Source organism: Pelotomaculum sp. FP, from assembly GCF_004369245.1.
GTDB classification, from domain to species: domain Bacteria; phylum Bacillota; class Desulfotomaculia; order Desulfotomaculales; family Pelotomaculaceae; genus Pelotomaculum_C; species Pelotomaculum_C schinkii.
Genome location: NZ_QFGB01000005.1, coordinates 1 through 57,671, shown reverse-complemented (window position 1 = coordinate 57,671; position 57,671 = coordinate 1). Strand labels below are relative to the sequence as shown.

At 49.4% G+C, this 57,671-nt stretch carries 53 protein-coding genes, 1 pseudogene and 1 riboswitch (1 of these 55 running past the window's edge); of the genes and pseudogenes, 13 read left to right on the top strand and 41 right to left on the bottom strand.

Going from position 1 to position 57,671, the window contains the following annotated elements:
• The 15 genes from Psfp_RS03505 to Psfp_RS03435 all read right to left on the bottom strand — a co-directional run.
• Positions 1–1,424 carry the 5' portion of a sensor histidine kinase gene (locus Psfp_RS03505; protein WP_134217166.1) on the bottom strand. Its footprint begins 274 nt before the window's first position, so 1,424 of the gene's 1,698 nt are visible here — the first part of the coding sequence; its start codon is at positions 1,422–1,424; its stop codon lies off the left edge, out of view.
• 621 nt (positions 1,425–2,045) lie between these two features.
• On the bottom strand, positions 2,046–2,597 hold the full coding sequence (gene yabQ / locus Psfp_RS03500; protein WP_243120459.1) for a spore cortex biosynthesis protein YabQ: 552 nt from the start codon (positions 2,595–2,597) through the stop codon (positions 2,046–2,048).
• Between the two features lie 58 nt (positions 2,598–2,655).
• Positions 2,656–2,928 (bottom strand): sporulation protein YabP, encoded by a 273-nt coding sequence (yabP, locus tag Psfp_RS03495; protein WP_134217164.1) that lies wholly within the window; start codon positions 2,926–2,928, stop codon positions 2,656–2,658.
• 125 nt (positions 2,929–3,053) lie between these two features.
• On the bottom strand, positions 3,054–4,667 hold the full coding sequence (locus Psfp_RS03490; RefSeq protein ID WP_134217163.1) for a histidine kinase N-terminal 7TM domain-containing protein: 1,614 nt from the start codon (positions 4,665–4,667) through the stop codon (positions 3,054–3,056).
• Between the two features lie 384 nt (positions 4,668–5,051).
• Positions 5,052–6,002: a SpoIID/LytB domain-containing protein gene (locus Psfp_RS03485; protein ID WP_134217162.1), complete on the bottom strand. Its 951-nt coding sequence runs from the start codon at positions 6,000–6,002 to the stop codon at positions 5,052–5,054.
• Positions 6,003–6,053: 51 nt separating this feature from the next.
• A complete protein-coding gene (locus tag Psfp_RS03480; protein WP_134217161.1) occupies positions 6,054–6,305 on the bottom strand; it encodes an RNA-binding S4 domain-containing protein in 252 nt (83 codons plus the stop codon).
• 42 nt (positions 6,306–6,347) lie between these two features.
• The gene (locus Psfp_RS03475; protein ID WP_134217160.1) at positions 6,348–6,623 is read right to left on the bottom strand and encodes an HU family DNA-binding protein; all 276 of its coding nucleotides are present in this window, start codon (positions 6,621–6,623) and stop codon (positions 6,348–6,350) included.
• A gap of 83 nt (positions 6,624–6,706) precedes the next feature.
• Complete coding sequence (mazG, locus tag Psfp_RS03470) at positions 6,707–8,395, bottom strand: nucleoside triphosphate pyrophosphohydrolase (RefSeq protein ID WP_134217159.1); 1,689 nt, start codon at positions 8,393–8,395, stop codon at positions 6,707–6,709.
• A gap of 542 nt (positions 8,396–8,937) precedes the next feature.
• Positions 8,938–9,498, bottom strand: coding sequence for a stage V sporulation protein T (gene spoVT, locus Psfp_RS03465; protein ID WP_134217158.1), 561 nt, complete (start codon positions 9,496–9,498; stop codon positions 8,938–8,940).
• A 128-nt stretch (positions 9,499–9,626) separates the two neighbouring features.
• Positions 9,627–10,616 carry a peptidylprolyl isomerase gene (locus Psfp_RS03460; RefSeq protein ID WP_134217157.1) on the bottom strand — a complete coding sequence of 330 codons (990 nt, stop codon included), beginning with the start codon at positions 10,614–10,616 and terminating at the stop codon, positions 9,627–9,629.
• A 41-nt stretch (positions 10,617–10,657) separates the two neighbouring features.
• Positions 10,658–14,215 carry a transcription-repair coupling factor gene (mfd, locus tag Psfp_RS03455; protein WP_134217156.1) on the bottom strand — a complete coding sequence of 1,186 codons (3,558 nt, stop codon included), beginning with the start codon at positions 14,213–14,215 and terminating at the stop codon, positions 10,658–10,660.
• Between the two features lie 129 nt (positions 14,216–14,344).
• The gene (locus Psfp_RS03450) at positions 14,345–14,578 is read right to left on the bottom strand and encodes an anti-sigma-F factor Fin (RefSeq protein WP_134217155.1); all 234 of its coding nucleotides are present in this window, start codon (positions 14,576–14,578) and stop codon (positions 14,345–14,347) included.
• A 105-nt stretch (positions 14,579–14,683) separates the two neighbouring features.
• On the bottom strand, positions 14,684–15,052 hold the full coding sequence (locus Psfp_RS03445) for a hypothetical protein (protein WP_134217154.1): 369 nt from the start codon (positions 15,050–15,052) through the stop codon (positions 14,684–14,686).
• Between the two features lie 61 nt (positions 15,053–15,113).
• The gene (pth, locus tag Psfp_RS03440; protein WP_134217153.1) at positions 15,114–15,671 is read right to left on the bottom strand and encodes an aminoacyl-tRNA hydrolase; all 558 of its coding nucleotides are present in this window, start codon (positions 15,669–15,671) and stop codon (positions 15,114–15,116) included.
• 310 nt (positions 15,672–15,981) lie between these two features.
• Positions 15,982–16,623: a 50S ribosomal protein L25/general stress protein Ctc gene (locus Psfp_RS03435; protein ID WP_134217152.1), complete on the bottom strand. Its 642-nt coding sequence runs from the start codon at positions 16,621–16,623 to the stop codon at positions 15,982–15,984.
• A gap of 108 nt (positions 16,624–16,731) precedes the next feature.
• On the opposite strand from Psfp_RS03435, the gene Psfp_RS03430 reads away from it, so the two are divergent.
• Complete coding sequence (locus Psfp_RS03430; RefSeq protein WP_134217151.1) at positions 16,732–17,565, top strand: PRC-barrel domain-containing protein; 834 nt, start codon at positions 16,732–16,734, stop codon at positions 17,563–17,565.
• 226 nt (positions 17,566–17,791) lie between these two features.
• Positions 17,792–19,414, top strand: a complete 1,623-nt coding sequence (locus Psfp_RS03425; RefSeq protein ID WP_134217150.1) for a copper amine oxidase N-terminal domain-containing protein — start codon at positions 17,792–17,794, stop codon at positions 19,412–19,414.
• A gap of 36 nt (positions 19,415–19,450) precedes the next feature.
• On the opposite strand, the gene rarD is transcribed toward Psfp_RS03425, so the two are convergent.
• From rarD to Psfp_RS03360, 13 genes are all read right to left on the bottom strand, one after another.
• On the bottom strand, positions 19,451–20,449 hold the full coding sequence (gene rarD / locus Psfp_RS03420; RefSeq protein ID WP_134217149.1) for an EamA family transporter RarD: 999 nt from the start codon (positions 20,447–20,449) through the stop codon (positions 19,451–19,453).
• Between the two features lie 103 nt (positions 20,450–20,552).
• Positions 20,553–21,929 (bottom strand): sodium:alanine symporter family protein, encoded by a 1,377-nt coding sequence (locus Psfp_RS03415; protein ID WP_134217148.1) that lies wholly within the window; start codon positions 21,927–21,929, stop codon positions 20,553–20,555.
• 241 nt (positions 21,930–22,170) lie between these two features.
• Positions 22,171–23,115: a ribose-phosphate pyrophosphokinase gene (locus Psfp_RS03410; protein WP_134217147.1), complete on the bottom strand. Its 945-nt coding sequence runs from the start codon at positions 23,113–23,115 to the stop codon at positions 22,171–22,173.
• A gap of 72 nt (positions 23,116–23,187) precedes the next feature.
• The gene (gene glmU, locus Psfp_RS03405; RefSeq protein WP_134217146.1) at positions 23,188–24,576 is read right to left on the bottom strand and encodes a bifunctional UDP-N-acetylglucosamine diphosphorylase/glucosamine-1-phosphate N-acetyltransferase GlmU; all 1,389 of its coding nucleotides are present in this window, start codon (positions 24,574–24,576) and stop codon (positions 23,188–23,190) included.
• A 241-nt stretch (positions 24,577–24,817) separates the two neighbouring features.
• Positions 24,818–25,072, bottom strand: a complete 255-nt coding sequence (gene spoVG / locus Psfp_RS03400) for a septation regulator SpoVG (protein ID WP_134217145.1) — start codon at positions 25,070–25,072, stop codon at positions 24,818–24,820.
• A gap of 108 nt (positions 25,073–25,180) precedes the next feature.
• The gene (ilvA, locus tag Psfp_RS03395; protein WP_134217144.1) at positions 25,181–26,398 is read right to left on the bottom strand and encodes a threonine ammonia-lyase; all 1,218 of its coding nucleotides are present in this window, start codon (positions 26,396–26,398) and stop codon (positions 25,181–25,183) included.
• 256 nt (positions 26,399–26,654) lie between these two features.
• A complete protein-coding gene (locus Psfp_RS03390; protein WP_134217143.1) occupies positions 26,655–27,380 on the bottom strand; it encodes a hypothetical protein in 726 nt (241 codons plus the stop codon).
• Between the two features lie 56 nt (positions 27,381–27,436).
• Positions 27,437–27,655, bottom strand: a complete 219-nt coding sequence (locus tag Psfp_RS03385) for a hypothetical protein (RefSeq protein ID WP_134217142.1) — start codon at positions 27,653–27,655, stop codon at positions 27,437–27,439.
• 101 nt (positions 27,656–27,756) lie between these two features.
• A complete protein-coding gene (locus tag Psfp_RS03380) occupies positions 27,757–28,821 on the bottom strand; it encodes a GNAT family N-acetyltransferase (protein WP_134217141.1) in 1,065 nt (354 codons plus the stop codon).
• Between the two features lie 530 nt (positions 28,822–29,351).
• Positions 29,352–30,107: a nucleotidyltransferase family protein gene (locus Psfp_RS03375; RefSeq protein WP_134217140.1), complete on the bottom strand. Its 756-nt coding sequence runs from the start codon at positions 30,105–30,107 to the stop codon at positions 29,352–29,354.
• Entirely contained in the window at positions 30,107–30,787 is a 681-nt protein-coding gene (locus Psfp_RS03370) for a GntR family transcriptional regulator (protein ID WP_134217216.1), read from the bottom strand. Before Psfp_RS03370 ends, Psfp_RS03375 begins: the two co-directional genes overlap by 1 nt.
• A gap of 58 nt (positions 30,788–30,845) precedes the next feature.
• Positions 30,846–31,727, bottom strand: a complete 882-nt coding sequence (gene ispE, locus Psfp_RS03365; RefSeq protein WP_134217139.1) for a 4-(cytidine 5'-diphospho)-2-C-methyl-D-erythritol kinase — start codon at positions 31,725–31,727, stop codon at positions 30,846–30,848.
• A gap of 61 nt (positions 31,728–31,788) precedes the next feature.
• On the bottom strand, positions 31,789–32,307 hold the full coding sequence (locus Psfp_RS03360; RefSeq protein WP_134217138.1) for a hypothetical protein: 519 nt from the start codon (positions 32,305–32,307) through the stop codon (positions 31,789–31,791).
• A gap of 142 nt (positions 32,308–32,449) precedes the next feature.
• On the opposite strand from Psfp_RS03360, the gene Psfp_RS03355 reads away from it, so the two are divergent.
• Both Psfp_RS03355 and Psfp_RS03350 read left to right on the top strand, forming a co-directional pair.
• A complete protein-coding gene (locus tag Psfp_RS03355) occupies positions 32,450–33,010 on the top strand; it encodes a L,D-transpeptidase family protein (protein ID WP_134217137.1) in 561 nt (186 codons plus the stop codon).
• Positions 33,011–33,184: 174 nt separating this feature from the next.
• A complete protein-coding gene (locus Psfp_RS03350) occupies positions 33,185–33,904 on the top strand; it encodes a ZIP family metal transporter (RefSeq protein ID WP_134217136.1) in 720 nt (239 codons plus the stop codon).
• On the opposite strand, the gene Psfp_RS03345 is transcribed toward Psfp_RS03350, so the two are convergent.
• Complete coding sequence (locus tag Psfp_RS03345) at positions 33,894–34,340, bottom strand: DMT family transporter (RefSeq protein ID WP_134217135.1); 447 nt, start codon at positions 34,338–34,340, stop codon at positions 33,894–33,896. The genes Psfp_RS03350 and Psfp_RS03345 overlap by 11 nt on opposite strands.
• Before the next feature lie 316 nt (positions 34,341–34,656).
• Between Psfp_RS03345 and Psfp_RS03340 the strand changes: the two genes are divergently transcribed.
• A complete protein-coding gene (locus tag Psfp_RS03340) occupies positions 34,657–34,896 on the top strand; it encodes a hypothetical protein (RefSeq protein ID WP_134217134.1) in 240 nt (79 codons plus the stop codon).
• Positions 34,897–34,997: 101 nt separating this feature from the next.
• Entirely contained in the window at positions 34,998–35,189 is a 192-nt protein-coding gene (locus tag Psfp_RS03335) for a hypothetical protein (protein WP_134217133.1), read from the top strand.
• Between the two features lie 339 nt (positions 35,190–35,528).
• On the opposite strand, the gene Psfp_RS03330 is transcribed toward Psfp_RS03335, so the two are convergent.
• Complete coding sequence (locus tag Psfp_RS03330) at positions 35,529–36,098, bottom strand: hypothetical protein (protein ID WP_134217132.1); 570 nt, start codon at positions 36,096–36,098, stop codon at positions 35,529–35,531.
• 22 nt (positions 36,099–36,120) lie between these two features.
• Positions 36,121–36,432, bottom strand: a pseudogene (locus Psfp_RS03325) (YbaB/EbfC family nucleoid-associated protein); the annotation flags it as partial.
• A gap of 95 nt (positions 36,433–36,527) precedes the next feature.
• Here Psfp_RS03325 and Psfp_RS21455 point away from each other — a divergent pair.
• The gene (locus Psfp_RS21455) at positions 36,528–36,677 is read left to right on the top strand and encodes a hypothetical protein (RefSeq protein ID WP_192895249.1); all 150 of its coding nucleotides are present in this window, start codon (positions 36,528–36,530) and stop codon (positions 36,675–36,677) included.
• A gap of 26 nt (positions 36,678–36,703) precedes the next feature.
• On the opposite strand, the gene Psfp_RS03320 is transcribed toward Psfp_RS21455, so the two are convergent.
• From Psfp_RS03320 to yabG, 7 genes are all read right to left on the bottom strand, one after another.
• The gene (locus Psfp_RS03320) at positions 36,704–37,786 is read right to left on the bottom strand and encodes an SPOCS domain-containing protein (RefSeq protein WP_134217130.1); all 1,083 of its coding nucleotides are present in this window, start codon (positions 37,784–37,786) and stop codon (positions 36,704–36,706) included.
• Positions 37,787–37,843: 57 nt separating this feature from the next.
• Positions 37,844–39,391 carry an SPOCS domain-containing protein gene (locus Psfp_RS03315; protein WP_134217129.1) on the bottom strand — a complete coding sequence of 516 codons (1,548 nt, stop codon included), beginning with the start codon at positions 39,389–39,391 and terminating at the stop codon, positions 37,844–37,846.
• Between the two features lie 189 nt (positions 39,392–39,580).
• A complete protein-coding gene (locus Psfp_RS22110; RefSeq protein WP_243120454.1) occupies positions 39,581–41,005 on the bottom strand; it encodes a CAP domain-containing protein in 1,425 nt (474 codons plus the stop codon).
• A 67-nt stretch (positions 41,006–41,072) separates the two neighbouring features.
• Positions 41,073–41,397, bottom strand: a riboswitch (cyclic di-AMP (ydaO/yuaA leader).
• A 380-nt stretch (positions 41,398–41,777) separates the two neighbouring features.
• Complete coding sequence (locus tag Psfp_RS03305; protein ID WP_134217128.1) at positions 41,778–42,182, bottom strand: hypothetical protein; 405 nt, start codon at positions 42,180–42,182, stop codon at positions 41,778–41,780.
• Positions 42,183–42,244: 62 nt separating this feature from the next.
• Entirely contained in the window at positions 42,245–42,661 is a 417-nt protein-coding gene (locus tag Psfp_RS03300; RefSeq protein ID WP_134217127.1) for a hypothetical protein, read from the bottom strand.
• A 97-nt stretch (positions 42,662–42,758) separates the two neighbouring features.
• A complete protein-coding gene (locus Psfp_RS03295) occupies positions 42,759–43,763 on the bottom strand; it encodes a hypothetical protein (RefSeq protein ID WP_134217126.1) in 1,005 nt (334 codons plus the stop codon).
• A gap of 104 nt (positions 43,764–43,867) precedes the next feature.
• The gene (gene yabG / locus Psfp_RS03290) at positions 43,868–44,761 is read right to left on the bottom strand and encodes a sporulation peptidase YabG (protein ID WP_134217125.1); all 894 of its coding nucleotides are present in this window, start codon (positions 44,759–44,761) and stop codon (positions 43,868–43,870) included.
• A 142-nt stretch (positions 44,762–44,903) separates the two neighbouring features.
• On the opposite strand from yabG, the gene Psfp_RS03285 reads away from it, so the two are divergent.
• From Psfp_RS03285 to Psfp_RS03265, 4 genes are all read left to right on the top strand, one after another.
• Positions 44,904–45,692, top strand: a complete 789-nt coding sequence (locus Psfp_RS03285) for a glycosyltransferase (protein ID WP_134217124.1) — start codon at positions 44,904–44,906, stop codon at positions 45,690–45,692.
• 1,473 nt (positions 45,693–47,165) lie between these two features.
• Positions 47,166–48,239, top strand: a complete 1,074-nt coding sequence (locus Psfp_RS03275; protein WP_134217123.1) for a G1 family glutamic endopeptidase — start codon at positions 47,166–47,168, stop codon at positions 48,237–48,239.
• Between the two features lie 1,076 nt (positions 48,240–49,315).
• Positions 49,316–50,956 carry an S-layer homology domain-containing protein gene (locus Psfp_RS03270; protein ID WP_134217122.1) on the top strand — a complete coding sequence of 547 codons (1,641 nt, stop codon included), beginning with the start codon at positions 49,316–49,318 and terminating at the stop codon, positions 50,954–50,956.
• A gap of 369 nt (positions 50,957–51,325) precedes the next feature.
• Positions 51,326–52,087 carry a sulfite exporter TauE/SafE family protein gene (locus tag Psfp_RS03265; RefSeq protein ID WP_134217214.1) on the top strand — a complete coding sequence of 254 codons (762 nt, stop codon included), beginning with the start codon at positions 51,326–51,328 and terminating at the stop codon, positions 52,085–52,087.
• A 62-nt stretch (positions 52,088–52,149) separates the two neighbouring features.
• Here Psfp_RS03265 and Psfp_RS03260 read toward each other — a convergent pair whose 3' ends face one another.
• From Psfp_RS03260 to Psfp_RS03250, 3 genes are all read right to left on the bottom strand, one after another.
• Positions 52,150–52,620, bottom strand: coding sequence for a ribonuclease H-like YkuK family protein (locus tag Psfp_RS03260; protein ID WP_134217121.1), 471 nt, complete (start codon positions 52,618–52,620; stop codon positions 52,150–52,152).
• A 34-nt stretch (positions 52,621–52,654) separates the two neighbouring features.
• Positions 52,655–53,545, bottom strand: coding sequence for a 16S rRNA (adenine(1518)-N(6)/adenine(1519)-N(6))-dimethyltransferase RsmA (gene rsmA / locus Psfp_RS03255; protein WP_134217120.1), 891 nt, complete (start codon positions 53,543–53,545; stop codon positions 52,655–52,657).
• A gap of 187 nt (positions 53,546–53,732) precedes the next feature.
• A complete protein-coding gene (locus tag Psfp_RS03250; RefSeq protein WP_134217119.1) occupies positions 53,733–54,752 on the bottom strand; it encodes a ubiquitin-like domain-containing protein in 1,020 nt (339 codons plus the stop codon).
• Positions 54,753–55,180: 428 nt separating this feature from the next.
• Between Psfp_RS03250 and Psfp_RS03245 the strand changes: the two genes are divergently transcribed.
• Together Psfp_RS03245 and Psfp_RS03240 are read left to right on the top strand one after the other, a co-directional pair.
• Complete coding sequence (locus tag Psfp_RS03245) at positions 55,181–56,338, top strand: ABC transporter substrate-binding protein (RefSeq protein ID WP_134217118.1); 1,158 nt, start codon at positions 55,181–55,183, stop codon at positions 56,336–56,338.
• Positions 56,339–56,568: 230 nt separating this feature from the next.
• Entirely contained in the window at positions 56,569–57,453 is an 885-nt protein-coding gene (locus tag Psfp_RS03240; protein WP_134217213.1) for a branched-chain amino acid ABC transporter permease, read from the top strand.
• The last annotated feature ends 218 nt before the right edge of the window (positions 57,454–57,671 follow it).

Sequence of the window (57,671 nt, the reverse complement as noted above, 5' to 3'; positions counted from 1 at the left end):
ACCAAACCCTCTAAAGCATCCCTGGCATTAAGCAAGAAGTTGATAACAACCTGCTCCAACTGCTGCTTGTTGCCTATAATCGGGGGGATGCGGGGGTTAAGGTTCTTCTTAATTGTTATCTTGTTTTTCTCGATTTGATAAGAAACAAGGTATAAACTGGTTTCCACAATATTATTGATGGAAACCTGGGCGAAGGAATAGCTGTCCTGTCTGGAAAAAGTAAGGAGATTTTGGATTATGCGCTTGCTCCTCTGCCCGCAGGATTTAATATCCTCCAGCAGTTTTATATGCTTGTCACCAAGTGACGCATTCCTTAAAATTAAACCTGTATTACCGATAATGGCGGTAAGGGGACTATTCAGCTCGTGAGCTACCCCTGCGGCCATTTCACCTATAGCTGCAAGCTTAGCCGACTGAAACAGCTGCGCCTCCATTTTTCTCTTATTAGTTACATCATGAACGTATACAGTCATGCCGTAGAGCTCGTTTTTTTCGTTATAAACCGGGTAGGCGGATATATTATAAATGTTTTTGGTAACGGTATGGGTAAACTCTCCGACACTGGCTTTCCCCATTCGGAAAGCCTCCACGGTAGGGCAAAGCTGGCACTGCTCTCCGATGCAGGTGAAGGCTTTATAACATTTAAAGTCACCGTCTTCTTTTTTCATAAAGTCCTGGCTGTTGGAACGAAGTACGTTGTAAGAGCGGTCAATGAGAAACAGCCTATCAGGAACCGCCTTGAAGGTTTCCTCCCATTCTCTCTTACTTTTTAAAACCTCGCCATAAAGGCGCGAATTGTTTATACAGACCGCCAGTTGATCGGCCATCTGCTGGACAAATATAAAATCATTTTCCGAGTAGACGTAGGTTTCTTTACTCCCGAAATTAAGGGCGCCGATAACCTCATTATTCACCAGGAGCGGCGCCATTATGGCGGATTTGATCCCTAATTTACGGAGATCATCGTCTTCCTGGTATTTATGAGTATCGTTCCAGATGTCCTGTCTTAAGAAGCAATGTTTGTCAGTAATGGCCTTCCAGGGCGCCGAGTTATCACTATCCAGAACCCACCCGACATCAAGGATTATTTGTCCCTTGGGCACTCCGGATTTAATGATGAGTTTATCATTTTCTATCAAACAAAAACTGAGCAGGTCGTACGGCAGGACACCGCGCAGGGGCTCCGCCACCTCATCGATGATATCCTCATAGGACATCTCAATGTTAATCCTTTTGGCAATCTGCTGGATTATGGCCATGCGTGTATTTTGCCTGGTCAGTTCCTCGATAACATCCTTGCACTGCTCCAAATCACAGCAAATGCTCGTATTTGGCCTGGACGGTTCCTTGATAACGTCCTTTACTTCTGCAGAAGTTTGGATTTTATCTTTGTTGATAGCCGGGGTCTCGCTGTCTAAAACCATATGCTACCCCCCTTCTAAGCAGTAATTTGTTGATTGATAAAATGGGCGTCAAGAAAATATTGTCGAAAAATTTTATATTTTACTCAAGCAAATTTTAATCCTTTTAAGTGTTTTATTCAACTAAAAATAGTCTGATTCATATGGCTTCCGTCTTAGACGTACATGAAGCTAACACGGCGCCAGCAGAAGATGAAAATAATTGATGCAGGTGCGATTTCAATCGCACCTGCATATTTTCATGATACGTGGGCGCCGCTATAGCGGCATGTGAAAGTAATACTGCTAAAACAAGGGCTCTGGAAGCCCAATTTTTTTGGATTTCCAAAAGCCCTTTTTCTTTGTTCTATTCGGGTTTGTCGACAGACCTTCTTTGAATTCACCTTATAACCAATGGAACCATCATATTTTTACTACTAAAGTAACAGTGATAAGAAGGTGAAATATTGAAGTCTTTGTGTCACCATATCTAAATTCTTTTGCCGGACCTCCCATTAATCGGGCACCTGATTTTATTCTGGTGTATTTATTTGCATTAAGAAATGAGCGGTTATTACTGTTTTTCGTAGGACCAGTGTCCCGATTTTCTTAATAACCAACAAAAAAACCCCTGGCGGGGCTTCCTTAATCATCCTTTTTTCCCCTCCAAAATACCAGGCGGGAGAGCCGCCTTCTCAACCCGCCCAGGCCCCGCTCAACTCTCCTGCCAACCAGCCGGTACCAGGCAGTTTTAAATCCCCCGCCCGTTTTGTTCACAATACTTCCCAATAGCCTGTACGGGTAAGAAAGGCTAAACAGCAGCAATCGCACCGGGTAAGTAACAACCATCCACAGCCAGTGCACCGTCCACAGCAATAAAGCCCAGGTCCGGTGAATGATGTAAAACTTCAACCGGAACACGCGGTAGGCGGCGCGGCTGAACAGGTGAAAGTATAAAAGCGCGCCCAGGCCGATGCCGATGAAGACATAAAGGCGCAATTCCCCCCAGGTCCCCCACAGCAGCATGCCAAAAACCATGGCCGTGGTAACCAGCCAGTAGACCACGTCACCAATAAAAGTCCCGATTTTCCTTAGCTTGTAAGCCGCCCGGACCGCGCGATAATAGTCATATAATAAACCTGCGGACATGCCTATGACGATGGTAGAGGTGAAAGCTCCCGCCTGGTTGATAAGCATATCCAATAAGAACACCGCCCCTGCTAAAAAAGCGCCTTAAGCGCTTTTATAATTGTCCTTATTTTAAAATCTTGCTTAATAATCCCTTGCCCTTGCCTTTGCTCTTGCTTTCCATGTACTGAAAAGAGGTGAAGTACCCTTCCGCAGTCAGGCTGCCTGTTTCCAGGCTGAGTTGGGTAATATGCAGCCCCTCGCCTTTGAGGCTCAGGACGCCCAGATTGGTTTCCAGGTTAATCTCGGCCTCATCAAAGCTGTCGACACGCAGCACCCCCTGCAGGACCAACTGCTTTCGCCCGCTGACCACCAGGCTGTGCGTGACGTGTTCCTCCACACGATCACCCCCCACAGGTACCCTTTCAAAGACCCCTCTAAATTACTGCCTAACTCATCCTATGCTCCGGGGCTATTATTAATGCTAAAAAAAGAGATGATGGTCAATGAGAACCGTCTTTATTGCTAATTCAAAAACCGCCGCCGTACACAGTTTCTGCCTGCTTCTTTAGCCTCATATAAAGCCTCATCCGCATTCTTCAACAGTTCATCCAGCTCTATATCGCCGGCTTTATCCGCGCTGGCGACACCAAAGCTGGCGGTTACGGTTATTGAGCCGTCATCCAGCTCTATCCTGGTAACGGCTATATTTTGACGGAGGCGTTCGGCTATCTGAAATGCTTCTTCAGATGATGTCTCCGGCAAAAAAGCCACAAATTCCTCTCCTCCGTAACGGCCAAAGAGGTCTGTAACCCGAAGGTTATTACTGCAAACCGCGGTAACCGTTGTAATTACAATATCACCCGCTTTATGCCCGTAGGTATCGTTGATTTGCTTGAAATGATCAAGGTCCATCAGGATCAAAGATATTGATGTTCCGGACTGTTTCGCGTGACAGAGCTCATCATTGCTTAAATCCAGAAAATGCCTGCGGTTAAAGATATTTGTAAGCGCATCCAGGGTAGCCAGTTTACTAAGTTTTTCATGCAGCAACACCTGTTGGGTTATATCATTCAGTACAATTGTCTTACCGATTAATTTGTTTTTGTCATTCATTACAGGTGTAACGCGGGAATTATAGTAATAAGACACTCCCCCTTGAGATGTTTGAAGGTTATTTTGCTCATTATTATTTACGGAAAGTTGCTTCAACAGCTCAGGATAGTCCGCCAAAACTTCTTTCGCAGGCCGGCCAATATCCTTTTTCGATAGTTTTTTTACAATTAGTTGGGCGGTTGGGTTAAAATCTACGATTCTGTCGCTGGTATCCAAAACCAGTACACCGTCACGCATACTGTCGAACACCTTGTCACGCGCAACCGGAATAAGATCAAATAACCGGTATTGGAACAAACCCCAGGCAGTTATTAAACCTGTACATGTGAATGTAAAAGGGGTTAAATCCAAGTCCCAGGGACTTCTTCCGGTTTGGTAGATAATTAAGCCCGCCCACGGAGCCAGCGAAGCAGTCAGGATGATAGCCGCCTGCCTGCTATATGAGGGCGCGGATCGCCGCCACATGTCCAAAAGCATGATATTGCCGCAAAGGATGGACAGGTTGGTGAAAGCCACATGGACCCAATACCAGGGCCCTTTGGTAAAAGCAAGCAGAGGAAAGGGGCTGTTTGTATTGATACTTACCGAACTATAATACAAATGATGGTAACTATCCGTTAAGTGCAAAATAAAAGTCGTAAATGGAATTATAAATATAGCAATCAGTACAGGACGAGTCAGCCACCTGTCTCTCCCGGTCATCTGAATTACCATAATGATCCATAGAGCTGGTATGATCGAGATGCCCAGATACTGGAATTTTGACCAAAAAAGCATACCCGACAGGGTTGAACAGGCAAGTTCAAAGGCATATCCCAAAGAGTAAACGCTCGTAGACAGCATTAGATAGGCCAAAACTACTGCGCCTGTCTTTGTACGTCGAATAAAGAGAAATAATGCCATTAACAGGGAAATGACACTTGCAATTAATAAGGCGACAATATACGCTAAATATCCATGCAGCATCACTATTACATCCTTTTTGACCAACAGCAGAAAAGCCCTGTTGGAGCTCGTCATCATTTATTTAGATTCTACCACTTTCTGAACAACTTTACCGGGTAGTTTCACACGCCGCTATCGCGGCGCCACGTATCATGAAAATACCAGCCGATGCAGGCGCCATTTCAATCGCACACGGCGCGTCAGCGCCGAACTTGTTGTAGCTGATGCAACTTTTGTGCGAATGAATTCGCACATTCGACCAATGTAGCAGAGGCTGTAATGTATTTTCAGGAAGGTATCTTTTTTAATAGAATTATATTCTCTATAGGCGTTAGAATAACAAGAGGCTATCGCAACGTAAGCGATAACCCCTTAAGCGCTTATGCGCATTTTTCATTGGTAGTTTCTGCAGTCGCCCGCATTGCCAATTTAACATCAGCTCACGTCCTGCGATTTATACTGCTACTTCCACTTCTTTTGTATGTCCACGTTTTGATAATAGAACTTGACGATATCCTCGGGTGACTTTCCCTGCTCGGCCATTAACCTGGCGCCCCACTGGCACATGCCCACGCCGTGGCCAAAGCCTTTTCCCTTGAGGACCAGCTGGCCGCCTTCGACCCGCAGGTCTGTGAGCAACATGGAACGCACTTTTTCACTGCCCAGGGCCAACCTCAATTCCGGCCCTCCGACACTGACAGCGCCTACCTTAATCTGCTCGGCGCGGCCAGACGGCCCTTTCTTTTCAACAGAAACCGAGGTTATAGCCCCGGGATCCTTTCCGGTAGTCCTCTGCACAGCAGCTCTTACCTGTTCAACCGGGATCCTGGCTTCCCACGCTTTGTTCCTGGGTTCGGTTATGGCAAGGCAGCCGTCCTGCGCCCCGGCCTTGATATAGGGGGTAGGGTCTTTGGTGTAGGCCAGCCCTTCTTCGGCGCTGGCCGAAATCCCGCCGCAACAGGCCGAAAACCAGGCATGGACGGGATTATTGTTGACTGTAATTACCTCGCCCCTGGTCTGCTCCACCGCCTTCTTGACATTGTCGTTAATCTTAGACGGGTCGTAGGCCTGAAACTCCTCGACACTGGTGGAGGCGTCGGTGCCGCGCAGCTGTTTAACCCGGCCTGAGTTTATATTCTCCAGGGTAAAGGTCCTGGCCAGGATAGCCTGGGCTGCCAGCGCGTTCACCGGCGACTTGGTGTCCATCTCCGCAGCCACCACACCCTGGATATATTCTTCCATCTTTAAGTTCTTCTTCTCTCCTGTTTTATTGATAAATAGTGAAATAGTCGGCTCGTCTTCCAGGGGCTGCGCCGGCTTGGGCGCAGGAGCCTGCTTCCTGGTACAACCTGCCGCCAGTAAGCAACCCACCAGCAGGAGCACTACCGTTCTGATCATAATGTGCCGGAACATAAAAACAACCCCTCCCGCGTTTTCTTTTATTGTGAGCAGGAGAGGTTTTATTTATGTAGTTTCCTCTAGCACTTTATACAGTTCGGCCGCAAGTTTGGCCGGAACATTATCGCGCACATCAACAACCTCCAGCTTAAGCATCCGGTGACCAAAACGAACCTCCAGGATATCACCCGGCTTAATTTCTAATCCCGCTTTAGCCACCCTGCCGTTAACTGAAACATGACCCTGGTCGCACATTTCATTGGCCAGGGTGCGCCGCTTGATCACCCTTGAGACTTTAAGGAATTTATCAAGCCGCAAATACCACTCCACCATTCTCAAAATATTGAAAAAGAAGTGGACTTATTTGCCCACTGCATCCCTGAGTGCTTTACCTGCCTTAAAAACAGGAACCCTGGCGGCATCAATATTAATTTCTTCGCCGGTCTGAGGATTTCTGCCTTTACGGGCAGCTCTTTCCCTGATTTCAAAGGTTCCGAAACCTACCAATTGGACCTTGTCACTCTTGGACAAAGCCTCACCAATGGTGTCCAGAACTGCAGTGACCGCCTTTTCAGCGTCTTTCTTGGTCAGTTCCGTTCTTTCGGCAACATTTGAGATCAATTCTGCCTTATTCATATCATCCCTCCTAAAATAATAGATATTAGTCCCAGTACTATTCGCGAAAATTCTTTCAGTTCCTTCCATCAAGAAAATGTTTCCTATATTTTTTCTGCTTTTTTTGCCTCCTCCCACCATTCATCCATTTCGGCGAGAGTAAAATGGGAGAGATCTTTACCTTTTGTCCGGGCCATATTTTCGACATATTCGAAGCGTCTAATAAATTTTGCCGAAGTTTTGGAAAGCGCCCCCTCAGGTTCTATCCCCAGTAGTCTCGCCAGGTTAACGGTAGAAAAGATGAGATCGCCAACCTCCTCCTCAATCTCCAGCCGGTCCCCGGCTATGATAGCCGATTTCAGCTCGCTCAGTTCCTCCTGTGTCTTGTCATAAGCCCCCTGATAATCCGGCCAGTCGAACCCGACGCGGGCTGCCGCTTTCTGCAGCTTGTTTGCCCTCATAAGCGCCGGCAGGGCTGACGGGATAGAAACCAAAAGGCTCTTAGGGGCGCCCCCCTCCCTTTCCTTGGCCTTGATCTTCTCCCAGTTAACCAATACCTCGCGACTGTCCCTGGCGTTAACAGAGCCAAAAACATGCGGGTGCCTGCGGATCAATTTTTCATTGATTCCGGCAATAACATCGTTGATGTCAAACTGCCGGTTTTCCTTGGCAATCTGCGCGTGAAAAACGATTTGTAGTAATAAGTCTCCCAATTCTTCACATATTTTATACATATCTTCCTCGTCCAGCGCCTCTAAAACTTCATACGCTTCCTCGATAAGATAGGGCTTAAGGCTTTGGTGGTCCTGCTCCCGGTCCCACGGGCACCCGCCTTCACCGCGCAGGCGGGCCATGATATTCACCAACGGGTCAAGAGGAAAGCGGCTCTCAGTTTCGTCTTCATACGTTGGCTCCCGAAGCTCGTCCCCGTCCCAACCGGCTTGCTCATCATCCTCAATTACCTCGACAACCTCAATTTCTCCGTCTGTCTCCTCCTGCCCGCCGCCTGCTTGTCCAGGTGTTTCGTAGGATATATCTTTGCCGTATGAACTCCCTGTGGTTATGCCACGTAGTTCATCTGACTTCTCACGTCCCACGTCCCAATCCCCACGTCTCAATTCGGGTATGTAAACGCTGGTAAGATGGTCCACCCAGTCCAGCCTGTCAATTTCAAAAAGCGGGTGTGTCTCGATCCTTTCTTCACCTGTTATACCTGCGGCCCTAACCACCGTCACCGGGTGTTCGGGCGGATAAATTTCCATGAGATAAAGCTTTACATCCGATGCCACGAGGCGGCTGTAAACCTGGGTGATTACCGCGGGCCTGGCCGGCAAGGGAGGCCTGTCCTCGAGCCGCAAACCGTCTACAACCTGAAGTCCCCGGCCCGGGTCCAACCGCAGGGAGGTGTAAATCGCGTCAAGGAAGCTGACTGCAGGCAGTACCGCTACCTCCAGCCCCTCCTCTTCCGCCTTCTCAATAATCAGGCGCACCGATTCTTCAGCCACCAGGGGGTGCCCCGGTACAGCGTACAACACATGAGCGCGACGGGCTTCTTCTATCACCTGCCCGGCAATACGCTCATAGACCTCGCCAAACGAAGAGGCTTCATCGTAAAAACCGTCAAAGGTTTGGAAGTTAATCCCCTGGTTGCGGAGCCATTCTACAACCGGGTGCTTTCCCGTGCGGAGATAGATGCAAGCGGAGCCCCTCAAGGCTTCCCAAACACCCATAGTAAGGCCGGAAGAAGCCCCGGCCCCAAGTCCGGCGATAGTTATCCTTGCATGGCTGGGCATGCAATAACCCCCTTTTAATATTTTGTAGGCCCAAGCCGCAGGTTAGTAATAGTCGTAAGGCGTAGGGCCTAAGAATTGGACGTGGGTCGTGGGACGTGAGACGTGGGACGTGAGTATATACTGCATTCCTCCAGAGTCGTCTGGCAATCGAATACAACTAGCAATGAGAGCCGTTCCCTGTTCCACCTGGCTCAAAAAAGTATGCTCGAAAAGGCTTGACTTGCGGGTCTGGGGTTATCCGGAGCGAGCGGAGCACCTGGATGCGTTCCTTAGCGCGTGCGTTGCATGCAGAAAAGCTTGAATAGCGCGTAGCTACCGGGTGGCTGTCTGTAACGCGCGGTGAGCATAATTTCCGCTTTAATCAAGCGTAGAATTGCGAAGCGAGCGGAGGATAACCCCGTGACCACTACCCCAGAGGCTTTTCGAAAACCATTTTACATTATTCTTATCTCTTACGAACACATTTGCATCCATATAGCGTACTGGTATTTTTATATATTGTCAATTAAAAAAAATAAAGTGGCCGTTTAGAGGCCACTTGGTTACTGTTCCATCTGTTTGGCAAGAAAACCGGCTGCGGTCTCGGCCAGTTTCAGCTCCATCTCACCCATTTTGGTTTCCGATTCCCTGGAGGCCAAAATCACAGCCCCGATGGGATCTCCTTCGGCAATAATTGGAGCGATAACTTCGGAAGAATATTTACATTCACCATCTTCTATGATCATACAATCCTTACAGGAGGGATCTTCACCCGGGTTGTTAATGACCACAGCCTTGCGGTCTTCCATTACTTTCTCAATAGCCGGCCCAATCGGTTTATTTATAAATTCTTTTTTTGGCGCGCCGGATACGGCGACAATAGTGTCCCGGTCAGCGATACAAGCAATGTGACCCAAGGCCTCATACAAAGAATCCGCATACTCCTTGGCAAAATCGCCCAGTTCGCCGATTGGTGAATACTTCTTTAGTATTACTTCACCTTCCCTATCAACAAAAATCTCCAGGGGATCGCCTTCACGGATTCTCAGTGTTCTCCTTATTTCCTTGGGGATAACAACTCTACCCAGGTCGTCTATACGGCGAACTATACCTGTTGCTTTCATTAATTCCCCTTCCCTCCTTATCGGCTCATTTCAAGGTTTAACTTTATAAAATAGTATATAACGGGAGGGGTTTGATTATTCATTTTTTTCCAATCAACCATAAAAACTTTTCAGCTTTCGTCAGGCTTTTATTGTTTTGAGTTATCTTCTGCCTGGTCTAACAGTTTATTAGTTATATCAGCATTATTTTTAGCTTCCTCCATAAACTGGCTGAACTTGGTCTGCTTGGCTTCCTCATTCATCTGTTCGGCAAGTTCGCTCTTGACCTCTTCAAAAGACGGTGTTTGCGCCGGAATTAGTTTCTCTCTGAGAATAACATGGTAGCCATAGTCGGTTTTTACCGGCGACTTGGTGTACTCGCCGTCTTTTAAGGCAAACGCGGCTTCTTCAAATTCCGGAACCGCCAGGCCTTTGCTGAAAGTGTAAAGGCCGCCGTCAACCTTGGTCCCGCTGTCCTCAGATTTTTCGCCGGCCAGTTGGGAGAAGTCCTTCCCTTGCTGAAGCTGGCCGATGACATCCTGCGCCAGCTGCTTTGCTTCAGCGTCGGTATGCTTAAACGGGTAGCCCTTGTCACCTTCATCCACGAAGAATAAAATATGGCGGACCTGCAACTGCTCGGGTTGGGCCATCTGCTCCTTGTTTTCTTCGTAATACTTTTTAACCTCGTCATCGGTTACGGGGGGCAGGTCCTTCGTAAGCTCGTCCTGCAGGTTCAAAATATAAGCGATGTCTTCCTCACTCATTTTGACCTCGTCCAGTAACTGCTGATACTCTTCCTGGGACGAAAACAGCTGTTTATACGCGCCTATTATCTCCTGAACCCGATCAGCGGACAGGGTACCCGCTTTCTTTGCTTCCTGGAGCATCAGTTTGTTGTTGATCATCTGTTGCAGGGTGCTCTTGCGGAGCGTCTCCAGCAAGCTTGCGCCCTGGTCCCCGCTGAAGTCCGTGCCCTGCTGTTCGTAGCCGGCCTTTGCTTCGGCAACCCGCTTGTCCAGTTCCTGGCTGGTAATCTTCTCACCATTTACGGTTGCCACAACATTGCCGTTGCAGCCCGCAACAATGACTACCGCCAGCAGCGCCAGCGACAGGACAAAAAACCTCAATATTTTCATCATTTATCATACCCCCCTTCAAAACAACATAGGTACATTATATACTAACCTTGCTTTCTCTGACAACCGTCTGGCGTTTTATGGCAATTCCGTTCGCCAACCAGCAGGCTTAAAAAAGCTTCCAGTTGTTCCAGAAGAAAACTGCCCTCATATTGGCCGTTTCCGGCCAGGCGCAGCTTGATTTCGAATTCGTCTCCGGCGCCTGCGTATTTTATCCGGTTCTGGTATTGCCGGCCGGCTGCTACCAGGTCCTCCCCCGCCAGGGGATGGCCTGCGGCGAACAAGAGGCGAAACTGTCCGGGCAAAAGGCTGATTGACTTAATTTTTAGCCACCCCGCCAGTACCCTGATTTTGGCCACAGCCAAAAGGTTACCCACCGGCCCCGGTAAATCCCCGAAGCGATCCACCAGTTCATCTTCCAGATCCGGAATTTCTGAAAGCGAGCTAAAGGCCGCTATCCGTTTGTAAATCGCCACCTTCTGGTTGGAATCCGGTATATAGGTGTCAGGAATATAGGCCTCTACCGGCAGTTCAATAGAAGCTTCCACCATCCTGGGCGCCTCCTCACCCCTGGCTTCCCGCACCGCTTCTTCCAGGAGCCGGCTGTACAGGTCAAAGCCGACTGCCGCAATGTGCCCGTGCTGCTCCGCCCCCAGGATATTGCCGGCGCCGCGAATTTCCAGGTCTCGCATGGCGATCTTGAAGCCGGAACCCAGCTCGGTGAACTCACGGATGGCGGCCAGTCGTTTTTCGGCAGCCTCACCAAGCACCCTGTCCTTGCGATAGGTAAAGTAAGCGTAGGCCACGCGGTTGGAACGGCCGACCCGACCCCGCAATTGGTATAACTGGGCCAGGCCCATCATGCCGGACTCCTTGACAATAAGAGTATTTACATTGGGGATATCCAGGCCGTTTTCAATAATAGTGGTGCAGACCAAGACGTCGTACTCGTGGTTCAAAAAATCCAGCATCACCCGTTCTAACTCGTCCTCTTTGATTTGGCCGTGGGCAATTGCTATCCTTGCTTCCGGCACCAGGCCCTGCAGCCATAAGGCCACCCTCTCCATATCAAAAATACGGTTGTAGACAAAGAAAACCTGCCCCCCGCGTCCCATCTCACGGTGAATAGCCTCCCGGATCAGGACCGGATCCTCTTCCAATACATAGGTCTGGACCGGGTAGCGATTTTCCGGCGGCGTCTCCAGGATGCTGGTGTCCCGCATCCCCACCAGGGACATATGCAGGGTGCGGGGGATGGGAGTGGCGGAAAGGGTAACCACATCCACGTTTTTACTGATTATTTTCAGCCTTTCCTTATGAGCGACCCCAAAGCGCTGCTCCTCGTCCACCACCAAGAGGCCCAGGTCCTTGAAACGGACGTCTTCCTGCAGCAGGCGGTGGGTGCCGATGATGATGTCAACAGTACCCCGCTCAAGTTCCTGGAGCACCTGGCGCTGCTCGCGGGTTGTGCGGAAACGGCTTAAAACATCGACACCTACGGGATAGCCCGCCAACCTCTCCCGGAAGGTGTTGTAATGCTGCTGGGCCAGGATGGTAGTCGGAGCCAGCACGGCGACCTGCTTCCCTTCCATGACCGCCTTGAAAACAGCCCTTAAGGCTACCTCGGTTTTGCCATAGCCCACGTCCCCGCACAGCAGCCGGTCCATCGGCCTGCTACGCTCCATATCGGACTTAATCTCCTCCGCGGCACGCAACTGATCAGGGGTTTCCTCAAAGGGGAACGCATCCTCAAACTCCCTTTGCCATACCGTATCCTTCCCGAAGGCATGGCCCTTGACGGTCTCTCTGGCCGCATAAAGGGCAAGCAGCTCATGGGCCATCTCCCGGACCGCTTCCTTTACCTTGCCCTTGGCCCTGGCCCACTCGCCGCCACCCAGGCGGGACAGCCGGGGAGCCTCGCCTTCACTGCCCAGGTACTTTTGGATTAACCCCACCTGGTCCACCGGGACATAGAGCTTATCCTCCCCGGCGAATTTGACCAGGAGGTACTCCTTCTGAACCCCCTGGATAGTCAAGGGCGTCACCCCGAGATAGCGGCCAATCCCGTGATTGACATGCACCACATAATCACCGGTTTTAATATCCACAAAGGGAGCCAGCCGGTCCGACCGCCTCCACTCCCGCCTGGGTTTTTTGCGCTGGCCGTAAACTTCCGACTCAGTGAGCACCACCAGGCGGCAGCCGGGAAGCTCGAAACCCGCTGCCGGGCTGCCGTTGGAAATCACCACGTTGCCGGCCCTGACGTGACCTTCCAGAGAATTGGCATAAAAGGCGTCAATATTGTAGTCCCGTAGAGCTAAGAGCAGCTGCTGGGCCCGCAGCTGGCTTGACACAAGGACCACCACGGCATAACCTGATGCATGCCACTGGCGTATTTCTCCCGCCAACAGCCCCAGGTTCCCCATGAAAGACGGTACGGATTTGCCGGGAAAGTTAATGATTTGTTCGGGCTCGATAAACCCGGGCTGGCGGGGCAGTAGAGATGAATAAATAGTAATATGGGAAGCAAAGCCCGCCTGGAGATGTTCCCAACCGGCGTAAGTCAGGAACTGGGATGGCAGGAGCTTTCCCTTGGCCAAAAGGTCCGCGTAGGTTTCGGCGCGTTCCCGCAGCACTGCTTCCGCAACTTCCTTTACGCGCGACGGGTCATCTACAAAAATTGGAACCTGGCCAGGCAGGTAGTCAAGGAGGGTAACTGTCTCGGGGTAAAAATAAGGGAGAAATTGCTCGATACCGCTGAAGTAGCCATCAAAACCCTCCAGGATCTCCTCGAATTTTTCCTGCAGCTGCTGCAATGCTCCCTGTTCTCCTGTTTTCCCCAGCTTGCGGCGCTGCGTCAGGTATTCCTTATCGACGGCCAACCGGGCTTTTTCCCGGGTATCGCCCCTGACAATCAGCTCCCTGGCCGGGTAGATCACCAATTCGTTGGCCTTCTCCTCTGAGCGCTGGGTTGTAATGTTAAAGCGGCGGATGGAGTCCACCTCGTCGTCAAAGAATTCAAGGCGGGCCGGCCGGTGGGCGGTCATGGGGAAAATATCCAGAATCCCCCCCCGCCTGGCAAACTGCCCTCTTCCCTCAACCAGATCAACCCGCTCGTAGCCCATGGCCGACAAACTATACAGGATGTCTTCCAAATTTACCCGATCGCCGATAGTCAGCCGCAGCACCGCTTTTTTGAAGTCGTCAGGGGGGGGCAAGCGCCGCAATAAAGCTTCAACAGGAGCAATGACAATGGTCTGATCGCCCTGTGACAGCGTTTCCAACACCTGCAGGCGCTGAGCCGCCACCTCCATGCTCTGGGCCAGTACCTGATAGGGCAGCAACTGCATTACCGGGAACTGCTGCACAGTGACGCCGGGCAGGAATTCCACCAGTTCATCGCCTAAAGCCAGAGCTTCCCGCTCACCTACCGTCACCACCAGGAACGACTGGGGGGCGCTTTCAACCAATCCGGCCAAAAGATAGCTGCGCTGTGACCCGGTCAGGCCAAATACCTGCTGTTGCTTCATTTTTTTCTCCAGTCCTGCGGCCAGGCTGCCGAACTCAGCCGAGGATTGAAGCGGCTTCAAAATCCCGCGCATGAATATATCCTCCATTTACCCATCACAAAAAGAGCTTTAGCAGCTTAAAGGCCAAAGCTCACGTATCATGGTTTTACATCGCTGTAATTTCATCCTCTGTTTGCAACGCGTCATGCCTATTGTGGACCTTTAATTGAGCACCGGCCCGCCAAAATAAGCGCTGTCAGGACCTCCGTACATGTCTTCCAGGCACTCCTCACAAAGGGTGGTCAAGATCACCTGGTCCCCGCTGCCAGACATACTAATTATATTCTGCGACTCTGTACCCGTCAAGGCAGACTGCATTTCTCCCGGCGAAAGGGCCTCCACTTCTAAACTATGCACGACAATATCACAACATTCACAAACATATACGAGTTTCAAAAAGGCCTGCCCTCATTCCATGATTTAGTAAAAGGAAGCAGGGGGACGGTTCTTTTGCTTCCTTTTTTGGAAGCAAAAGAACCGTCCCCCTGCTTCCTTTTACATTTACTTGTTGTGTCGCTTTGCCGATAATTTCACAACCAGGCAGTTCCAGGCCATATGGGTCAAAAACGCCGCGCCCAAAGCGGGTGGCAGGGTACCGTAAAAACGGTAAACAGATAAGGTTATAAAACCAAAAATGGAGTGGCTGGCCAGAGCCGCCAGCCCGGCGTAATAACCATTGCGGCGGTTGAAGTATTCCCAAAAGCCTTCCACTGCTCCAAAGGACAGGTGGGTTAACAGGATGTCCCCGCCGAATAAAACAGCGGCGGCAGTTTTGGAGATCTCCTCCACCAGTGGGGCCAGGTATTCCCACCTTTTGCCGGCCCATCTACCAAAATGTTTATTAACCTCCCAAGCCAGGGCTGCAGCCATTACCCCCAGGATCAGGGACAGTGGCAGGGAGGGTAAAAACTGCTTGAGGCGTATGTAACAATCACCTTCTGTTGTAAAGGTTCATAGCTTTTTCCAGTCCATCGCGCACTATGCAAACGACCGACCCGGCAGCGGCCTTCAGCGCATCCTCCATCTCCCTGGGCTCAAGGCGGCTGAGGACATAGTCCACCGTCTCCATGTCAACGGCTTCCGGCCTGCCGATCCCAACTCTAACCCTGATAAAATTTTCAGTACCCAGGACCGCTATGATCGATTGCATTCCCTTGTGCCCGCCGGAACCTCCTGAGGGACGGATACGCAAGGCGCCGGCAGGCAGGTCCAGGTCGTCGTAGACAACCACCAGGGCAGACGGATCAAGTTTGTGCCAGTTTAACAAGGGGCCTACCGCCTGCCCGCTTAAATTCATATACGTCTGGGGCATGGCCAGCACAATTTTTTCCCTGTCAATCAGCCCCTGGCCGACCAGGCAATTAAACATCTTTTTAGTCACAGCCACATTCAGTTCCCGCGCCAGCCGGTCGATGACCATAAAGCCTATATTATGCCTGGTAGCGGCATACTGTCTGCCCGGGTTACCAAGTCCCACAACCACTTTCATAAAGGGCACCTCCGCCTCTAAAACTCTCCCCTATTTTACCAGGGCCTGCTTAGGAGTGAAAGGCTAAAATGGGCGTAAGGCGTAAGCTTATGCTGCATTCCTTAATGGTCAGGCGTAGGGCGTAGAAGAAAATAAACCTGAGTTCATGATACGTGGTGCCGCTGGCGGCGTGGGCGACTACCATGAAAATGCAGGCGCGAATTCATTCGCACAAATGTTACATTGGCGCCCGCAAGTTCGGCGCTGGCGCGCCGTGTACGATTGAAGTGGCACCTGCAAAAGATGGATATTCTTGTTAGGCATCCAGACCCTATTTAGGGGGCTCTTCTTCACCCGCCCCGGCCGGCTCGGCTTTCTCCTCATCAGGCTCAGCCACGGTTTCAACCGGCTCCCTCCCAGGCGCAGCTACCGTGACCACAGCGGCGTGCAGGTCTTCGTTAATTCTAACATCCGGAGGCAGTACAAGGTCGGCCACGCTTATTACATCCCCGACCTCAAGGCCGGAGATATCCACGGTAATGGCATCGGGGATTTGTGTGGGCAAGCACTCCACCTCGACCCGCCGCAGGAGCGGTGTAAGGACACCCCCCATCACCACACCAGGAGCGGTACCGTTCAAAACAACCGGTACGGTGGTGTGAATTCTGTCCTTCAAAGAAATTTGGTGAAAATCAGCATGTACCAGAACACGGCGCAACGGATCCCGCTGGACGGCTTTGACCAGCACCTTGTGCTTCTTGGTTTTACCATTTTCATTGATCTTCATACTGATCAGGGCGTTTGAACCGGCTTCCGCCAATATTTTCTGCAATTCCTTGGCATCCACTTCAATAGCCATGGCGCCTATGTTTTTTCCATACACAACAGCCGGGATCAACCCTTTATTTCTTATCTCATGGGTATGGCTGCTGGTTTTATCCAACCTTTTCCGGACTTCCAATTCCGGTTCCATCTAAGAAACCCCCCTTTGGCAACTATTATTCCCTATATTTGTCATAAACATTCCAGCGTGGGCATATGAATTAGCTTAAGAAACTTATTTGCTGCAGGGGGGGTTAAGATGCGTAAGAGCAAGCGTTTTGAATCCATGCCGGTAATCAGTTTGGAGGAAGGCCAGCAGATCGGCCATGTTAAGAGTCTGGTAGTTGACCCTGCCGGTAAAAAGGTGGCTGCGCTGATTATTGAGCAAAAGGGCTGGTTTAAGGAACAGAGGTTTATACCTTATCATAAGGTTAAAAGCGCGGGCAGCGATGCAATCACCATTGAAAAAACAGCCAGTGTGGAACGGGCAGCGAGCCTGCCTGACATAGTCAAGCTGGCCAGAGAAAAGGTCGGCGTCATCGGCGCCCGGCTCGTGGCTGAAAACGGGACGCTTCTTGGCAATGTTGACGAGTACTACGTGGACTTGGCCACGGGTACTATCGCCGGCCTGGAATTTTCCGGCAACCTGCTCAACAGCTTTATCAAGGGCCGTGCCTTCCTGGACACCATTTATGTCCGGACCCTGGGTAAAGAAGTGGTGGTAATTACCAACGAGGCGCTGGACAATATTTTCAAACTCGACGGCGGGCTGCAGGAAACCGTCAAAAATATCCGTGAAACAACCGGCCATCTATGGGAAAACACGGTGCAAAAAACAAAGGACCTAGGTACCACCTTGAACAAATCTATCGAAAAAGTAAAGAAGGATATAAAAGCCGCAACCAACCCCGAAGGCGAAGAGGCTCTGTCCGCTGACAGGGAAAAGAACGAAGACCCGGCTGCTGCTGGATTGTCTGCAGTTACCACGCAGAAAGCGGGTCTAGAAAAAAATGAGCGCATAGTTGAAAATCCCCCGTCGCAAGCCGGCCCGCCAAACGAGGAAAACCGCACTCCCCCGCCTCCGCAAGCTTAAAGGGACGGTGGGTATGGGAAAGTCTGTACGCGATCGATTTAGAATGCTGATTACGTCCATAGATATGAGAAACACAAAACAAGTGAAGGGTCAGGGGCTTTCATTGAAAACATATGACGGCCTTTTTTTCATACACAACTAAATATTTAACTTTTTTTCTTGATGGAAGGTAATTGAGGACCTGGTGTGGAAAAAGAAGGAATAGTTCTTTATGGGGGGGTAAAAAGTGAAAAGGCATTGTTTTTTATCTGTGCTTTTAAGTTTGTTGTTCTGCCTGGCTGTCGCTAACGCAGCTTGCGGGGAAACACAAATTTCGGCCAAGCAGTTGTTCCTGACCGATTTGAAGAATAACGGTCTGGTGGTAAGTGGTATACCTTACCACATCTATTCCGGAACATCAGTTTTGGAAATTAAAGAATTAAAGACTAATTTGCCCGGCAGTGAAGAAGCCATACAGCTGCTGACCCGTGCCAGGTTGAAGTTAGACTCCAAGGTTGACGGCCCTGCTGAAAAGATGGAAGCAAAATATACGCTTACCCTGGGGGGGAAAAACCGCAGCGGCTCCTTATTTATGGATAGCGACAAAATGATTGTATCAACAGAGTTCATGGACCTGATTAAGGACTTGTACCAGGCGCCTGCCCCCAGCGACTTAACCCTGCCCCGTTATGTCTATTTTACCGGGCTAGCCGACGCCGGGGGTTGGGACAGCATGGTCCAGCCTGAAATTTCACCGGCCCTGGAGGAAATGCTTATATTTATCTTCGAAGCAATACCGGAGCATTACTATCAGCTTTCTCCTGCCGAAAAAACAATAAAATTACAGATAGACCGGACCGGATTGCCGGAGGTCATACGCTCTTTAACATTCAAGGCTTTTGACGAGCCGGAGCGGTTCGCCGATCTGGTGTTTAATATTTTAACCGCCTTCGATCCTACGGTAAGTACGGAAGATAGCAAACAAGGTATTCTGGAGACATTGGAATACCTCTATCAAGTTGCGGATACTCCTGACAGTCCCGATCAAATGCTGGAGATGCTGGGCGACAAACTGACCTTCAACCTGGTTATTGAGTCCTCCCTGCTGCCGGCAGGCCCGGACAAATTTCTCTTTGAGCTCGGCATGGATGACTTGGGCACATCAACCAACATCCACATCGACAGCACAACCCAGGGCGGCAAAGAAAACATAAGCGGTACCGGACTTATTTCCTTCAACTTAACAGATAAAACAGAAGGTTTCAGCCTTGATGGAAAAGTAAGCCAGGATCTCCGCCTGACTAAGGCTGAATACCGCTCCAACTCTATAATAGATCTTAATTTTAGCGAAAGCAGCGACGAGGACAGCTACCTGCTCTTAAGCCTGAAGGGAACAGATCGCTACAAACCTGAAAAAAGTGTTGCCATAAACCTCCCCGAACTTACCCCCGACAACAGTATGGATCTCACAGAGGCAAGCAACAAGCCGGCTCCATTCCATGAGGAGGTGCAGGTAGTCCTTGACGGCGAAGCGCTCTCCTTTGACGTGGACCCCTTTATCAAAGACGGCAGGACTATGGTCCCGATCCGGGACCTGGCGGAAAAACTCGGCTTTACAGTCGTTTGGAGTGAGCCCGATCAGGTCGTTATGACCAATGAGGATACCACCATCTCCATATTCCTGGGTGATCAGACCTACACTGTCAACGGTACCCGGAAGCACCTGGATGTTACCCCTTTTGCAAGCGAGGGGAGAGCTATGGTCCCGGTGCGGTTTATTGCCGAGGAGTTAGGCTGCATGGTTTATTATAGTGAGGCTACAAATACTGTGTTCATCAACCATAAGGCAAGTACCCGCGTCATTCCCTAGCTTACAAATGATAATAAGATAAATTTTTGGCCCAAATTACTTTTTGGAGACACTTCCTTGTTCACCCGTCAAAGGCGTCAGTTTTTCCCGGTTGAACCTTTGAAAGATATTCTTTTTCAATAACACTGATTCAAGTTGGATAAATAACCTGGTCCTTGCCAGTGAGAAAACCGTTAAAGCAACCCAGATAAAAACAAAGGACACCAAGTGAACAGTTGTGAACGGTTCATGAAAAATAAATACTCCTAAGAGCAGCGCAATGGTTGGGGCGATATACTGCAAAAAGCCCATGGTCGACAACGGGAGGCGCCTGGCGCCGCTTGCAAACAAGATCAAAGGCACTGCCGTGACAACGCCGGCCCCGGCTAAAAGAGCTGAAATACCCGGATGACCAAAGCCAAAAAATAGGGCCCCGTGGTTATGTACATAATTGAGATAGAGCAAGGCAAACGGGGTCATAATGAGGGTTTCCAAGGTTATTCCAGTGATGGCCCCGAGTTGGATCATTTTTTTAGACAGACCGTATAAACCAAAGGTAATTGCCAGGATCAACGCAACCCAAGGAAAAGCGCCGAAGTGCAACGTCAGATTCAACACACCAAGCATGGCCAGGAAGAAGGAAACCATCTGCCAAAACGATAGCTTTTCTTTAAGTATAATAATTCCCAATAACACGCTAACCAGTGGATTGATGTAATAACCCAGGCTCGTGTCAATAATATGGTTGCTGTTTACAGCCCAAATATAAGTCAACCAATTCATGCTGATCAGCAAAGAAGCTATTACAACGCCGGACAGTTTTTTTAGTTTACAACTGATTTCGCACAGTTCGCCCCAAAAATCTTTAAACTTTCTGGTTGAAAGCAAGACCAGCGCCATAAAGAAAAAAGACCAGGTAATCCGTTGCGCCAGTATTTCAAGAGGCGGAACAAGGTCGACCAGCTTCCAGTAAAGCGGCAATATGCCCCACAGCAAATAAGCTCCGGCGGTAGCTGCCATACCGGTTAGTCGTTCGTCTGGTTGTTCAGTTTTCATGGTCTTACCCCTATTTACGAATAAATCTATTTTATGTTTATCTATCTATAAAAGCAAGCGAGACAGGGGACGATCCCTGTCTCACCTGCATGATGAGATTTTTTTATGCTTCTGAAGACGATAATTGCGTTTTGAGCATACTTTCTTTTGCGCGCAGCTTCTTAAAGTCTTTTGTTTCCGCCGCAATAATTCCGGACAAAGCGATCAGGGCGATCAGGTTGGGTATAGCCATGGCTCCATTCATGGTGTCGGCGATATCCCAAACCAGACCAAGATTTAATGTCGCTCCCACCACAACAGCTATGCTGAACAGCACCCGGTAAACGATGATAAACCGCGCGCCAACCAGGTAATAGAAGCATTTTTCACCGTAATAATACCACCCTAAAACAGTGGAGTAGGCGAACAGGATTAGGCCAATAGTAACTATCAGGCTGCCGATGCCCGGGAAAAAGGCTTCAAAAGAACGGCTCGTAAGCGCCGCGGCCTGTGCTTTTTCTACTCCGGGATACAGACCGGCCATTACCAGAACGATGCCTGTAATGCTGCAGACTATAATGGTATCAAGAAAGGTGCCCGACATGGAAACCATCGCCTGGCGGCACGGGTGGTCGGTCTTGGCTGCGGCCGCAGCGATGGGGGCCGAACCCAGGCCGGCCTCATTGGAGAATACGCCGCGGGCTACCCCGTAACGAATGGTACTGCCAATCAAAGCTCCAAAACCAGCCTGGAAGCTGAAAGCGCTGCTAAAGATAAGTCCAAAGGCGTGGGGTAGTTTATCCAGGTTCATAATAATGATAACCAACCCGGCCAGAACGTAGAAGACTGCCATGAATGGCACAATAACGCCGGAAGCTTTGCCGATACTTTTGATGCCGCCAATGATAACCGCAGCGGTCAAAACGGCCAGGATTATGCCTGTTTTCCATGCGGCGACCCCAAAGGTATCATGCACTGCGCCCGCAACAGAGTTTGCCTGCACCATATTTCCTATGCCGAAAGCAGCTATGGCGCCAAAAAAAGCAAACAACCAGGCCAGCCATTTTTTCCCCATACCTCGTTCAATATAGTACATGGGACCACCGGCCATTTCACCTTTTTCATCTTTGATCCGGTACTTTACAGCCAGTACGGCTTCCCCGTATTTGGTAGCCATACCAAATACGGCGGTTACCCACATCCAGAACAGCGCGCCAGGCCCGCCCAATACCACGGCTGTGGAAACCCCTACGATATTGCCGGTTCCAATGGTGGCCGACAGAGCAGTCATCAGCGCCTGAAAGTGAGATATATCACCTGAGGATTTTTTATCCTGCCTCGCGGGTGAAAAGGCCAGCTTCAATGCGTACGGCAGGTTGGAAAACTGCAAAAAACCCAGACGCAAGGTTAAGAATATACCTGTGCCGACCAGTAAGGTCAGCATCCACGGGCCCCACACAAACTCGTTTATTTTCCCTACAATTAATGAAATTACCTCCATTGCTGCATCACCTGTCCTTACAATTAATTTAGTTTTTGTCGTGAAGTCGCTTATCACACCTTTGTTGCGGCTGCTTGTGATTTATTCGACATAAAGCTATGAATTCCTTGGTCCCTGGCTACCTCCTGTGGAAAACAAGCAACAAAAACACCGGCGGAATTTTCCGCCGGCTCCTTACCTTAAAATTGTAATTATTTCGCTCATAACCATGGAGCGAGCACCTGCAATAAACACTTTAAATCTAATCAAACAATTTGCTCACGGAGAGATCCTCATGGATGCGGATGATCGCCTCGCCGAGAAGTGGAGCGACAGATAAGACCTTGATTTTATCGATCATTTTTTCCTTGGGCACAGGGATGGTATTGGTAACGATCACTTCTTTGATGGGCGCCTCGTCGAGCCGCTTTATCGCCGGCCCGGAAAGGATAGGGTGAGTGCAGCACACATAAATATCATTCGCGCCCCATTGTTTTAAAGCCTCGGCCCCTTTGGTGATGGTCCCGGCAGTATCAATGATGTCGTCCAGCATGACCACATTTTTGCCCTTGATGCTGCCAATGATGCTGGAAACTTCGGCCACGTTGGGCTCAGGCCTGCGTTTGTCGATTATGGCGATGGTGGCGCCAATCCGTTCGGCCAGATCCCTGGCCCGGGTGACACCACCCAGGTCGGGTGACACCACTACGATATTATCAAGCCCTATTTGTAAAATATACTCGGCCAGGATGGGAACACCGGGCAGATGATCAACCGGAATATCAAAAAAACCCTGAATTTGACCAGCGTGCAGGTCCATACAGAGGACCCGCCTGGCGCCGCTGGCATTCAGAATATTGGCAACCAATTTGGCGGTAATAGGGTCTCGCGCCCTGGTTTTCCGATCCTGTCTGGCGTACCCGTAATAAGGCAGAACCGCGGTAATTCGCTTCGCGGAAGCGCGCCGCACGGCGTCAATCATGATCAGGAGTTCCATCAGGTGCTCATTAACGGGACTGCAGGTAGGCTGCATGATAAAAACATCGGCGCCCCTTACGCTCTCGTTAATTTTAACCTGGATTTCTCCGTCACAGAAACGGGTGCATTTGGCGTCGCCCACAGATACCCCCAGGTACTGCGCAATCTCTTCAGCCAGTTCGGGATTGGCGTTTCCGGTAAATATTTTTAGCCTCTTGCGAGATGACATGCCTACTACCTCCAAAATGTATTAACCGCAGATTATTTTTCTGGTTTTCGAAGAGAGATGGTCACGTAGACGCTAACCATCCCTACCCTTCTCGGCCTTGCTTTTTTTCCTGCTCTCCCAGTCAAGCACCAGGGCTTGCTTGGCCCTTTCCACGCCCAGGGCGCCGTCGGGTACATCCCTGGTGATGGTGGAACCGGCTCCGGTTGTCGCGCCGGCGCCTATTTTGACCGGAGCTACCAGGTTGGTGTTGCTGCCTATGAAAGCCCGGTCACCAATATGTGTGGGCCATTTTTGTTGGCCGTCATAATTGCAGGTAATCGTGCCCGCCCCAATGTTGACCTTCCGGCCGACAGTCGCATCGCCAACGTAGGCCAGGTGAGGCACCTTGCTGCCGTTACCGATATCTGATTTCTTGATTTCAACAAAGTCGCCCACCTTGACATCCTCTCCCAGCCTGGTTTCAGGACGGATATAGGAAAATGGGCCAATCGAACAGCGGTCCTGGATATAGCTTTCAAGAACGATGGAGTTTTGGATCGTTACACCGCTTCCCACCACTGAGTTTACCAGGCGGGTATCCGGGCCAATGACGCAGTCCTCACCTACTGTCGTGCTTCCCTCAATAAAAGTAAAAGGGTAGATGGTCGTGTCCCGGCCGATCCGTGCCCCACGGTCTACAAAAGTAGATTGCGGGTCAACTACAGTTACTCCCGATCTCATTAGCTCCAAAAGGACCCTCGACCTGATCACCCGCTCCACCTCGGCCAGTTGGACACGGTCGTTAATCCCGGCTGCCTCAGCCTGGTTTGCCAGAAGCATTGCGCCGACCGCCCTGCCCTCCGCGGCGTAAGTTTTAATAATATCGGTGAGGTAGTACTCACCTTGGGCATTGGCCGGTGTAACTTTGTCCAGCGCCTCAAAAAGACCGGCGGACTCAAAGCAATAAATGCCGGTATTGATCTCCAGCACCTCAATTTCTTGTGGAGAAGCGTCTTTTTGCTCAACTATCCTTTTCACTCTGCCTTGTTTGTCCCGGATCACCCGGCCATAACCGGTTGGCTCCTCCACCTTGGCAGTCAGCACGGTGGCGACAGCTCCCGTGGCCCGGTGTGTCTCCACCAACCGGGAGAGCGTTTCAGGCTCAATTAGTGGGGTATCGCCGCATAGTACCAGGAGCTGGCCATTAAATTCCTTTAATAAAGGGCTCGCCTGCAATAGCGCATGGGCTGTTCCCAACTGTTCCGCCTGCAACGCAACCTGGCCCCGGCCCGCCACTTCCTGGGCGACCAAATCCGCGCCGAAACCCACCACTACAATATTCTGTTCCACCCCGGCAGCTGCAACAGCCTCAAGAACATAAGACAGCATCGACCTACCGCAAATCTTATGAAGCACCTTGGGCATCCCGGACTTCATCCTGGTGCCTTTACCCGCAGCAAGAATAACTGCCGCCAGACTCATCCGGCGACCTCCTTTGCAGTGTTCTATAATAATAATGGTGAAGATTCCCTAAAATATGGTTTACCACGAGAATCCACATTATTAGCATATTCAACAAAAAAATTTAATTTCCTCTAGCTTTAGATAAAAAGAGCGCTTGTACTCCAAGTGGTTGTGAATTTGCCCTGAAGTGGTAAAACGGTGCGCAAGGCATTAGACAACCATATCTGGAAGCAAGAGCTCTTACTTGTCAATTATTTAATTAAATAGCCATAGCATAGGCCTGTAGAACGGCGGTTTGGATTAATTCACGAGCGATAGAAGTAATCGGGTGCGCTATGTCACGAAACTCTCCGTCCGGTGTTTTCCTGCTGGGCATCGCCACAAACAGCCCGTTTTGCCCCTCAACAACCTTGACATCGTGAACAACAAAAGAATCATCCAAAGTAACCGATACAATTGCTTTCATTTTGCCTTCTGTTAAAACTTTACGAACCCTGACGTCGGTAACTTCCACGAATTTCACCACCTTCCCAAATATGGTTACCGCTCTTAAAATAGCTCTTTCTGCAACACTTGGCAAATTCCTTCTTATTTCCAAAATTTTAAGAAAATAATTCCTTTGTTATATTATCTCTGGCAAATAATTGCTTTTCTTTAGTATGGACACTATTTCCTGGATGTGTTCCTGGTCCCTCGTCTCAAGATCAAGCTGCACTTCGGCCTGTTTTAAAGGTATGCCCGGTCTAATCCGGTCATGATTTATCGAAATCACGTTAGCATGAGTTTGAGCGACTACCGACAGCAGTTTCTGAAGGCTGCCCGGCCGGTCGGTCAAGGTTGTCCGCAAGCGGACATAACGGCCTGACTTGGCCAAACCACGCTCGATAATGATGGAAAGAATATTCACATCTATATTGCCGCCACTTAAAACAACTGCAGTATTAGCTCCTGTCAAAGATGTTTTATGATAAATTAATGAGGCCAAGCCGACCGCTCCGGCGCCCTCAACCACCAGTTTCGAACGCTCCAGAAGCATCAGGATAGCGCCGGCAATCTCTTCGTCATCAACGGTGATGATATCGTCCACATAACTCCGGATGATCTCAAACGCCAGCTTGCCGGGCCGACGTATCGCTATCCCGTCAGCAAAGGTGCTGGTATTGCTGCTTTCAATCAGGGCGCCTTCCCGGTATGAGCGATACATGGCCGGAGCCCCCCCGGCCTGCACGCCAATTATACGTACTGAGGGTTTCGATTTTTTTATGGCCAGCGATATACCTGCGATCAGTCCGCCTCCGCCAACCGGTACCAGCACCGCCTCCAGGTCCGGCATCTGCTCAAGCAGCTCCAGGGCAATCGTGCCCTGACCGGCCATTATTTCCACATCATCAAAACCATGGATGAAAGTGGCCCCGCTCGTCGCCTGGAGCTCAAGAGCGCGGTGGTAGGCTTCATCATACCCACCTCCGGCCAGGATTACTTGCGCACCGTAACCACGGGCTGCCATTATTTTAGAAATCGGCGCCCCCTCAGGCATGACAATGGCGCTGGTTAAACCCGCCCGGGCTGCGGCATAGGCCACCCCCTGGGCATGGTTGCCGGCTGAAGCCGCAATTACTCCGCGCGCCTTTTCTTCACCACTCAGGCTCATAACCTTGTTATAGGCCCCCCGAATTTTAAAAGAACCTGTTTTCTGCGTGTTTTCCAGCTTGAGGAAAACATTATTGCCAGTTAACCGGCTGAAGGTATGAGAGTACTCAAGCGGGGTGATGTGCGCCGCCCCGGCCATCCGCTGCCTGGCAACCCTGACCATGTCCAGTGTCAATACCGCCTCCGACATAATTCTCTCCTTGTTTTTATTATTAGATATACATGCCGCTATCCCGGCGCTACGTATCATGAAAATACCAGTCGGTTCGGGCGCCATTTCAATCGTACACGGCGCGCCAGCGCCGAACTTGCGGCAGCCAATGTTGTATTTGTGCGAATGAATAGCGTTCTGTGTGTATTTTCATAGCAGACAACATGTTGCTGTTTCTGCGCCGGCAGTGGATGAAAATCCGTGATGTTATTAAAAGACTTGCCTCGCATATTTGCTAGACCTTGGTGACATCATTGAGCGTTCTCGCCCACGCTTCCGGCGCAACGTCACGGTATTTCCGGTTGCCCACGTAAAAATCCCGTCCTGTCAGCGCTCTTTTATTGATTACCCCGGGACCCTGCAGTTCCACCATGCGGTAAATATTCCAGATGCTTCTGTAGCCCAGGTTGGTCCTTACCTCTGTGGTTAAAATCATCATCACTTGCGGCGCCTTAATCAGCGCTTTCGGTTCCACCAGGCGGGCGGCCAGAGCACGGATCTCGGACTGGGGTTCGATTTCTCCCTCCGTGTAGCTTCCTTCAAAGACTTCAGCCAACGAGGTTGTCCTGCCTGCCATGATAATTGGCCCGAAAATACAACTGGCTTTTTCCAGTGTCGACTGGTCCACTGCCAGGTAGCTGCCGATGGGCGTCTGGAAAAGCTGCTCCAGACGACAGGTCAGTCCTTCCCTGCCCACCCTTGCGTAGGTCTCAGAAATGGTGAGATGGTGTTCACCCTCGTTAATCCTGATATATACCGGTATGGCCACGATACCCACCGGATTGCCGCAACCTTGCGCTGTCATGAGCGTAACGGCTTTAAGGCGGTCATTTTCAGTCCAAAAAATAAGGATGTTGCCTTGACCGTCCTGCGCCGCCCCGGATGGATTAACCCAAGCGGCAAAAAGCAAAAGAAATAACAAAAGGACAAGGCAGCTCCGTATACACCTGGTGTATGTCATAGAAAGCCCCCTTAAATCTACCAAAAATATTATGAAACTGCGGGCTGACTTTTATTCTAAAAAAATTCGCCCCTGACGACCTGTGGGCTTATAACGCGGCTCATGTTCGTCCCAATTTTGTTTAACGTTATTTTCAGGATGTCCATGCCGTCAGCGGCGCCACGTATCATAAAAACACCAGCGATGTAGGCGTCGATTCCAACCGCATACGGCGCGCCAGCTCCGAACTCGTGGCAGCCAATGCCGCATTTGTGCCAATGAATTCGCCCCTCCATTTTTAGGATATCGCTTCGTATACCGGACTCTTATTTTCAGTGGCGGGCCTTAAAATCACGCTAACGTGAGCCCACAGATCACTTCTGCGGACGTGAGGTTACTACGAATCGAGAAACGTTCTCCGATAAACCCGGTAGACCCTGCCCTTCCTGGCTTGCCCCATGTTCTGGATAATTTTGTTCATCATCCGGTTACTCTCCGCAATTTGGGATAATTCGAAGCGCATGACGCCTCTCCGGCCAGCCCTGCGGATACATTCTAGAATCAGTGCGGCTTCCAGCCCTTTGAACCGGAAGGGCGGCAGCACGGCCAGGACGGCCAGACGGGCGGCCCCGGGACCCGCCAGCGCCATTCCGGTGTTTCTTCTTAAAGCTAAAAGGGTCAAACAGAGACCCGCCGGCTTTCCGTCAACTTCAGCGATCAGGATCAAGCCGGGGTCATAAAAACCCTTCAGTCTACGCCAGATGGCGGCGCCCTCCTCCGGGGAAAGAGGCGCAAAACCCCAGATTCCCGGCATTGAACCGTTATGCAGGCATGAAAATGTTTCTCCCTCAGCTGTCAGGTTGTTAAAATCCAGCTCCCTTATACTTAAGGAATGGTTATTCATAGCCCGGGAAGCCACCCTTACCAACCGCTCCGGTAAAGACTTCCTGAGGTCATAGTGGTAAGCCAGCAGGTTCATTTCCAGCTCCAGCCCGCTTGCTTTAAAAAGGTCCTGATAATAGGGGGGGTTATAGGGCATACCCGGCAGGTGGAAACCCCTGAAACCCTCCACCAAGAGGCCCACCCGCTCGTGCGGAGTAAGGTCAACAGGACCGGTCATTACCTTTACTCCCCTGCCGGCCAGCCATGCTGAAGCGCTTTCAATCAGCGCCGCCGCCACAGCGGGGTCAGGTAAAGCTTCAAAGTAACCAAAATAACCGGTAGACCTTAACCGTCCCTCAGTATGGACGCCGGCCGCAATACGCCCGGCAGCATAACCTCTATGCACCGCCAGAAAAGGCTGCGCTTCCACCCGCGCAAACAGGCGATCCCGTCTCGGGTTGGCGGGATCGATAATTGGAAAGGACGGCGCCGTATAAAAACCATGGTAAACCGACCCCGGGAAAGCATTAAAGACCTGAAGCTCTTCCGGTCCCGAGACAGCTACAACCTCTACAGCCATAACACACCCCCGCTTTTTTTGCTACAGGTTATTCCGGCAGTCAGCCCATTGCTACTACCTTGAAAATACACACAGATCGCTTCAAAACATGTAGGTGCGAATTCATTCGCACAAATGCAACATTGGCTGCCACAAGTTCGGCGCTGGCGCGCCGTTGTGCGATTGAAATCGCACCTCGCTAAGTATGTTTTCATGATCCATGATACCGCTGAAGGCATGACAACTACCTTATAAATAAGTGGGCAGCATACAAAAAGCCAAACCCAAAGAAAATGTGGCTGCTTACGCTGGCACAGCGATAAGGCATGTGAATTTATCATAAAAAAACAACAAACCGGCCCTCAAGGACCGGCAGATTCAGAGTGCATTGACGATACAAACCATTGTACCGAAACAAATATTGGAACAAATTAACTATTACCGCTTGCACCTTATACCCAATCAAGTGCAGGCGCGAATTTATTCGCACGCATCTCAAAGGAACACGAACACAGATACGCCCTACGCCTTACGACCAACCACAGAGTTAACTATGCTCCCAAAGTCTTCAGCGCCAGAGTAAGGTCGGCGGGCTTATCAACATCAACGCCAACTTCAGGATATTTTGACATTACCACAATTCCCTTTATCCTGCCCAAAAGCTGTGAGACTTTTTGCTCAGCCTCGGCAATGGTCAGGGAGCGCATTAAAAACTTCAGTACAAATCCCAGGCCGATTAACCTGCAAAGTCCAACCGGGCTCTTGCGCAAGCTGATAATTTTTTGCCCGTTTTCAACACATTGCTTAAAAACCGCGGGGTTAATTAAGAAAAGGTTTCCCCCCGTAAACACACCCTCTTTTAAATTGACATAGGTGCGCCTGGTTGTTGGGAATTTATTCTCCACCACCTGCTTGGAAATGATAGGGTAATACAGGTCGCCGCTCATATCGCCGCAAAGCTCGAGGAAATCGTTAACCGCCTGGGTTGTGAGCATGGGAATGTCGGAAGTAACCAGCAGTACCCGGCCAGCCTCAAGGACACTCTTCAGTCCTGCTTCGATGTTTTCCATAATACCGCCGCGAGTCTCTATAACAGATACCCGCTCTCCGTTAAAAAACGGGGAAAGCTCTGCAACGGGACCAACCACCACCACCCGCCTTATCTGACGGCACCCCAATAGCGCTTCAACCACATACTGGACCATGATTTTTTCGCCTATCGGTATCAGCGCCTCGTAGCGGACCCCGCTGCATTCTCTGAGCGGCCCGTCATTGCTGCTCCCGGCCAGGACAACAGCGTCAAGCATTAAGCTTCTTCCTCCCTGAGGGCATTTAAGAGGCTTTGCTCGGCGTTTTCAATATGCTCGGTGGCAAGTTTCTGGGCTTGTTCCACATTGCGGTCGGAAATCGCCTCAACAATCTTGGTGTGTTCATCCAGAGCGATTTTTAAACGGCCCGGCTGGGATAAAGATGTCATACGAAAACGGTTAATCTGCTCATGGAGATTAATAATAATCTGTTCCAGTCGCTGGTTGCGGGAGGATTTGTAAATAAGAGCGTGAAAAGCAGTATCTCCTTCCACTACCGCTTTGAGATCTTCCTCAGCGCTGACGTTTATTTGATGAATTGACCGCTCAAGTTGATCCATCTCTTCGTCCGTGATTCTCTCGGCGGAAAGTCCGGCCGCAAGCCCTTCCAGGGCAGCCCTCACTTCAAAAATATCTACGATATCCTTTACCGATATGCCCGCCACATAAGCCCCCTTGCGGGGAACCATAACCACAAACCCTTCCAGTTCCAGCTTGCGGATGGCCTCCCTGACCGGAGTACGGCTCACACCCATTTCTTCGGCGAGCTGGATTTCCATCAGACGTTCACCCGGCCGCAACCGCCCCTGGATAATTGCTTCCCGGAGGGACTCAAAAACCATTTCACGAAGGGGTTTATAATTGTCCAGTTTTATAGGTATAAGTCTTGACTTGTCCATCATTGTCCCTCCCCGTTATTTAAATGAAATAATATTTATATTTTACTCTTGGTTATTGTTAATCGCAAGAAATATACGCTTTATCGTTAGTGTTTAATATATTGGTGACAATCACCTGCTCATCCCGCCGGTTATAACGGGCCGCGACAGCATGGGCCGTGTCCAGGTCCGGAGTCAGTCCGAATACGGTAGGCCCGCTGCCTGACATCAGAACACCCAAGGCCCCCGCTTGCCGCAATTTTTCTTTAATTACCGATATCGCCGGCTGCAGCTGGATCGCCACCGGCTCCAGCATATTGACCAGGTGGCTGCAAATAGCGCGGGCGTCGTTTTTTTCAATTGCGTTAATCATACCCCGGTGATCCGGTTTATCGACGCTTACTTCCCGTTTATAAGACTGGTAAACATGCGCCGTCGATAGTCCAAAGGGGGGTTTAACCAGTACCACACCCAGACCGGGACAAGCTGGAAGCCGCTCCACTCTTTCCCCCCTGCCGCGGGCCAGCGCGGTGCCCCCCAACAGGCAGAATGGTATATCCGAACCCAACCGCTCCCCAAGCTTCATTAAGTCTAGCAAGGAGAGACCTGTCCCCCACATCTTATTTAAAGCAATCAGGGTAGCCGCGGCATCTGCCGAACCTCCGGCCAAACCGGCCGCAACTGGTATGTATTTTTTGAGGTGGATGCTTGCTCCTTGCCGGATCCCCCTGTGGCCGCGCAGTAAGTCGGCCGCACGGTACACCAGGTTTTGCGCGCCGGCAGGCAAGCCGTCTCCTTCGACCGTCAGGGTTATTTTTCCCGGTGTTGGGCTAAACTCAAGGTAGTCATGCAGTTCAATTGACTGCATAACCATTTCCACTTCGTGGTAGCCATCCGGTCTTTTACCTAATACTTCCAGGGTAAGGTTTATCTTAGCCCTGGCTCGGGCTTTAATACTCACTGGGGCACCATCTCCCGTGTATTAAGTTAGCCTTAAAAGACCGAAAATCCTCTTATCTCCTTCACAATTTCTTGATTTTTTCCGGGTATGCAAAATCCTGGTTCTGGTGGCCTTTGCAACGCCAAACTTCTTCCGGCCGCACGCCCAGGACCATCAGCCCTGCAGCGGCAGCCAGGGCATCTTCCAGCCGGTTTGCGTCTGAAACGTTACAGGGATGTGTTTTTGTTTTGGTAATCGTCCTGGACCGGCAGCCGTTTGCGACAAGCACCTTGCCTTCACGGATAAACACAGCCATCCCTCCTGCTCCCAGATGCCGCCTGACCACAGCGTTATCAGGATAAACACTGTAGTATACAACCCGGCCCTTAAGCCTGCCGGCAGGATATAACTCTTGCTGGCTGTCCGCATTAACCACCTCGTAGCCAAAACGGCCGGCAGCTTGCAGGACCAGTTCCCTGAGGCCGGCCAGGCGCAACAGGCGGGATCTTGGCGCATCCGGACCCTGACGGTATTCGTCCACAAACTTTTGGATTGATGAATAAAACTCCATGCTTAGCCATTCAGTTCCAGAATTAAGCATGACATCCCTCCATCACTATTCCTAAGGTTATTATTAACCTTATTTAGGCAAATGATACAATTTTTTTTAGTTGTCATTGATGCTCAATGCTATTTCCCTCTCATAGAATAAAGATAATCAAACCTCTGATAGGAGGGCTATAATGGCTGATAAATTAATGCGTGCCCACGGCAGTTATATAACCATAAACCTGGCCACCCGCCGCCTTGGTTTTCACGAAGGAGGGCGCCTGGTAAATACCTACCCGGTTGGAGTAGGGAAACCTTCAACACCTACACCAACCGGCAGCTACAGCGTTAGAGAGAAGATCATGTACCCCGGCGGAGCCCTGGGTACACGCTGGATGGGATTGTCTGTCCCGGGAGGGAATTACGGTATCCACGGAACCAATAATCCTCCGTCGATTGGAGGTTATGTTTCCAACGGGTGTATTCGCATGTACAACCAGGATGTGGAAGAACTTTTCCCAAGGGTGATGATTGGCACGGCAGTAGAAATTTCAGCCGGGACAGTCCAATCAAAGACCGAGAGCCTAACGGGCGCCGCGCAGGGAGGACAGCGCAAGCATATCGTGCAGGCCGGGGAAAGCCTGTGGGAGATTGCGCAGAAATATGGCAAAAGCCTGGAATCACTCATTACTGTGAACCTGATCGCCAACCCGGATGTGATTTACCCGGGCCAGGTCCTGATTATACCGGCTTAAGAGACGTGTGAGTATGCGGCTTTTCGAGAACCAGTTAACTATGACCTTTACCATTGCGATACACTCGGATTTATAATGGGCTGCAAAACTGATTAGTACGTATGTTTTTGGTCTACTGTCCTGCACCGCCTAATATGATCGAACAGTACACTATTTGCAAAGGCTGGTGCAGTTTTGGGAGAGATTGTGTTACTGGGGCTAATTGCCGGGTTGGGAACCTGCCTGGGAGCCCTCCTTGTTGTTGCCTTCGGCCGCCTGGGACCCGCTTCTATTTCTCTAATGCTGGGATTTGCCTCCGGCATTATGACTGCCGTTATTATTTTTGACCTGCTGCCCTCGTCCTTACATTATGGCAGCCTTGCCGCCACCCTAACGGGTTTTGCCGGCGGCATCCTTCTCATGGCTTTCCTGGACCTGGGGCTCAATATTTTGGCCCCTTCTCTTTTTAGAGGCAGGGGCTATTTAAAAATGGGTTACCTCATTGCCGCAGGAATTGCCCTGCATGATCTCCCGGAGGGATTTGCTATTGCCGCAGGATTTGCCGCGGCGGAAAGATTGGGACCAATCCTGGTGTTGGCCATCGGACTCCACAACATCCCGGAGGGGATGGCCACGGCTGCTCCTTTGAGGTACGGGGGTATGGGGGCCGGCCGGGTACTGGCGCTCAACGCCATAATCAGCCTGGTGACACCGCTCGGCACCTTTGTTGGACTGGAGCTGGTAGCAGCCTCCTACACCTTTATCGGACTGCTCCTGGCCTTTGCCGCAGGGGCCATGACCTATATCGTCCTTGGAGAATTGGCTCCTGAGTCCCGCCGCAGCAATAAGTCATTGGCCTATACAGGCATGTTGGCGGGTTTAATCTTAATCATGGCCCTTAGCTTTATTGCCTAAGGATCAGCCAGGCGCCTCCGGCCATCATCAGAGTTCCGATCAGGTTATAAAGACTAAACGGTATTTTGTTCATGCCAAAAAGTCCGAAGTGGTCCACCAAACTCGCTGTCAGGACCTGCGCCAGGACGATGGCAGTGGTGGCTGGAGCCACCCCTATCTTGGGAATAGCCCTGACGACACAATATATAATTATGACGCCCAGAATACCACCAAGGTAGGTATACCAGGGAGCCTGGGGTATCTGGGCCAGGCAGCCGTCTCCCATACGGCAGACAAACAAGAGGACTGCAACCAGCAGGAGTCCGATGAGGTGAACAATAAAGGTGGTTTCCCATAAACCAACTACTTTACCGAGCGCAGAATTTAATGTGCCCTGGATAGCCATAGCCACCCCGGAAAGAGCAGCAATGATCAGAGGTAAGAACTTAGGCGCCATAATTGACTCCTCTACAACCTTTTTAACGTATTTTCTCCTTAAGTCCCTCCTTTATTCCCGGATAGTACCACACGCCGCTATCGCGGCGCCAGGTATCATGAAAACACCGTGCGATTTTAATCGCACACGGCGCGCCAGCGCCGGACCTGGGCATCTAACATAACTATTGTGCGAATGAATTCACACCTCGTATTCAGAGTAGGTCGCCATGCCGTTGGCACATGCACAGACATGTGGTGTAACAGAAATGATTTCGGCAACATAAAATAAACCAAACAGCATACCGCATCAAGAGATGAAAGGAGTTGTGTACATCTTGTACCGTTTATTGCCTATACTCATGATGCTGGCAGTAAGCCCCGACTCTGAGAAAAAGTTGGAAAACCTCAGTTCCTTCCTGACGGCAGCTAAAGATTCCGTAATGACCATTAGAAACGGCCTTGAGACATTTCAAGCCAATATGGCGCCGCTCATGATGAATCTGGCAGATAATAAATCAAACGCAGCAAGCCAATCCCAAACGGCCGAGGACAATGTGGCCCACCCCCCGGAATAATCGACCTGTACTTTTAACCGCAACGAGCAGTCCTGCGAGAGGGCTTACCGGCCGGGCTGCCGTTCTTGTCCGGCTTTTTATTTTTTTGTGGAGGTGTCAAAATGAAACAGGCAGTAAACCCGATCCTCTTTTTACTGGCAAACAACCCTGAGACCGAGCAGAATTTGGAAGTCATGATGTCCATACTCCAAGTCACAAACGAAGCGGTAAAAAGCATTAAAAACGGCCTTGATAATTTTCACGAAACCATACTTAAAATAAAAGACCAAACCCCTCACAACAGCAACCAGTAAAACGCTTAAAAGTACACCGTTATTAGATGTGCAAGTTGTTTATCATAATGACGTTCTTTGCCTCCGGCTGATCCAATATGGCGCTAACGCGCCGTAGCTCTATTGAATCAAATCAACACAACCTTAAAAATCATAAACTCTACCGGCTCGGCTCCCTGCATGGTAAACCATACTGAGGCAAAAACGTGGACTGGCTTTTAAAATGTAGTTGCGAATTTATTCGTAGATGACCTTACGACCTGCGATCAAAAAAGACGCCTGCTAAGGGCCTGTTGAAAAAGGGCTGAGCGTTCTTCACGCTCAGCCCTTTTGTCAACAGGCCCTTAGGCGCCCCCTTTTTTATTTAAGCTGGTCCCATTTCATGATCTTAGGTACTTCTCTCTTTTCACCTCCGTCTTCCCTGCTTTTATCAATTTCCTTGAAACCCGGCTTGGCAGGACCTAGTTCACTGCCGCAGGATGGACCTGCGGTATCTTGCTGCTGGCTTGCCGCCGTTTTACCGGGAGGGCACATCAAACCTGACAGCATTCCCATCATCTTGCCCAGGTCAACGTTTTGACTAAGGGCCGCCAGCATATTGAGCAATGTGGCCGGGTTTATTCCCTGCCCCGTGGAATCCCCATTACTTTGGGAACCCAGCATTTTTAGCAGCGCACCCAGCATGTTTTCCAGCGGCGGGCCTCCTGCCTGCGGCGTCCCGGCCATCAACGGAGGTAAAGGAAGCGTTGCCGGGGCAATGCCGGCGCTGCCGCCGTAACGCCGGTTAAGCAGATTCAATATACTCATTAAGTTTACAGAACTCAAATAAATCAGCATGGTATCCTGATCAATGCCGTATTTGGTCTGATGTTCAAGTATCCTGACCACAGAATCCTCAAGAGCGCCAGGACCGGCGCCGCCTTCCGTCATATCAATCCCTCCTAAGCGACAATCAAAACATTCCCGGAATATTGGGGAAATTCATTCCTCCGGTCATTTTGCTTACCTCGCTTTTAATAATATTTTTTGACTCCACAATAGCTTTGTTTACGGTTTTTAGGATTAAAGACTCCAATACGCCGGCCTGCTCCGGACGCAGCAGGGATGGTGCAATTTTAATGTCCTGCACTTCCTGATGCCCGTTGATAACAATCTTACAGGCTCCTCCCTCTTCGCTTATTTCTATGGTCATGTTTCTTAGTTCTTGCTGCATCTTTTGCACTTTTTCAATCAGTGCGCCCATGTTATTAATCAAACACGAAAGCCCCCTTTCAAAAACTAATTACTGCAAAAAAAAAGCTGCTTTCCAACAGCTTCAACAGCTTGGAGACTGCTGATTTAGTGACAATTTAAAATTGCATGTCAAATAAGATGTGGAGTGTGGCTGCAATAGCTGGTGCGCCAGCCATTGCAGCGTACCTTGAAATCCCCGGCGTATACAGCCAAACCCCGGCGGCAGTATTAACACCGGGGGTCAGCCAGTTGTCCCAAAAGATTCTTATATCCTAACATAAGTCTTTTCGCAAGTTCCGTCCTTATATCTGGGCCTCGCCAAGTGTTAGCGGAACGCACTCCAGCATCACGTCGTCGATTTTGACCGTATTGGTATTGGTAGAACCCGGCGTAAAGGCAAAACGGATCATAGCGGAGGCCACGTTTGTACCGGTAACCGGGGTGACAAACTGGACCTGGCTGTAAGATGTTTCAGGAATTCCTGTACTGGCCACGGTCTGGGTTCCAATACCAACCTGGATACCATTGTGATCAAAGAACACAACCTCGGCAGTCAAGGAGAAATCGCTGACCCCCGCGCCGAAAACATCTTCTCTTACCCAGAAGGTGAGCCGGTACTGGCGCCCGCCCACGATGCCCCTGGTCACCATCTGGAACAGAGACCCCGGTAATAGTGGATTCAGACGACCAATCTCAGCTGCAAAGGCGCCGGCATGGGAAACGGTAGTCTGGGCTACATTGCTGGCGCCCCAGAAGACCGGGTGAGCAGCGTCCGCCCAGATTTCCAGGCCGGGATCCCTGGCCAGGTTCCCCCGCGGACACTCTCTCGGTCTGGGGCAGATCTGTACAAAGATTTGGCGGTCCTCCACTACCTTGGCGGTAAGCTGGACAACAGCAGTCTGGTGAAGCCGGCTGGCTCTCTGGAGTTCCCAGTTGATATCCACATCGATATTGTGGAACTGTATAAAGACATCGTTCCTGTTGGAAATTTTCCTGGGAGTCCGCAGTTCAACAAGCTTGGTGAAAGGAAGGTCTTCGGCTGTGTGTCTGACCTCATTATTCTTGTTGACAAAGAAAATCTGCTTGTGGATGGTGCCGCTGACAATCACCTTTTTGACCGTATATTCTCTCAAAACGCCGGGTATGCCTCCAAGTGGCACTAGAACGATATCACCAGATACGTTTTCATCAACGAATACCGCTGTTCCCCTAAGGTCACGTATAGAAGCAAGAATTTTGTCTACCTTAATTGCAAGTTCGGGAAGGGTCATTGTACTTTCTACAACTTGCTCAACGTCAACTGCCTCAATGACAACCGGAACTTTGATTTCGATGCACGTCGCCGGTTGGGTCTCGGTGAAAAGATACTGAAATGGCACAGACATTCTCGTTAAACCTCCTTATATTTGATTATTTTAAAAAACCAACTGACCTTCGCTATTTCAGCCCATGGCCGGGCAAGGGATCTTGATAACCTGACCCACCTCGATGACATCCGGGTTGGTTATTTGTGGATTTAGCTCCAGGATCATTGGAACAGTTACTCTATGAGCAGCCGCAATCTTTCCAAGGGTATCACCGGCCCTAACGACATAATCAATGGGCGGACAGGGGGTCTCGGTTGGAGTAACTGTTGGTACCACTTCCTCAGGCACATAGACATCTTGCTGGATCATTTCGGTAACGGTTGCCGATACGCTCAGCACGACCTCGGTATGGACATCCACGCCAACCTGGTCAGCGCTTACGAACTCCGGCTCAACTGTTACGTCGACATCCATGCCCGGCTTGGCGTCCTCAATGATGACAAAGGTACGGAAATTAAGTTGCTGGTGCAAGGCGTGCACAGCCTGGTCAGGCTCGGTGCTCACGTAAACAATCTCCACATTTACGTAGCCACGGATGATAACTTTGCCCTTAAGTATTTTGGTATCGGTTATTTCAGCATGGTCGACAATTGCATCAAGGACTTTCATTATGTCGGGCTTCGACTCAGGAACTGCAATACTTTCTCTCAACACCACCTGGGTGTCCCCGGCTCCGATTTCGCGGTCTACTTTCAGCTTTCTCTTGGTATAACCTTCCTCATTCTTTAATAGGGTTGGGACATCATGCAAAGTCCTTGTTTCAGAAACAAACACGGTTAGCTTGATGATAACGTCCGCCCTCAGCGCAGGGTCGATTACCGGTTCTACATCCGCTGCTTCAACCTCTGCCAGCACGTGGACATTCATACCTGGCTGAGCATCCGGGACCTCCACGAAAGCACTGAATCTGATGGTATGGTGCAGGTCGTGAACCGACTGCCGGGGTTCGAATGCGACATAAAGGATCTGGAGTCTGACCTCGCCGTCTACAATGACCTTGTTGGCCACCAGTCTCTTATCGGTTATTACAGCCTCCGCCTTGACCTTGAGGATTTTTTCAACTTCCGGCTTTTCTTCAGGTACTTCAAATACGTCACTGACAATAATCTGCTTGGTTTCTTTGTCCCCAATCAGGTGCTCAACCGTAAGATCCGCAGTCTCCAGGGCCACATTTCCTGCAGGCGTTTCGGTAAGTATCTCCATCTCATCGACTTGGGTTATTTTTGCAAATGTACTCAATACTGCTGCAACGTCAAATTTACGCGGGTTCCTTCTGCTGGTAGTCAGGCTCACATCCTCGACTGTAAATTGAACAAAGTAGTCATCTCCAGGTTCGGCGCCCGGCACATCCACATAGGTCGTGAAATTCAAGTCGTCATCGAATGAGTGGACAGACTGATCCGGCTTAAAAGCAACGTAGGTCACTTGTATAGAGAGTGTTCCTTCTACAATAACTTTGTTGGGGACAACACTAACGTTTCTAACTTTGGCGTCTGCTGTTTTTGACAGAATTTTTTCTACATCCGGCTTCGCTTCAGGAACTTCAATCTGTCCCTTGACTACGGTCTGGACTCTATTTTCACCCTGGACCAGATTGACTTTAAGCCGTTCGGTTCCAGCCATATTTACTCCTCCTTTCAAAACTTTTCTATACTAATATATGAGGGTGATTCAAAAAAGTGCTAAAAACGTAGCGTAAACGAAAAAACGAAAGAAAGAGGAACCAGGTCCTCTTTCTTTCGCTGCTAATTATTACTCTTTTTTGTAAAAAAAGGGTACGTTCATCTGAGCCCTAAGAAGGGGCGGCCGGATCTAGCCATTAAACATCTGCACAAACATCTTGCCGTAAGGGCCTCCGCTGACTACACCTATCCCTACTTTGGTGTAGTTGCTGTTTAAGATATTGGCCCGGTGCCCCGACGAGTTCATTAAATTTGCGTGAGCGCTGCTAACCGTGGAAGCTCCGGCCAGGTTCTCTCCGGCATAGCTGTACTGCACGCCATACTTCTTCATCATATCGAACGGCGAACCGTAGGTGGGCGAAGTGTGGCTGAAATATCCATTGTCAATCATATCCTGGGCCTTCATCCGGGCCAGTTTGACCAGGGTCGGGTCGCTTTGCAGGGGCTTCAGTCCCGCTTTTGCCCGCTCCTGGTTGACCAGATTAAGCATCTGCTGCTCGTCGGCGGTCAGACCGCTGTCCGTGGTAGGTGTTGTGGGTGTTGTGGGTGTTGTAGGTGTTGTAGGTGTTGTGGGTGTTGTGGGTGTTGTGGGTGTTGTGGGTGTTGTGGGTGTTGTGGGTGTTGTGGGCGTAGTTGGAGTTGTCGGCGTAGTTGGGGTTGACTGAGAACCTGACACCGGCTTGATAAACATCTGTACAAACATCTTGCCGTAGGGCCCCCCGCTGACCACCCCAATACCTACTTTGGTGTAGTTGCTGTTTAAGATATTGGCCCGGTGCCCCGACGAGTTCATTAAATTTGCGTGAGCGCTGCTAACCGTGGAAGCTCCGGCCAGGTTCTCTCCGGCGTAGCTGTATTGCACCCCATACTTCTTCATCATATCGAACGGCGAACCGTAGGTGGGCGAAGTGTGGCTGAAATATCCATTGTCAATCATATCCTGGGCTTTCATCCGGGCCAGTTTGACCAGGGTCGGGTCGCTTTGCAGGGGCTTCAGTCCCGCTTTTGCCCGCTCCTGGTTGACCAGATTAAGCATCTGCTGCTCGTCGGCGGTCAGACCGCTGTCCGTTGGCGCCGGGGATTCTACCGGTGGCTGTGAAGGAGTGGTAACTACCTTTTTCCCTCCGGCAAACATCTGCACGATAATCTTGTAATTACCGCTGGTGATCACCCCAACTCCAACCTGGTCAAAATTGCTGCTCAGCATTTTGGCCCGCGTTGTACCTGAATTCTGCAGCGCGCTAAAGGCTGAACCGATAGTTGGAGCTTTGGCAATGTTTTCTTCCGCGTAAACAAACTCGATCTGAGCAGCCTTCATCATATCCTGCTGAGACCCGTAGGTAGGCGAAGTGTGGCTGAAGTAACCGTTGGAGGCCATGTCCTGGGCTTTTATCCGGGCCAGGCCCGAAAGCGCCGGATTTACCGTGAGTTTCGCCAGACCGGCGTTCGTCCGGGCCTGGTTGATCAGATCGACCATCTGTGATTCATCGGTAGTCAGGGGGACATAGGCGTCTGCCGCCAGGGCTGTTCCCGTTAAGCCCAGGGTCAGCAGCAAGGCAAAAAGGAACATAAACACTAAGGATCTCGGCCTTAGGCCTTTTGACTGGAAGCTCATTAGTTGATTTTCCCCTTTCTTTGTGCCTCCGGAGTTAGCTGACGGGTTCGGTAAAAAGAATAAACCTACCCTTTGAGAGGTGGGACGTTAGACGTGAGATCTGGGAAGTTGGGTGGTAATGCAGCCGTTGGGACATTTGCCGCAGACAACGGAGCGCCTGTCATTTTTCCTCCAACACCCGCTTAATTGGCTGTTTAAATTTCCGCTTTCCGCAACTTTCGTTTAATGTCTCATTTTCTTGTTCTCATGTCCTGGCGCACAACTCAATGGGATTCACCCCTGAGATTGGTTCCTCCGTACCCAAATTTATTGAGATTCGGCCTTTATTCAGTCATCAAGCGCCAGTTAGCTGGTTATTTGGAAAGCTGCGCTATGCGCCCTTGCCAATTACAGCTGCCGGGCCTGCGACTAACATGGTAAAATAAAAATAGGCATGAACAAGATAATGCTTGTACAGCCTACTATACCTGCTAAAGGGACGCGATGGCAAAGCCGGTAATATTAGTTCAAGACCTAAAATATTAGCAACTAAGGTACTTAACTACTGACCTTTCAAATTAACACCTAATTAGAAATAGATGTTAAAATGTAGCAACCTGGCTTATAAAAGCTAAACAAATCTGATCTATACAGGATAATTCAGATTTTCAATGGTTTTTTTATTCTTCTCTCAACATATTCAGGTATTTTCATAGCAGTTCCAAACCTGCTTTTACTGGAAGCGGTTGACAACCGCAGCTTCAATATTCAGGATCTTTAATAAAGTTTCGGCATCTCTCGCAGAAGGACCTGTCAGGAACACTCTGGCCTGTCCGCCGGTGATCAGTTTCCGTATGGTTTCAAGGACCTGTATCTCAGGTGTCCTGTCGGTCTGGAGAGCGTCCTCCCCGTCTCCTCGCAGCGCCGCGACGAACCCATTGTTATAGCCAAGGTTGCTGCCTTCAGCATAACCCTTATCATAACCGGACTCAAAACCCTGGTTGTATCCAAGGTTATAGCCAAGGTTCTTGCCGGCCAGATATGCTTCTTCAGTTAATTTCTTTTTACCAAGCCGGTGGTTTTCCTGACAGCCACGAGCAAAGCTCTTTTCGAAACCACCGGATATGTTATTGCTCATGGTCACCGCCCTTTACCGATGCGCTTAATTCCTGTTCAAACCATAGCATCGGGATAACGCCTTTACGGGCGCCAGTTTTTGATTGCATTGGGGGTGTAAAAAACCGCTCCTAAACCCTCTGTGAGTACCAGACACTCCTGTCCATCCGCCCCATCGACAAAACAGGTCAGAATAAACAATTTTTTCTTCAGCCCTTTTCGAAACCTCTTTAATAACAGTTCATCGAGGTTGTTTAGTTTACCAATCACCTGCCTGGAACCCATAACCACCAGGGAATACCGGCCGTCAGCCTGCCTGTTGAGGGAAATCTGTACAGGTGTTTCACGGCCTTTACCAGACATCTGATGTATCCCTTCAAGATACTGCCGTGCTACCGCTATGGCCTCTTCTCTGTTATTAAATTTGGGACCAATCGCTGGAATGTTTTCTCCCAAAAAAGTCAAGGCAGCGTCGCCTGAGAAAACTGACCGGTAAACCATATGGTAAGCCTCCTCGGTTATTAATATATGGCCGGGATGGCCTAAAGGTGAGGCGGCTTAAATCAAAACTTTAATACTTGCCTGACCTTCACAAACACTAAAATTCAAATCCCAGGCGATCCATCACATTGCTAATCCGGTTAAAAATGGTCAACTTATCCGACCCTGCGAACAACAAGCCCACCGCTTTCCGTTCCTGGTCCAGGATCAAAGCTCCGCTGTCACCCGGTTGGGATATCAACTCGGTAACAACCTGATCGGAAAACCATACCTTCTCATCTTTGTCCATCTCGACCTGCAGCACTGTGCCGACCGATTTTATAGCTCCGTTGGTAAGGCCGGTAGTCCTGCCGCTTTTTTGCACCTTTTTGCCCGGCTTAGCCTCCGCCACTCCCGTGATATCGCCTATTTCAAGAATAGAAGGCGCTACCAGGTCTATTGAATCAATTTTAGCCAGCGCGCAGTCCACCGTGTTCTCAGTACTAAAGCGTTTATAAAACCGGATTTCATAGTCCCTTTTGACTATATTGAGCAGGAAGTTGCCCCCCCGCGCCACAGACGAGGCCACCGGACAATCCGACCTGGCAACACTTTTCTCCAGGGGAACGTAACGCAAAAGTGTACCTATGCGGTCTTTGAGCGTTCCTCCATCGTATGGACCTGGTTGCAGGATGGGGTCTCCGGGTTTGGCCCGGGCCTCCTGAATGCTGGAGCCATTGGCAAGGACATGGTTGTTGGACAACAACATCAGTTCCTTGGTTTGCTTGTCTTTAACCACCGCTCCAAAAGTACCGGCCGTTGACTTGTAGTGTCCTATGCTCACTCCCGGCTGAGCCGGTCTTTCCCTTGAAGTCCTGACTCCAAGCGCGCGGACAACTCCTATTTCAACCACATCGGTATTAAGCCCGCCTATTTTTTCAGGCACCACATGACCACGCATGAGGTTTTCAACAGGCAGCTTTTTTTCCACATAAACAATAAAGGCCGGTTCTCCGGTGTTTTCCGATCCAATCTCCTTATGCCCTATGCCAAGGCCGACAACATTCTGAAGGCGCAACAATTTATCGCGCGTTTTGTTTAGCGCCCTAAAATACCGTTCCATGCGCAAACCCCCTTTAATTGATAAAGGTTGTTCGAAAAGCCTTTCGAACTAGAATTTTTGCCCCTGCACCATCATATGCATGAGTCTTAAAAGGGGTACGCGGCCTAATATGGTGAAACAGGTATACCCAACCGAAATTTTCCTCGTGATTCCATCCCGCCGATGCCGTCAAACCCGGTAATGGTCCCCGCAATGATATCCTTAATAGAAATTGGATCATATATGGAGGTGTAGGCGATTTTCTCCATTACAAAAACCGGGTCGTAGGCGTGAATCATCACACGCTGCGGGGAACTGGCAAAGTTGGCGCCTGCTTTTAGCAGAGATTCATAATGAGATTGGCAGGCGCCGGCAAAAATAACCAGGTCATCCCTGCTTTTCTCATAGTTTCGAGCCACTTTGACCGCTTCCATAAAATATTTGGAGGAGTAGTAATTATCTATATCTTTAAAATTCTCACGTCCCTTTATAAAACCGTCATGCCCGGTAATTACCAGCATGTCGGGAGCATGCTTTTTTAGGAGGTCCTCCACCACCTCAGGCTGTTTCTCCTCAGGGATATTGTAGCCATCGGCGGGAATACTGAGCTGCTTGTAAGTAGTCATACACAAATCCAGGTAATCCCCGTCACCGTCGATATGGAGGACGGTACCAGGTATATCAAACCCTTCCACCTTGCTTTCTTTCTTGGGAGGCTCCTTGTCGCTGTGCACCGCTCTGCCCCAAAACAGTTCACGCTCCCTTTGCCGCCGGGCAAAAATACGGCCCATCTGCTCATTACTCTTCAAAGTAACATCCCGTAGACGGGACATCTGTGCGCCTGGGTCTATCCTGACCAGGTCCTCCATAGGGGCGCTGGCACAGAGTCTTGTATATACTCCCTTCAGCCTGGCGAATTTCTTCCCGTTACTGTATTCAAAAAAATCTATGATTTTAAAATAAATGTCTACACCATAAGACTTGCGCCCCACAACATCTCCCTTATGAAACTCCTCCATGACCAATACCCCTTTTAGGTTTTTCTAATATCATATGAAGGGAGTAATGGTATTGGGATAGTGCAAGGTCGGTAACTTTTCATTAATTTTTCCATATATTACACATTAAGAAACCGGTTTTTAAAAACACGGGAGTGATAAGATGCTGGCTGCTGTAGTGCCGATCAAAAATGAGGAAAAAAGGTTGGAACGGACAATTGAAACCCTTTTGTCCATTCCGGCTGAACTGATTATTACAGTCATTAACGGGAGCAACGATAATTCCTACAACATCGTCCGGCACATCCTGACAGGAAAAATTTTGCCCTTGCACTTCACAGAAACCCTTGGGTTTGATATCCCGCGGGCGATTGGGGCAAAAGCAGCGCTGGAAAGGGGGGCCACCACAGTATTGTTTATAGACGGCGATATGGACGGAAATATTTCTGAAAAAATAATGGAACTTGCCGACATAGTTGGCAAGGGCGCCGACATGGCCCTGACCGACTGTTACCCGGGGGAAAACATTAAAGACCTGTCCCACCTGGCCAACCATGTCCTCAAAGTCCGTTACCAACTGAACCAGACTCTGGGGCTGGAACAAAGCCTCGGCACAGCTTCACCCAGCCACGGCCCACACGCGGTCTCCCGCCGGCTCCTGCTGTCTGTTCCACTGCGTGAGCTGGCCATTCCACCGGTTTCCCTGGCTCTGGCCGCTAAAGGAGGCTTGAAGGTACATGTCGGCACCAGGGTGCCGCATAAAGAGCTGGGTTCACCCCGCAAAAATACCCGTCATGCCCAGCTTATTGCCGAAACAATCATCGGGGACTGCATGGAAGCCATAAACGTTTACCACGGCCAAGAACGCCGCCGCGCCTGCGGGCAGGTGGAGTACGACGGTTACCATTCACAGAGGCGCTGGGACATTTTAGACAATTATCTGGGTGGATAGTAATCAGGCTCCAGACAAAAGGGTGAAGCCGGCCAGAATACGCCGGCTTCACCCTTTTTAAATATAAATGGCAGCATTCGTTGAAATTGAACATAGTAGTTTGCATAAGAGCATTTCATATGGATCTATCCACTGCTCAAGGCTGCTTAGCTATCCACATCTTTAGGTCCGTAGTCGCTGGGTAGGAAACCTTGACCGTCAAGACTTCCTTCTGCACCGCTTTGATTAAAAAAGACCTCCAGGCTCCACCAGGAACATTTTAAGAAAACAAGGTAGAGCTGTTTTTTTATTTACAAAATGTTAACCGTATGACAAGGTAATTAAGTTTTGTCACGTACGGCCTAATGCTGTGGGTAGAACTTGCAATGCGAATCACGTTAAAATACTTTATGTTATATTTTATATTGTTATATTACGTTTAAGGTTGTATAATGAAATAAACAATGTTTACTGAAAAAACCAATGTTAGAATTGACTGGTAAGGGCTAAAGCGAAGCTGTGCGCTCTTCAGACATTGGAAACAAGAGTGAGAGGCTCCATATAAATGGGGGCCATGGCAAATATTAACTCGTCACCAGAACAACACCGGACAATACCTATATATCTCAAAGTTATGATCTCAATGTTCTGATCGTTCGGCCCATTACAGCCGATGAAGGAAAAGCAATGGAACGACTTAGTGAATGAGCATCACTATCTGGGATTCCGACACTGACCGGCAAGACGCTCAAATACGTAGCCGTGTTAAACGATCGTTGCGCTGATTGGCTGGGGCGCTTCCCCCTTTAAAAGCAGCCACCGTGAAAAATGGATTGGCTGGTCACAAGCGCAAAAAGCAAAACGGTTAATCTTTGTTGTTAACAACCAGCGGTTTTAGCTCCGGATAAAGCAGACAGTGGATATCTGTTGGAAACTGGTCTATTGAAAATTCCCTGCACTGGTGCGTGATGTAACCTTTGATGAAGACCGCTCGCATATCCGGACCGGCTCTGCTCTCCGTGTTTTTGCTACTATACGTAACCTTGTTATCAGCTTATTACGATTAAAAGGTGTGAAATCCATTGCCTCCGGTTTGCGTAATCTCAGCTGGAATACTCAACGTGCTTTGGAGTTAAGTGGTGTTTAAACTGTTTGTTTGTGACTTTGACGTGGTCCTGGTAGGTAAAGCCAATTTTAGATGTCTTGGAAGCCTTATTTATCAAGGGCTTGGCGTTTTGGAATCGTCTCATACCTAGTAAGAATTTTGCCACGGGAAATAGCTAGTTATATATTTGTCGTCTACAGCAGGCTATTGAACCTAAATAAATAATGTTAATTAAAAAGCCTTGCAATGATGTAACATGGAGGTTTTTTAATCTCGCACCTAAGTATGGAATGGGGTGAATCCAATGGGCTAAACCTTAAATTAAGAATGCTTTACAAAAAAACTACAAATTTTGTAAACACAAAAACTAAATGAAAGGATGAAATATAGTGAACTGGAAAAAAATTTGCCTTACTTTGACCATAATAGGCTGTTTTATACTTGCTCCTATGAGCGCAACTAATGCCTCTGGAGCAACGCAACCTGATAATACAGATATAGAATTAACTTATTCAGAGATAGAATTACTGCCAGACGGTGGCAAAGCTTATATTTTTTACATTGATGGTGTAAAAAACAAATACCTCGTCCCACCGGAAGGATTTAATCCCCTTACAGCAACTGATGAACAACTTGAAGAATATTGCTTACCTCCTAGACCAAAGGATGAAAAAGGATTAACTGAATGGCAAAATAATATAATTTATTATAAAAGAACTTCTTCTGAACCAAAGCTTAAAATAATTAGACACATATCACAGAAATCAGATAACATGGCAGTTAATGAGATATCAACCAGCAATTTAACAGCTAGTAATTATCCATCTCAAAACTGGTCTGGTTATTACGGCACCGCAGCTTTATTTAAATTTACTTCAGTTCAAGGTATATTTATACAACCTACAGAACAACCCGATTCAGTTCTTAATTCATATGAGTGTTCTTGGGTTGGTATTGGTGGAATGTTCGGTAGCGGAAAGTTAGAGCAAGTAGGAACGATGATGCATAATTATGAATATTATGGATGGTATGATTATTTTGCTCCAGGTACTGATAAAAGATTGATTGCTCTACCAAGTCCCATACACCCCGGTGACCGAATTCAAGTATGTGTATGGCATCATGAAGATACAAATTTAGCTTGTTACTCTGTTGCAAATTTAACTACAGGAACTTGGGATCCTGTTGTGGTTGAATCAGCCAATCTCTACTATGATCCTTATTATGTGGAATGGATAGAAGAGCGTCCAGTGGTTAATGGGGCATACACAACACTTTCTGATTACGGTACTATCACCTGGACAAATGCTTATGCCGCTGATTCAAGAAGTACTAACATAAATAGTTTAGGTTCATATATTTATAACGCAATAACAATGTATGATGGACAAAAAATTATATCGCAGCCCGATCCACTTTTAACAAGTACTTCTTTTATTGATCGCTATATCCATAATCCTTAAACTTATAGATACCTATCAATATTTACCAAAGATCTTACGATGTCAGTAATGACTATACTATTCTTTAAATGTTACCACTCGCAAACTGGCAGTAATAAAACTAATCACAATGACGTTGTTTAGGGACTATTTGGATTTTAGCGGGAAAATTGTTAATCTATGCAGAAAAGACGTCTCATTACTAATTAAATTTAACATGAGACTAGGAGATCGTCAAAGTCGTGATTTTATCAGTATATTCTGCTGATGCTCCCTTAATGACACTATATACCATGTTAATAATCTACTTTGACGAATCCTGAACATGAGACGGCTGACGCTCCTCCGAAACTCCATAAAGAACACCAGTTTTTACGCGGTTTCTCCCATTCGCCGGGCTCCACTTATACCGGTGTGGTACTTGACGTTGGTTCGACTGACTTTCGCAGGGTCGAACTCAAAATGGTGTTTCAACTTAACATATCTTTGTAACTTGAGCGTTGATCAGTTGATATCAACGTCAAACCATCACCAAAGCAGGTTAGTGTAGTAATAAAAAAGGACCACGCCGCCCACACTTTCTCTTGTCTCGGAGCCGGGGTCGCTTACGGTGGGCACGTTCCGACCTGGGTATCTACCCCTATTCCGGGTGAAAAGCTGTTAGAAATCAAAACTTTTAGAATGATTTTATTGAGCGATATCATTACTTGGGTTCCTACTATCATAGAAGATATTTTATCAGACAGGAGATTGTTTCATGAAGTAAAATAAAATATAAGCATATAATATGCCCCCGCTTGCAACCTTTTGTGACTATACGGCCCAACATGACAAGATGTCCATGGAACTATGTACGCCTCCCAGTAGGAAAAGTATATTGCCTACTGGGAGTAAAGACCAAGTGCACGTTTCCAATCTCAGTTTTTTTAAAGGGTGGATGATATTCCCGTGTACTATAAATAGAAATAAAGGCTCTACATGCTCCCAGAGAGCAGATAAATAGGTTAAATGCGCAAAAGTCAGAGTAAGAAACTGAATTTCGCCATACTGCCTTGCAGGTAGTGAGTGAATACTATCAAGAAAGCGAGTGAAAATTCTTGCGCTTGAAAGCAACTGCCATTACCGTTTTAACTGTGGTTCTGTTCTGCGTGACGGCTTTCAGCTCGTTTGAACCCGCTGCGGCTGGAACCACTGCTCCCATACTGGAAACCGCAGCCCCACCTATCGCAAAAAATTGGGTTTTGCTAACCGGTACCCTGGTGACACTTACGACCACTACCCCGGAAGCAACTATTTACTACACACTGGACGGCAGTACACCATCAATGAACAGTACAAAGTATAAAGGGGTATTCTCTATCCCTGAGGACTGCATAACCACCATCAAAGCCATTGCCGTCAAAGCCGGCATGAACGACAGCCGCGTGATGACGGTGTCGTATCTTGCGCCTCATGGAAGTGGATTTCAGCCAATGGACATACCAATAACCACCCCAACAGTTATTATAGCTGACGAACTTCATAAAAACCTAGCCATAACCCAGGATACATTGAACCTGAACACCCCTGTTACGATTAGCGTTCAGAACATTGGTAATGACAACAAAATCAACGTAATTGCACTTATGAAAAAGCCCGTATCCGGCACCATCACTACCAGCGCCCTGCCGGCCATAAACATAGCAGTCCGTACAACAACAAACAGAACGCCGGTGCAAGTTGCGATACCTGCAGGAACAACCATAAACGCTCCTTCAGATTGGGGCGGCACAATTTACTTACCTGTAGTTGAACCCGACATTGCGGCCTCATATCTGTCTTCGTTAACGAATACCACAGTAAACACGGTCATTGAAGTGGGCTGCGGCAATGTGCCGCTAACTTTCAACAAAGCGGTAAGGCTTCTTATACCCGATCAGGCCGGCAAAAGCGTGGGGTATTACCGCAATGGGGTATTTACCCAAATAACCAGAATTTGCGACCTGGATAATCAAAACTGGGCGGATTTCAACATACCTGACGGTTCAGATGGCGTAATCAATGTCGGCAACGACTTGGTGATCTGGACCAAACACTTCACCGAGTTCTTTACCTATACCCAGACCATACCTGTTGATGGTGGCATTACTCCAGTACCCACGGGGGTAAATTCCATCAAGGACCCTGCCACAATTGCCCCCATGGACAATACGGCAGCAACTGGCAATAATATACAAAATAACCAAGTGACTTTAACAGACATCAACAGTCACTGGGCCCAGAACAACATCAATAAACTGATGGCAACCGGCTGCATAAGCGGTTATCCCGACCTCACCTTCAGGCCCAATAACCCCATTACCAAAGCTGAATTCGTCACCTTGCTGGTAAATGCCTTCAAATTGGCGCCCCGGAACAGCAATGAAACATTTACAAACGGTCATTGGGCTAGAGACTCTATTGCCACGGCAGCAGCCAACGGGATAGTCAACGGTTATGACACCGGTACATTCGGCCCAGATGATTTGATTACCCGTGAACAGATGGCCATGATGATTGTCAAGGCAACCAAGCTAGCCCCTGTACCAGGTGAAACCCAGTTTGCCGACAGCATCGATATTTCGGATTGGGCCAGGGAAGCAGTTGCCACCACTGTTACAAATGGGATAATCAAAGGATATCCCGATCACACTTTTAAGCCTCAAGATAAAGCTTCAAGAGCCGAGGCTGTAACAGTTATTGCGAATATGCTAAAGTAGTTGATGAAATAATATTCAGATAGATGCAGTTTCCTTAATTAAAAACGATCCGACACATATCCAGGTTTGTAAAACCATAAAATAGATAACAGTTGAAGCCTTGTTGCTAACTTTCGCAACAGGCTTCATTTGTTAAAGGAAGATTACCACTGCAAATCAGGTGAATATGGTTTCCTGCAAATACCATCTCTACATATTTCGAAGGAAAAGAACCTGCTCAACCGCAAAACCAAATAAGCCGGTGCGGAAATAAAAACCGGCGGTAAATACTGTTGCCCGGATTGCTGTTGTCAGAGGAATTTGTTATTATTACCGGAAGAAGGACATCCTGCCTTGAGTCACGGGAGGCGATGGGGAATGAACTGGGGAATGAACTTTTTAATAGGATTGGCAACAGGGCTTTTCGGAGGGCTTGTCGGAATCGGCGGCGGTGTGATCATGGTCCCTCTGATGGTAGGCGTCCTCAAAATGGGCCAGCTTAAAGCACATGGCACAAGCCTTGTGGCGCTTGTCTTTACCGGAATAGCAGGGGCTGTCACTTACGCCTTGGAGGGTTCGGTGGACATAATGGCCTCTGTGCTTCTGGCGTCAACCGCCATTTTCACAGCCAGGGCCGGAGCGCGTTATGCCGATGCGCTTCCTGAATGGAAGCTTAAGAAGTCCTTTGGCTTATTTTTACTCCTGATCACCCTGCTGCTGTTACTGAAACCTTATATACCACATATCGCCGAACCAGCCACGGGATGGTTTAAAATTATTATCCTCTTATTGACCGGGGCTTTTACCGGCTTTCTCTCAGGGATGATGGGGGTCGGAGGAGGTACGATAATGGTGCCTGCCATGGTCCTTTTGGCCGGTTTACCTCAGTATACGGCGCAGGGCAGTTCCCTGCTCGCCATGGTCCCTGCCGGAGGGGTTGGCGCGTTCACCCATTGGCGTCTCGGAAACGTCAATACGAGTATCTTAGCGGGATTGGTCCCCGGCATCATAATCGGCACATTTTTTGGCAGTTCCTTCGCCCATAACCTTTCGGAAGGTGTTTTGCGTATCATATTCGCGGCCGTGCTGACCTGGTCAGGGATTAAGTACTTAAGAACGCCCGTTACCGAAACTGTTGAGGAGAATCAGTAAGCGCCGGGACATCCGGCCCGGGAGGGCGCGATGCGGGGGCGAATGGTCATTTTCCGTGTACATTATTTGGTGTGTTTATCCGCCACGCTTGAGGCGCCGTATGCCTCAGGCTTAATTTTAGCCGTAAAGCCGCTCCCTGTGACCATGCCCACGACCTCGCGAATGAGGTCTTTGGTCTCGCCTTGCACACCTACATCAATATGTATTTCCACGTTTAAATCAACAAAGCCCTCGTCGGCAAAGTACTTATGGACCAGCCCGCCCACCTCCAGGCTGAGCGCTGTTTCGTAGAATATTTTTTGCCGCAGGCTTTTTATTTTGCGCTGAATTTTCTTACGATAGAAATAGCGGGCTCCTTTGCCCAGGCGATGCACGATAACAGCCGTAATGAAGCAGGTTTCTGTTTTTACCATGGAGTCGGAGCCGATAATGATTTTATAGGAAGAAGTGGGCAGGCCTTTGATGTAATTGACAATATCTGTCATCATCTCATTAAAGCCCATACGTCCCCTGGTAGGGCTTATGAAATTCATGATACCCCCTCCTTCCAGTAATACAACATTCCCGTTACAAACCCGCGCAAAAATCCAGGTAAGCCCCGGTCAGGCAAGCAAATTCAGCCAGGGCCAAGGTCTCACCTCTCCGGGAGGCGTCAATACCACAGCGCTGCAGAACCTTAAGCCAGGTTGCTTTGTCCGGACCGAGCCCGGAACCATCCAGAGAATTCAGCAGGGTCTTGCGGCGCCGGCCGAAAGCAGCCCTGACCAATTTAAAGAAAGTTTTCTCATCCCGTACGGAAACAGCCGGTAGGGCCCTTTGGGACAAACGGACCACCGCGGAATCTACTTCCGGGGCCGGGAAGAAGACGGTACGCGGCACTTTAAAGAGGATTTTAGACTCGGTAAAATACTGCACAGCCACACTCAGCGCTCCGTATTGCTTGACGCCGGGCCCGGCTGCCAGGCGCTCAGCCACTTCCAGTTGGACCATGACTATGGCCACAGAAAAGTTAAAACGGTTCATCAGCAAATGCATTAAGAGCGGGCTGGTAATGTAATAAGGCAGGTTGGCAATCAGCTTATATTTTTTCCCGCCGCTGCCAAACAATCCACCGGTTTTTTCCCCTGCCAACCGGTCAAAGTCTGTCTTTAAGGCGTCGCCTTCGATAACCTCTACATTCCCGGCGCCCTCCAGGGTTTCCGCCAGTACCGGCAATAGGCCGCGGTCCACTTCCACAGCCAGTACCTTGCCGGCGTTTTGGGCCGCCTGTGCGGTCAGCGCCCCCAGGCCGGGGCCTATCTCAAGGACCAGGTCGTCCAGCGTTAACTCAGCTGAATCCAGTATCTTTTTTATTATATTCAAATCCACCAGGAAATTTTGCCCCAGGCTTTTGCGGCAGGATATATTGTGGCGACGCATAATAGAACGTACGGCAGCCGGGGAAGCAACCTGAATCAAGGAGGAACCCCCTGTTTATACCAAATTTTAGTGATAATTCGACATCAGTCTGCCGGTTTCCTTTATTATTCCCTGTTTTCCCCAGAACAAATCAATATCAGGCGACCTGTGAACTATCTAATTCATTGCTTCTTATTTTTTCCCAAAACAAAAAGGACCTTGCGGTCCTTTTTCGCTTGCCCTTTTATTATTCGAAGAAATAAACCTTTACGGTCCGTAAACCCCATCTCCTGGCTTCACTTTCCGATTCAAAAAAGAGGTCAATCCGGTTGCCCCTGATAGCGCCCCCGCGGTCCCGGGCAGTTGCGTAACCGTATCCTTCCACATACACTCTGGTACCGAAAGGAATCACCGATGTGTCAACCGCCATTACCCCGTAACGGGGAGGTACTCCCGAGGCGGTGTTGTAGCCGGTGTAGGTATAACCCGAAGCCACCATCTGTCTAACATCAGAGTACCTGATGTTTTCACCGCCCCGCGACACCACCATCCCGCTTCCGACCAAAATCTGCCTGTCTACCGGAGGAGTTATTACCTCCCGTGAAACCAACTGGCGGCTGACCTCATTACCATCCCTGTACACCACCTGCCAGGTCTGGCGCTCGCTTCCGTCCTGTCCTTCCCGGACCACCCGGGTAGCGCCTTCTTCCAGCTTGACGGTATACTGTTTTTTCGTTTCATAATTGATTGGTACTTCGCTCTCCTCGGTAACAGTGCGTGCCCTGGCCACCCGGACCTGCATGCCCGGGACCACAGGCTCTTCTACGCCCGGGGAGACCTCGTCCTCGGGTCCAAGGTTGATGCCAAACTCAAAAAGAATATCTCCTACTGTCCGTCCCCTGGTTCTGGCAGGCGATGCGCTTCCGTCAACGACCAGGTTGAAATCAACCGCCCGGTTGACCGTAACCACCATACCTTCTTGCAAAGGTGTTTCGGGAGCTGGAATCACTTCATCCTTTTCGAGCAAAGAGATTTTCTGGGCTTTCAGAAGACTTCCCACTGTACCCGAAAAAGTCCGGACCGCTTTCTCATTCCCGTCAACCAGTACCACCACGGACTTTTGAGCCCAGGTGTAACCGCAGAACATAAGCGCGATAATAACGGCGCCAACAACAGCCCGGAGGAAAAAAGCGCCCCGCTTACCGGGGTCCCTGTCTTTGTTATTTTCCTTTTGACTTCCCAACCTCAGCCATCCGTACCAATTCATTAAATGCCTCCTTTACACAAGTCCGGCACTCATGTCGGGTAAAATTAACCATTCCTTCTTTCCAAATCACAGTTTTTTAGCACGCTTGCAAGAGAAATTATAGCAATACACATTTTCATTGGCTATGGTGCCGGTAATTTCCTAACACATTTACATCTTACTACGAGTTGGCGGTTTTGGATAGGGTGAATTTTTGTCGAGCTTTTGTAAATTTATGGCATTATATTGTTCTTTTAAATCTAGAAGGAAAATCTCTTATGATAACGAATTTTCTACACTTATAATATCTTTTGCCGTTTGCATTTTAACAAATCTGAACTGGCGGAGGTGATGTCGCTTCCAGGTTAAGCCAGGCCGACCACACCGTGCCGGCAAAAAATTAAAGAGAAGTATGAGTACTTAACGCAAAACCAAGGAGGGAAATTTGGATGTTAACAAACAAGAGGATTCTGGTTCTAATGATTCTGGTACTGGGCCTGGCTCTGGTCCTCACGGGCTGCGGCGGCGACAATAAAGCTACCAGTACGGGCGAAAAGGTTATCAAAATAGGTTTCATCGGCCCCCTGACCGGTGACGTCAAAACTTTTGGCGAGTCAACCAAGAACGGTTTTTTATTGGCCCTGGAACAGGCCGGCAACAAGGTGGGCGATTATAAGATCGAATATGTGACCGCCGACGACCGCAACGATGCCACAGAGGCAGTTAACGTGGCAACCAAGCTGATTGCCGAGGACAGAGTCAAGGCTATTGTCGGCTCGGTTACCTCCAAGACCACCATTGCCGCCTCTCAGCTGGCCAATGACAACAAGGTGGTCATGATTAGCGGGACCGGCACCTCCCCCAAGGTCACTGTGGACAATGACAAACGCAAAGACTTTATTTTCCGGGCCTGCTTTATCGACCCGTTCCAGGGTACCGTTGCGGCCAAGTTTGCCACAGAAACCCTCAAGGCCAAAACCGCGGCCATTTTATATGACCAGGGCAACGACTACACCATAGGACTGTCCAACTTCTTCAAGGAGCAATTCACTAAAAACGGAGGCCAAATCCTGGCGATGGAAGCCTATGCGCAAGGCGACGTGGACTTCTCCGCGGTCCTGACCAACATTGCCAAGCAGAAGCCCGACATTCTCTACCTTCCCGATTACTATCAGAAGGTCAGCCTGATTGGCAAGCAAGCCCGTGAAAAGGGCATCAACGCTATCTTCCTGGGCGGCGACGGCTGGGATTCCACGGAACTTGACTACAAAACCATGGAAGGCGGCTATTTCACCAGCCACTACTCCCCCGATGATCCCCGTCCGGAAGTCAAGACCTGGGTAGATTCTTACAAGAATAAATACAATGCGGTACCTGACGCCTTTGCCACTCTCGGCTATGACGCGACCAACCTGCTCTTAAACGCCATTAAAACCGCCAACAGTGACGACCCGGCCAAGATCAAGGATGCCCTGCAGGCCAGTAAGGAATTTGCTGCTGTGACCGGCAAGCTTACCTTCGATAAGGACGGCAACCCCATCAAGCCGGCTGTTATTTTACAGATTAAGGACGGCAAGCAGTCCTATGTCACCACTGTAACCCCATAATAATATAGCGCCGTACATACCGGCCGCAGGCTATCAACCTGCGGCACGGTAGCCTGACAAGTCCATTAGGATTTTGGGGAGGGGGAGAGAACGGCCCCCTCCCCGGTTTAAAAAAACGGAGCTTCACCTGATTTTTTTAGTTTCGAACCACTCTATCTGATCATTTTTAAACCTGTCCCGTAAGGACCGGAAAGCGTAGTTTATCGGTCGTAGATATGGGGGTTGACATGTTGGAACATGTAATCGGGCAGATTATCAACGGTCTGCAGCTTGGCTTTATGTACGCTTTGATTGCCCTGGGGTACACCATGGTGTACGGGGTGGTTAAACTGATCAATTTTGCCCACGGCGACGTCTTCATGGTAGGCGCTTTTGTCGGTTATTTCGGCTTCAGCCAGTGGGGCATGCCGGTACCGGTGGCGGTCCTCACCGCTATGGCGGTTTGCGCCGTTCTAGGCGTGGTCATAGAAAAAATCGCGTACCGCCCACTACGGTACGCGCCCAAAATTGCCGCCCTGATCAGCGCCCTGGGTGTGTCCCTCTTTTTAGAGTATTTCTCCAGCCTGAAATTTATCTTTGGACCTAATTACCGGGTCGTCCAGCGCCCTTTCGAAGAGGTCCACTGGCAATTGGCCGGCATCTCCGTCTCGAATATCCAGGTCATGGTCATGGTCGTGGTGATCCTGATGCTGCTTATGCTGCAATATCTTCTATTCAGGACCAAAATCGGCATGGCCATGCGCACGGTATCGCTTGATCACGACGCCGCCCGCCTGATGGGTGTTAATGTGGACAGCGTTATTTCTGCTACTTTTGCCATCGGTTCAGCTCTTGCCGCCGCCGGCGGTGTGCTTTACGCCATCGCCTATCCACAAATTCAGCCTTTTATGGGCATTATGCCCGGCCTCAAGGCTTTCACCGCGGCAGTGCTGGGCGGGATCGGGATCATCCCGGGCGCGGTTTTAGGCGCTTTGATTATGGGCCAGGTGGAAACGCTGACAGCCGCTTTTTTATCGTCCCAATTGAGGGACGCCATCGCCTTCGGTATCCTGATCCTGGTGTTGCTGGTACGGCCCTGCGGCATTCTGGGTAAAACCGAGACCGAGAAAGTTTAACCAGGGTAAAGGATGGTAAACAAAATGAAGCAGAAATACACCCAAACCATATTGATTATTGCCGCAGCCGTAATCTTTTATGCTTTAATTAACATGAGTTATGCAGTTATAGGTAAATAGCCCCAGTTCCATAGCCATAAAAATGGATGTGGAGGCCAGAAATTTTCGATGAACCTTGAAAACCGATCGCCAGTTGTGTCAAAATAGACTTGGATTTG

Coding starts and splice junctions, on each gene's coding strand:
- yabQ (WP_243120459.1), bottom strand. CDS start 2,597: ATGCTTATCAACCAGGCGGGAGCTTTCACCTCTACCATCGTCATAGGC.
- Psfp_RS03490 (WP_134217163.1), bottom strand. CDS start 4,667: ATGATGACGAGCTCCAACAGGGCTTTTCTGCTGTTGGTCAAAAAGGAT.
- Psfp_RS03485 (WP_134217162.1), bottom strand. CDS start 6,002: ATGTTCCGGCACATTATGATCAGAACGGTAGTGCTCCTGCTGGTGGGT.
- Psfp_RS03475 (WP_134217160.1), bottom strand. CDS start 6,623: ATGAATAAGGCAGAATTGATCTCAAATGTTGCCGAAAGAACGGAACTG.
- mazG (WP_134217159.1), bottom strand. CDS start 8,395: ATGCCCAGCCATGCAAGGATAACTATCGCCGGACTTGGGGCCGGGGCT.
- spoVT (WP_134217158.1), bottom strand. CDS start 9,498: ATGAAAGCAACAGGTATAGTTCGCCGTATAGACGACCTGGGTAGAGTT.
- Psfp_RS03460 (WP_134217157.1), bottom strand. CDS start 10,616: ATGATGAAAATATTGAGGTTTTTTGTCCTGTCGCTGGCGCTGCTGGCG.
- mfd (WP_134217156.1), bottom strand. CDS start 14,215: ATGCGCGGGATTTTGAAGCCGCTTCAATCCTCGGCTGAGTTCGGCAGC.
- Psfp_RS03445 (WP_134217154.1), bottom strand. CDS start 15,052: ATGGCTGCAGCCCTGGCTTGGGAGGTTAATAAACATTTTGGTAGATGG.
- pth (WP_134217153.1), bottom strand. CDS start 15,671: ATGAAAGTGGTTGTGGGACTTGGTAACCCGGGCAGACAGTATGCCGCT.
- Psfp_RS03435 (WP_134217152.1), bottom strand. CDS start 16,623: ATGGAACCGGAATTGGAAGTCCGGAAAAGGTTGGATAAAACCAGCAGC.
- Psfp_RS03430 (WP_134217151.1), top strand. CDS start 16,732: ATGCGTAAGAGCAAGCGTTTTGAATCCATGCCGGTAATCAGTTTGGAG.
- rarD (WP_134217149.1), bottom strand. CDS start 20,449: ATGAAAACTGAACAACCAGACGAACGACTAACCGGTATGGCAGCTACC.
- Psfp_RS03415 (WP_134217148.1), bottom strand. CDS start 21,929: ATGGAGGTAATTTCATTAATTGTAGGGAAAATAAACGAGTTTGTGTGG.
- Psfp_RS03410 (WP_134217147.1), bottom strand. CDS start 23,115: ATGTCATCTCGCAAGAGGCTAAAAATATTTACCGGAAACGCCAATCCC.
- glmU (WP_134217146.1), bottom strand. CDS start 24,576: ATGAGTCTGGCGGCAGTTATTCTTGCTGCGGGTAAAGGCACCAGGATG.
- ilvA (WP_134217144.1), bottom strand. CDS start 26,398: ATGTCGGAGGCGGTATTGACACTGGACATGGTCAGGGTTGCCAGGCAG.
- Psfp_RS03390 (WP_134217143.1), bottom strand. CDS start 27,380: ATGACATACACCAGGTGTATACGGAGCTGCCTTGTCCTTTTGTTATTT.
- Psfp_RS03385 (WP_134217142.1), bottom strand. CDS start 27,655: ATGGAGGGGCGAATTCATTGGCACAAATGCGGCATTGGCTGCCACGAG.
- Psfp_RS03380 (WP_134217141.1), bottom strand. CDS start 28,821: ATGGCTGTAGAGGTTGTAGCTGTCTCGGGACCGGAAGAGCTTCAGGTC.
- Psfp_RS03375 (WP_134217140.1), bottom strand. CDS start 30,107: ATGCTTGACGCTGTTGTCCTGGCCGGGAGCAGCAATGACGGGCCGCTC.
- Psfp_RS03370 (WP_134217216.1), bottom strand. CDS start 30,787: ATGGACAAGTCAAGACTTATACCTATAAAACTGGACAATTATAAACCC.
- Psfp_RS03360 (WP_134217138.1), bottom strand. CDS start 32,307: ATGCTTAATTCTGGAACTGAATGGCTAAGCATGGAGTTTTATTCATCA.
- Psfp_RS03355 (WP_134217137.1), top strand. CDS start 32,450: ATGGCTGATAAATTAATGCGTGCCCACGGCAGTTATATAACCATAAAC.
- Psfp_RS03345 (WP_134217135.1), bottom strand. CDS start 34,340: ATGGCGCCTAAGTTCTTACCTCTGATCATTGCTGCTCTTTCCGGGGTG.
- Psfp_RS03335 (WP_134217133.1), top strand. CDS start 34,998: ATGAAACAGGCAGTAAACCCGATCCTCTTTTTACTGGCAAACAACCCT.
- Psfp_RS03330 (WP_134217132.1), bottom strand. CDS start 36,098: ATGACGGAAGGCGGCGCCGGTCCTGGCGCTCTTGAGGATTCTGTGGTC.
- Psfp_RS21455 (WP_192895249.1), top strand. CDS start 36,528: ATGTCAAATAAGATGTGGAGTGTGGCTGCAATAGCTGGTGCGCCAGCC.
- Psfp_RS03320 (WP_134217130.1), bottom strand. CDS start 37,786: ATGTCTGTGCCATTTCAGTATCTTTTCACCGAGACCCAACCGGCGACG.
- Psfp_RS03315 (WP_134217129.1), bottom strand. CDS start 39,391: ATGGCTGGAACCGAACGGCTTAAAGTCAATCTGGTCCAGGGTGAAAAT.
- Psfp_RS03305 (WP_134217128.1), bottom strand. CDS start 42,182: ATGAGCAATAACATATCCGGTGGTTTCGAAAAGAGCTTTGCTCGTGGC.
- Psfp_RS03300 (WP_134217127.1), bottom strand. CDS start 42,661: ATGGTTTACCGGTCAGTTTTCTCAGGCGACGCTGCCTTGACTTTTTTG.
- Psfp_RS03295 (WP_134217126.1), bottom strand. CDS start 43,763: ATGGAACGGTATTTTAGGGCGCTAAACAAAACGCGCGATAAATTGTTG.
- yabG (WP_134217125.1), bottom strand. CDS start 44,761: ATGGAGGAGTTTCATAAGGGAGATGTTGTGGGGCGCAAGTCTTATGGT.
- Psfp_RS03285 (WP_134217124.1), top strand. CDS start 44,904: ATGCTGGCTGCTGTAGTGCCGATCAAAAATGAGGAAAAAAGGTTGGAA.
- Psfp_RS03265 (WP_134217214.1), top strand. CDS start 51,326: ATGAACTTTTTAATAGGATTGGCAACAGGGCTTTTCGGAGGGCTTGTC.
- Psfp_RS03260 (WP_134217121.1), bottom strand. CDS start 52,620: ATGAATTTCATAAGCCCTACCAGGGGACGTATGGGCTTTAATGAGATG.
- Psfp_RS03250 (WP_134217119.1), bottom strand. CDS start 54,752: ATGAATTGGTACGGATGGCTGAGGTTGGGAAGTCAAAAGGAAAATAAC.
- Psfp_RS03245 (WP_134217118.1), top strand. CDS start 55,181: ATGTTAACAAACAAGAGGATTCTGGTTCTAATGATTCTGGTACTGGGC.